A 57,671-nucleotide genomic window follows, 5' to 3' on the forward strand; every position below is an offset into this window, starting at 1 on the left:
CAAAAGATAGAGCTGTACAAACGAATTCGTCAATTGGAGAATAAATCTCAACTAGATGAAATTACAGATGATTTAATTGATCGATTTGGTGATTTTCCACCCGCAGTTGATAATCTCTTGAAAATTGCAGAAATTAAGATGGATGCTGATTATTCATTGGTCGAAAAAATTCAGCGTAAAGATCACGATTTAACAATTACATTTTCTAAGCAAGCAGATTCCGAATTTGAAAGTAAAGATTTGTTAAGAGCTATTGCCCAAACCAAATTCCGTGCTACTATCAATTCAGCAGAACAGAAATATCAAATTAAATTGGTAGTTCAAAACAATATGGCCGATTGGTTGGACCAGTTGATCAAACTGGTGAACGAATTAGCTGATATTCGTCATACTAAATTAGTAGATGGGAAAAATCAGAATGAGTAATGGTTCGAATCGAAATTCATTAGTGGCTGGTACTGCTTTATTGACAGTGGCTTCACTAATCGCCAAAATTTTGAGCGCAGTTTACCGAATTCCATTTCAAAATATGGTGGGTAACGTTGGCTTTTACGTGTATCAACAAGTCTATCCAATTTATGGGATTGCTATGACGATTGCCCTCTCGGGTATTCCGGTATTTATATCAAAATTAGTTGTAGATGCCAAGTCAGAGCCTGAAAAGTTTAATATTGTTTATCAGATTCAAAAGTACCTGTTCATCAGTTGTACAATTGTTTTTATTGGTTTGCAGATGGGAGCCAACCATATTGCTTTTTGGATGCATGATGTGCAATTGGCTCCAGTGATTGCTTCAGTCTCCTGGATGTTTTTAGTTATTCCTTTTTTAGCCAGTTGGCGGGGATACTTTCAGGGCAAATATTTGATGAAGCCGACAGCTTTTTCACAAGTTTTAGAACAAATCGTGAGAGTGACAGTGATTTTATTAGCCGCTGCTTGGGCAGTCAGCCATCATTTGAATCCACATCAAATGGGAAGTTTGGCAATGCTTTCAGCACCGATTGCAACGTTAGCTTCTGCTGCAGTGATTTATTCTTTTTTAAGACAGTCCCATATCCCACAAATTGCTCATTCCCATGCCATTCCGGGTCTATCCAGACGACTAATGTTAGAGGGACTAACGATTTGTTTGGTTGCCTCAGTAATGTTATTACTGCAATTGGTCGATTCATTTTCAGTGGTAGCTGAACTGACGAAATTGGGAAACACACAATTCGTGGCGCAAAATATTAAAGGTGCGTATGATCGTTCGCAAACATTGGTGCAACTTGGTTTGACGATTACTACTGCATCCACCACGGCGATTTTGCCACAACTAGTTGCGTCATTGAAGATGACAGATAAGAATCGCTATCTAAAATTAGCACGTGGCAGTATTTTGGTTAACTTTGGGATGGCCAGTGCAATGAGTTTTGGCATGTTTGCCCTGATGGGAGCAATTAATCCGTTGCTATTTTCTACGCCAGAGTTGAATTTGACGATTGGTGTATATTGTTTTAGTATCTTGGCTGCATCAATTATCTTAGTAATCAATACTATTTTTCAAAGTCATGATGTCTTTTGGCCGACAGCGGTTGGAATAGTTGGAGCAGCACTGATCAAAGTTATCTTTAATTCGTTGTCCATTGATAAATGGGGGATTCTAGGCGCTAGCATTGCGACGGTTAGCAGTTTATGCGTGACTATTTTGATTATGGTCGTTGCTGGGTGGCAATATCTGCAAAATATAGTTTCTTGGACCAAGTTGGGACAATTGGTCATGATAAGCGCGGTAATGGGTGTTGTGGTCGGAATGGTTCAGAAAATTACGGGCATTATATTAGTTGGTAAGATAGGCTTTAGGACCATGACCGCTATTCAAGCAATAATAGGAATCACAGTGGGTATTGTAATATTTGTTAGTGCGTGTGTAGTATTTAATATATTTAGTAAACAAGAATGGTCACTTATTCCATTTGGAAATAAATTATTAGAAATTCGAGGAAAACGTAATGAGAATCGATAAATTTTTAAAAGTTTCAAGAATTATTAAGCGACGTTCAGTGGCCAAAGAAATCGCCGACCAAGGAAGAATTAGTGTCAATGGTCGTGTGATCAAGTCATCAAGCGAAGTTCATCCTAATGATGAATTGGTAATTAAGTTTGGTAACAAGACTTTAACTGTTCGGGTTAAAGAGTTATTAGATACCACTAAAAAAGATGATGCACAAAGGATGTATGAAATCATTAATGAAGAATATGAACGCGATTACAATTCAGAAAATGAATAATTAATCTTAAATTCTGATTGAGAAGTGGACAAATCTTATTTGAGTGTTGTAGTATTATCTTAAAAGGGTTTGAGTCATTTTGATCGGGGGATTTAATGTGGCAAAAGCAAAAGGGAAAATTAGCAAGCTTGAAAATGAGTTTACTAAACAGCGTGATATCGAAATGCTACAAAAGAAGATATCAAATAAGCTAACACGAACACGAAAAGGACGTGCCTTAGGTATAATGGCTGCCTTCTTGTGTCTCATCTTACTTTTAGGTTTTCAAATTGTTAGTGCTAAGAGCAATGCGGCGCAGATCAATACGCAAATTGCTAAGCAAAAAGCAAATTTGAATGATGAAAAAAGTAAGAATAAGCAATTGGGCATGAAGATCAAGCAATTGAATAATAATACCTATGTCGAAAAGCTTATTCGTGAACGTTATTATTACACCAAGCCGGGAGAGACTGTTTACAGTTTTCCAGACAAGGCCATTGATGATTTAGATTAGCTTTTAAGTCAAGCGAATTTCTAACGAAAGTTAGGGGTTCGCTTTTTTATATTCTGAATTAGATTGTTGAATCCTATCTTAGATTGTTAAACTAATTTCAAGTAAGTATGATATAATTTACTCACAACTACATAGGAGGAACAATTTTTTAAATGGCAATTGAAATTGGGGAAAAAGTCAGCGGTAAGGTATCGGGAATCACTAATTTCGGTGCGTTTGTTGACTTAGGTGACCATAAAACAGGATTGGTTCACATTAGTGAAGTTTCAGATGGATTTGTCAAAGATATTCATGACATCCTAAAAGTTGGTGACGAAGTTACTGTTAAGGTATTAAAAGTTGACGGGGATAATAAAATTAGTTTGTCTATTCGTAAGGCAAATGAAAACCACGACAGCAGCGAAGAACATAGTCACAGCAATCATGAACGTAGCAATTCTGGTTATCATCATGAAAGTCATAACGATCATCGCAGTAACAATGGTGGCCGTCGTTCATTCGATAAAAAATCAAATAATAACAGTCACAGTAATAAGCCGGAAAACTTTGATGATTTAATGTCAGGTTTTTTGAAGCAAAGCGAAGATCGCCTAGCTACGCTTAAGAAGAATACAGAAGGTAAACGTGGTGGCCGTGGTGGCCGTCGCAGTTAATAAATTAAGCCAGGTACTTTAATTAGTATCTGTTTTTTTATTATGTGGAGGTTATTTTGGTTTTAATAAATCAATTTAGTAAGAATATTCAAGAGCACCATTGGTTTGATGAAAAAAAGACATTGGTTCTCGCAGTTTCGACTGGGGTGGATTCAATGACTATGTTGGACCTGTTCTTGAACGCTAAAATTAATGGTTTAAGAATTATTGTGGCTTATGTTGATCACCAACTTAGAGAGTCATCGGTCGGTGAAACTAAGTTCATTAAAGAGTACTGTGCTCAAAAAAGTATTGATTTAAGAATTGGCGTTTGGCCAATTCAGGATCATCCGCACAATGGAGTAGAAGCAGCTGCTCGGCAATTTAGGTATGATTTTTTTGCTAATATTATGTCTGAATTCAATGCAGATTACCTTGCTACGGCACATCATGCTGATGATTTGGCCGAAACAATGATTATGAAATTGGTTCGTGGTGGGAGATTGGATTCCTTAGTTGGAATATTACCAGAACGAACATTTGGTAAGGGAAAACTGATTCGGCCAATGCTGTCATTTTCTAAGTCTACGATCAGACAGTATGCAGTTGAAAAGAGATTAAAATGGTTCGAAGACGAAACCAATGCAACTGATGAAAATTTAAGAAATCGAATTCGTCATAATATCATGCCACAATTAAAAAAAGAAAATGCACTGACAATTGAGCATATGGCTGATTACTCCCAACAAATTGCTAAGCTGCTTTCTGTAAACAACCGTTACTTGGATTCGCTTTTAGATCAAGCTGAAGACTCAAAATTTCATTTATCTATAGACCGAGTGCTTGATTTCGATTCAGATACCCGATTGATGTTGATTCAACGATGGTTAGAACTTAGAGCTCCGATGATTTCTATTTCAAGTGAGCAATTGCAGCAAATAGATCAACTGCTGAGCAATTCACGAAAATCTCAGGGTGAAGTGGATTTAATTAATCAGCTCAGGGTGGTTAAGAGCTACCAAAAGTTGTGTATTTTGGATAAATCTCAAAAATCACTTCCTAACTATCAAAAAAATGCAGATTTTATGGTACCATTAAACCGTTGGAACGAAATGAAAAATGGCCATTCTTTCGGCGTTTTTACTCAGATGCCCGCTAATATTGATACTGGAACAAAAATTCACGAATTGTCACTGTCTTCGACTGATTTACCACTGAAGTGTCGTTCTCCTAAACCAGGTGATCGATTTCAAATCGAAAGCGGTGGCCACCAGAAAGTTGCCAGATTGTTGATCAATCAAAAGGTTACTAATGAAGAACGTGAGCTAGTTAAATTACTAGTTTCTAACGAAGGCAATGTGTTAGCGGTTCTGGGATATCGAGTAGCTAAAATAAACGGTCATCAAGGCACCAACAAATACTATTTACTTGAGAAGTGAGAGGGAACCAAATCAATGGATAATGACATCTTAAAGGTGCTATACAGTGAGTCAGACATTCAAGACGCGTGTCAAAGACTGGGAAAAGAAATCAAGTCACATTATGGAGACAAAGTGCCTGTAGTGATTGGTGTTTTAAAGGGAGCCATCTTCTTTATGACTGATGTTATTCGTGATACCGATATGTACATGGAACTTGATTTTATGGATGTTTCTAGTTACCATGGCACAACTCAGTCTTCAGGAGTGGTTGAATTAGTTACGGATATTTCAACTGATATTTCTGGTAGAGATGTCTTGATCATGGAAGATATTGTTGACACTGGTAGAACATTGAAGTTTTTAATCGATACTTTAAAGGGCCGTGGAGCCGCTTCAATCAAGGTTTGCACACTGTTAGATAAACCATCTGGTAGGGTGGTTGAAGCATCATCAGATTTTATTGGTTTTGAGGTGCCTAACGAATTTGTTGTTGGGTATGGATTAGACTATGAAGAGAAGTATCGTAATCTTCCATATATTGGAGTTCTAAAGCCAGAAATTTATGCGAACAATTAATGGTCAATGAAAGTCAAATGTGTTAATATTTGGACTATCAAAATAAATTATTGTGTGTAGGAGGACGTCGATGAATTCAAATCGAAATGGACTATTCAGAAGTAGCCTATTTTACATCGTGATGTTCTTGCTAGTAATGGGGGTTATTTATTTCTTTAGTGGAAATAGTACTCGCACGGAATCGCAAGAAATCCGATCTAGCCAATTCGTTCAAAATTTAAAGGACGATAAGATCAAGAACTTTTCGATTCAACCAAGTGGCGGAGTTTACAAAGTTACTGGTGAATATCGACAAGCTAAACAGGTAAAGGAACAAACTGGACTTCTCATTGGGGGAGCTACTCAAACCAAGGAAGTTACTAAATTTACTACTACTGTCTTAGAAAACAATTCCTCAGTAGCAGATATTACCAAAGCTGCACAAGCACGTAACGTTAAAATGGATGCCAAGGCTGAAGAATCTAGTGGCTTTTGGGTAAACTTATTAGTTTATGTCTTGCCATTAGTTATCTTCATCTGGTTCTTTTATATGATGATGGGACGTGCTGGTGGAGGCCAAGGTGGTGGCAATGGCCGTGTAATGAACTTTGGCAAATCAAAAGCCAAGCCTGCAGATAGCAAGCAAAACACGGTTAGATTCGCTGATGTTGCTGGTGAAGAAGAAGAAAAACAAGAACTTGTTGAAGTTGTTGAATTCTTGAAAGATCCACATAAATTCACTTCACTGGGCGCTAAGATCCCACATGGTGTTTTACTTGAGGGACCTCCTGGAACTGGTAAAACTTTATTAGCTAAAGCTGTTGCTGGTGAAGCTGGTGTTCCATTCTATTCAATTTCTGGTTCAGACTTTGTTGAAATGTTTGTTGGGGTCGGTGCTAGCCGTGTTCGTGATTTATTTGAACAAGCTAAAAAATCTGCTCCAGCTATTATCTTTATCGATGAAATCGATGCCGTTGGTCGTAAACGTGGTGTCGGCATGGGCGGAGGTAATGATGAACGTGAACAAACCCTTAACCAATTACTAGTTGAAATGGATGGATTTGGTGGTAACGAAGGTGTAATTGTCATTGCTGCTACTAACCGTTCAGACGTTCTTGATCCGGCCTTGACTCGTCCAGGACGTTTCGATCGTAAGATTCTTGTTGGCAGTCCGGATGTCAACGGTCGTGAAGCTATTCTTAAAGTTCATGCCAAGAACAAGCCAATCGGTCCAGATGTTGACTTAAATGAGATTGCTAAGCAGACGCCTGGATTTGTAGGTGCTGATTTAGCTAACTTGCTTAATGAGGCTGCTTTGCTTGCTGCTCGTCGCAACAAGAAAGAAATCGATGCATCTGATTTTGATGAAGCAGAAGATCGAGTAATTGCTGGACCAGCCAAACGTAATCGTGTTATTTCTGAACTTGAAAGAAAGACGGTTGCATATCATGAAGCAGGACATACAATCGTTGGTTTGGTTCTTAACGAAGCTCGTGTAGTTCACAAGGTAACCATCATTCCTCGTGGGCGCGCAGGCGGTTACGCTATTATGCTTCCTAGAGAAGACCAACAATTAATGTCTAAGAAAAATGCTCAAGAACAAATCGCCGGATTAATGGGTGGACGTGCTGCTGAAGAAATCATCTTTAATTCTGAATCTTCAGGAGCATCCAATGATTTTGAACAAGCAACTAATATTGCTAGAATCATGGTTACTCAATATGGTATGAGTGATAAGCTGGGCCGAGTTCAACTCGAAAACCCATCTCAAGAATCATATGGTCCAAGATATTCACAGCAAACAGCAGCCATTATCGATGATGAAGTTAAGCGATTCACTGATGAAGGACATGATGAAGCTGTTCGAATTATCCAGGAACACCGTGAGCAACATAAGTTGATTGCGGAGGCATTGCTTAAGTACGAAACCCTTGATGAAAAGCAAATCTTGTCACTGTACAACACGGGTAAGATGCCTGCTGAATCAGAATCAAGTGATTTTCCAAGCGAACGAGCAGCTACTTTTGAAGAAGCTAAACGTGAACTTGAACGTAAGGAAGCCGAAAGACAGGCTAACATTGAATCTGGCAAGGATGTTGATGATGATTCAAATGATCAATCTGATACTCCTAAACCAGATGATGTAAATCCTGATATTAATAATCAGGATCATCGTGACGATGATTAGTTAATTTGTTATTACAAAGTTGTCATTAAATAGTAAGTGGGATTGCAACAAAACGTTGGTTTTGCTGTAGTCCCGCTTTTATTTCTAAGAGGAGATTACAATGAAAGATTATTTAGTTAAAGCAATTACAAACGATGGTATGTTTAGAGCATACGCAATCACTAGTCAGCAAATGGTGTCTGATGCCCAAATCAAGCATGATACCTGGAGCGCATCATCTGCTGCTTTAGGAAGAACTATGATTGGTTCAGCTTTATTGGCATCATCAGTCGATAAAAACGGTGCTGCCTTAACAGTCAAAATCAATGGTGGTGGCCCAGTAGGTCAAATTTTGGTTGATGCAGATTCTAATGGTCATGTTAAGGGATACATTGGTGAGCCTCACGTTCACTTGCCATTGAATAAATTTCACAAAATCGACGTTTCTAAGGCTGTCGGAGTCAATGGTGGTTTGGAAGTTACTAAAATTTTGGAAAATGGTGATCCCTACACAAGCAGTGTTCCGCTGGCATCAGGTGAAATTGGCGATGATTTCACTTATTATATGGCCCAATCGGAACAAATCCCTTCCGCAGTTGGAGTTTCAGTGTTTGTGAATGACGATAATTCGATTGGTGCTGCTGGTGGTTACTTGGTTCAGGTGTTACCTGGTGCGAGTGATGAGGCAATTGATAATCTGACAAATAGAATCAAAGAATTACCAATGTTATCTGAACTGTTGTTACAAAATCAGTCTCCAGAAGATATCTTGAATCTGTTGTTTGGTGAAGGTAATCTAAAATTTTTAACCACTGAAAATGTTGAATTCTACTGTAATTGTTCTAAAGAGAAGTTTAGAAATGATTTGGTTGGTATTCCGGTTGACCAATTAAAAGAAATTTTGGATGAAGACGGTAAAATAGACGTCGTATGTAATTTCTGCCAATCAAAGTACCACTATGATAAAAGCGAATTAGAAGGGATTATTGCAGAAGCAGAGAGTCGAAATAGTAACTAACTTACTATTAAAAAGTTAAATTCTGTGATAACATTACTCACGGTATTTTTTAGATATAAATTATGCGTTTGAGGTGAAAATAATGGAATGGAAAATCGGTGACGTTACAATTCCTAATCAAGTTGTCGTTGCACCAATGGCTGGTGTAACTAATTCTGCATTCAGAATTATTTGTAAGGAATTTGGTGCGGGTTTAGTTGTTTGTGAAATGATTTCTGACCGTGGCATTATGTATAAAAACAAAAAGACTCTAGATATGATGTTTGTTGATCCCAATGAACATCCAATGAGTATTCAAATTTTTGGTGGTACTAAGGATACTTTAGTTGAAGCCGCTAAATTTGTTGATCAAAACACATCTGCAGATATCATTGACATCAATATGGGATGCCCAGTGAATAAAGTGGTTAAAACTGATGCTGGAGCACGGTGGTTGCTTGATCCAAACAAAGTTTACGAAATGGTTTCTTATGTAACTGATGCGGTTAAAAAGCCAGTTACTGTCAAAATGAGAACTGGTTGGGACGAAGATCATATTTTAGCAGTTGAAAATGCTTTAGCTGCTGAAAAAGCTGGTGCTTCTGCATTGGCCATGCATGGTCGTACACGTAAACAAATGTATACTGGTCATGCTGATTGGGAAATTTTAAAGCAAGTTGCCAATGAACTCACAATTCCATTTATGGGTAACGGAGACATTAGAACTCCTCAAGACGCTAAGAAAATGATTGAGTATGTTGGTGCAGATGCTGCAATGATGGGTAGAGCCGTTGAAGGTAACCCTTGGGTATTACGTCAGACACAACATTACCTTGAAACTGGTGAAATTTTACCAGAACCAACTGCTGAACAAAAAATTCAAACTGCTAAGGAACATCTACATCGCTTAGTTGAATTGAAAGGTGATTATGTTGGATCTCATGAGTTTAGAGGCCAATCTGGTTACTATTTAAAGGGAATCTCACATTCTGCTAGAACAAAAGTTGCTTTGAACAATGCTGATGGTGAAGAGGCAATGAATGCTATTTTTGACGAATTTTTGGAAAAAAACGCCAAACGAAATTCACAACATCAAGAAATCGCTCAATAATTAGCTAGATATGTGCTAGAATTGGAATGTTAATACGATTTAGGAGGTTTACAAGTGGCCAAAGATAAAGAAATGAATGATCAGTTGATCGTTCGTCGCCAAAAAATGAACGAATTACGTGAGGAAGGAATCGATCCATTCGGTCATCGATTCGAACGAACTGACCTTGCACAAGGACTCCATGATGAATTCGAAGATGCAGATAAAGATGAATTAAATGCTCTGGATAAGAAAGTTACCATTGCTGGTAGAATGATGTCTAAACGTGGTAAGGGTAAAGTTGGTTTTGCTGATTTAAGAGATAGAAGTGGCAAGATTCAAATTTACGTGCGAAAAGATATTGTTGGTGAAGATGTTTATCACATTTTCAAACGTTCAGACATTGGAGATCATTTAGGAATCACTGGTCAATTAATTAAGACCGATATGGGAGAACTAACTGTTCGAGCTGAATCAGTTACGTTCCTTTCTAAGGCACTTAGACCACTGCCTGATAAATTCCATGGTTTACAAAATCAAGAACAAAAGTATCGTCAACGATACCTGGATTTAATTGCTAATCCAGATAGTTTTGAACGATTCCAAAAACGTAGCAAGATCATCACTGCTATCAGAAGTTATTTAGATGGTAATGAGTTCTTAGAAGTGGAAACTCCAGTTTTGCATAACCAAGCTGGTGGTGCTAACGCTCGTCCATTTATTACTCATCACAATGCTTTGAACATTGATTTGTACTTACGAATCGCGCTTGAATTACATTTGAAGCGTTTGATCGTTGGTGGTATGGAACGAGTTTATGAAATTGGTAGAGTGTTCCGTAACGAAGGAATGGATACTAGACATAATCCTGAGTTTACGATGTTAGAGTCATATGCTGCTTACTTTGACTTTACTGACGTTATGAATGAAACAGAAGGAATCTTTAAGGCAGCTGCTTCAGCAGTTACTAAAGATCGAGTTGTTGAATATAAGGGCCACACTATTGATTTGAACAAAGAATTTACCAGATTGCACATGGTTGATGCGATTAAACAATACACTGGTATTGATTTCTGGAAAGAAATGAGTGTTGATGAAGCTAAGAAATTAGCAGATGACAACGGTATCCATTATGAAAAGTATTGGAAAGTTGGTCATATCATCAATGCGTTCTTTGAGGACTTAGTTCAACCAAAATTAGAACAACCAACATTTATTTATGGTCATCCAGTAGAGATTTCACCATTGGCTAAGAAAAATGCTGATGATCCAAGATTTACTGATCGATTCGAGTTGTACATTGTTACAAATGAATTTGCTAATGCGTTTACTGAACTTAATGACCCTATTGATCAACGTGAACGTTTTGAAGCTCAAGTTGCCGAACGTGAGGAAGGTAATGATGAAGCTGAAGGAATCGATGAAGACTATGTTGAAGCATTGGAATATGGTATGCCACCTACTGGTGGTCTTGGAATTGGAATCGATAGATTAGTTATGTTATTAACTGACGCTGATTCAATTCGTGATGTATTGTTGTTCCCAACAATGCGACCAGACGATGATTCGGCAACTGAATAACATTTAAAACGCTGCCGATGAGGCAGCGTTTTTTATTTACTTAAAATCAATTCGTTTTTATGCATTGACATTCTGCTTTAGAATCTGTATATTATTACTTGCGGTTTTAAAGCACAGAGCTTTGAAATCAAAAACAATTTTTCAAAAAGTCGTTGACAGATAAGCGGCTGGATGATATATTGTAATAGTTGTCAAAAGCAATGACATCAGTCGTTGGACGACATTGAATTACAAATGTAGACCTTTGAAAACTGAACAAAATTTTCGACAAACAAATGTGTAGGGTTCTTTGATCGTTAGATCAAAGACAAACAATTTGCGAAGTCAATTCGCTAGTAACAAAAAAATAATCATGAGCTTACAAGCTTATCATTTTAAAATGAGAGTTTGATCCTGGCTCAGGACGAACGCTGGCGGCGTGCCTAATACATGCAAGTCGAACGCGTCTACGTTAATGAAATCAATGTGCTTGCACGGCGATGGATTTAACATTAGACGAGTGGCGAACTGGTGAGTAACACGTGGGTAACCTGCCCTCAAGCAGGGGATAACACTTGGAAACAGGTGCTAATACCGTATAACAACAAAAACCGCATGGTTTTTGTTTGAAAGATGGTTTCGGCTATCACTTGAGGATGGACCCGCGGCGTATTAGCTAGTTGGTGAGGTAATGGCTCACCAAGGCAATGATACGTAGCCGACCTGAGAGGGTAATCGGCCACATTGGGACTGAGACACGGCCCAAACTCCTACGGGAGGCAGCAGTAGGGAATCTTCCACAATGGACGAAAGTCTGATGGAGCAACGCCGCGTGAGTGAAGAAGGGTTTCGGCTCGTAAAACTCTGTTGTTAAAGAAGAACAGGTGTAAGAGTAACTGTTTACACCGTGACGGTATTTAACCAGAAAGCCACGGCTAACTACGTGCCAGCAGCCGCGGTAATACGTAGGTGGCAAGCGTTGTCCGGATTTATTGGGCGTAAAGCGAGCGCAGGCGGTCTTTTAAGTCTGATGTGAAAGCCTTCGGCTTAACCGGAGAAGTGCATCGGAAACTGGGAGACTTGAGTGCAGAAGAGGACAGTGGAACTCCATGTGTAGCGGTGAAATGCGTAGATATATGGAAGAACACCAGTGGCGAAGGCGGCTGTCTGGTCTGTAACTGACGCTGAGGCTCGAAAGCATGGGTAGCGAACAGGATTAGATACCCTGGTAGTCCATGCCGTAAACGATGAGTGCTAAGTGTTGGAGGGTTTCCGCCCTTCAGTGCTGCAGCTAACGCATTAAGCACTCCGCCTGGGGAGTACGACCGCAAGGTTGAAACTCAAAGGAATTGACGGGGGCCCGCACAAGCGGTGGAGCATGTGGTTTAATTCGATGCTACGCGAAGAACCTTACCAGGTCTTGACATCTTCTGCTAACCCAAGAGATTGGGCGTTCCCTTCGGGGACGGAATGACAGGTGGTGCATGGTTGTCGTCAGCTCGTGTCGTGAGATGTTGGGTTAAGTCCCGCAACGAGCGCAACCCTTATTGTTAGTTGCCAGCATTTAGTTGGGCACTCTAGCAAGACTGCCGGTGACAAACCGGAGGAAGGTGGGGACGACGTCAAATCATCATGCCCCTTATGACCTGGGCTACACACGTGCTACAATGGACGGTACAACGAGTCGCGAAACCGCGAGGTCAAGCTAATCTCTTAAAGCCGTTCTCAGTTCGGATTGCAGGCTGCAACTCGCCTGCATGAAGTTGGAATCGCTAGTAATCGTGGATCAGCATGCCACGGTGAATACGTTCCCGGGCCTTGTACACACCGCCCGTCACACCATGAGAGTTTGTAACACCCAAAGTCGGTGAGGTAACCTTTTGGAGCCAGCCGCCTAAGGTGGGACAGATGATTAGGGTGAAGTCGTAACAAGGTAGCCGTAGGAGAACCTGCGGCTGGATCACCTCCTTTCTAAGGAATAATACGGAAACCTACACATCGTCGAAAGTTTTGTTTAGTTTTGAGAGGTCTACTCTCAAATTTTGTTCTTTGAAAACTAGATAATATTAATTTTCTGTAGTGAATTATATTTAGAATATAATTTCAACCGAGAACACCGCGTATTGAGTCAATAAAATTAACGAATAAGTTTAATCGCATAAACTCAATTAATCAGTATCACGAAGTGATACTAGGTTAAGTTATTAAGGGCGCATGGTGAATGCCTTGGCACTAGGAGCCGATGAAGGACGGGACTAACACCGATATGCTTCGGGGAGCTGTACGTAAGCTTTGATCCGGAGATTTCCGAATGGGGAAACCCAGCAGTTTTAATCGACTGTTACTGGTCAGTGAATACATAGCTGATCAGAGGTAGACGTGGGGAACTGAAACATCTAATTACCCACAGGAAGAGAAAGAAAAATCGATTCCCTAAGTAGCGGCGAGCGAACGGGGAACAGCCCAAACCAAAGAGCTTGCTCTTTGGGGTTGTAGGACTGAACATTTGAGTTACCAAAGTTGTTGATAATCGAACAATCTGGGAAGATTGGCGAAACAGGGTGATAGCCCCGTAGATGAAATCAATGACCCTCAGTTCAGGATCCTGAGTACGGCGACACACGTGAAACGTCGTCGGAATCCGGGAGGACCATCTCCCAAGGCTAAATACTCCCTAGTGACCGATAGTGAACCAGTACCGTGAGGGAAAGGTGAAAAGCACCCCGGAAGGGGAGTGAAATAGTTCCTGAAACCATGTGCCTACAAGCAGTTAGAGCCCGTTAATGGGTGATAGCGTGCCTTTTGTAGAATGAACCGGCGAGTTACGGTAACATGCAAGGTTAAGGTGAAAAGCCGGAGCCGCAGCGAAAGCGAGTCTGAAATGGGCGTTTAAGTATGTTGCTGTAGACCCGAAACCAGGTGATCTACCCATGTCCAGGCTGAAGGTGAGGTAAAACTTACTGGAGGGCCGAACCCGTGTACGTTGAAAAGTGCTGGGATGAGGTGTGGGTAGCGGTGAAATTCCAAACGAACTTGGAGATAGCTGGTTCTCTCCGAAATAGCTTTAGGGCTAGCCTCGGACTTAGAATCATGGAGGTAGAGCACTGTTTGGACGAGGGGCCCGTCATGGGTTACTGAGTTCAGATAAACTCCGAATACCATTGATTTATATCCGGGAGTCAGACGGTGAGTGATAAGATCCATCGTCGAAAGGGGAACAGCCCAGACCACCAGTTAAGGTCCCTAAATGTATGCTAAGTGGAAAAGGATGTGGAGTTGCATAGACAACTAGGATGTTGGCTTAGAAGCAGCCACTCATTTAAAGAGTGCGTAATAGCTCACTAGTCGAGTGATTCCGCGCCGAAAATTTACCGGGGCTAAGCATACTACCGAGACTGTGGACATGACCATTCGGTCATGTGATAGGAGAGCGTTCTAAGGGCAATGAAGTCAGACCGTAAGGACTGGTGGAGCGCTTAGAAGTGAGAATGCCGGTATGAGTAGCGAAAGATCAGTGAGAATCTGATCCACCGAATGACTAAGGTTTCCTGGGGAAGGCTCGTCCTCCCAGGGTTAGTCGGGACCTAAGCCGAGGCCGAGAGGCGTAGGCGATGGATAACAGGTTGAGATTCCTGTACTAGTTGATTATGTTTGAGCGATGGAGGGACGCAGGAGGCTAAGTTGTGCGCACGATTGGAAATGTGCGTTCAAGCTATGAGTCAGTTGAGGAGTCAAATGCTTCTCAGCGGGTTGACAAGTAGTGATGAGGACCGAAATTTAAGTAGGGAAGCAACTGACGTCACACTGCCGAGAAAAGCTTCTAGTGAGTAATCAACTACCCGTACCGCAAACCGACACAGGTAGTCGAGGAGAGAATCCTAAGGTGAGCGAGTGAACTCTCGTTAAGGAACTCGGCAAAATGACCCCGTAACTTCGGGAGAAGGGGTGCTGACCGCAAGGTCAGCCGCAGTGAAAAGGCCCAGGCGACTGTTTATCAAAAACACAGGTTTCTGCAAAATCGTAAGATGACGTATAGGGGCTGACGCCTGCCCGGTGCTGGAAGGTTAAGTGGATGAGTTAGCTTCGGCGAAGCCCAGAAATGAAGCCCCAGTAAACGGCGGCCGTAACTATAACGGTCCTAAGGTAGCGAAATTCCTTGTCGGGTAAGTTCCGACCCGCACGAAAGGCGTAACGATCTGGGCACTGTCTCAACGAGAGACTCGGTGAAATTAAGATACCTGTGAAGAAGCAGGTTACCCGCGACAGGACGGAAAGACCCCATGGAGCTTTACTGTAGCTTGATATTGGGTGTTGACACAGCTTGTACAGGATAGGTAGGAGCCGATGAAGTCGGAACGCTAGTTTCGACAGAGGCGTTGGTGGGATACTACCCTCGCTGTGTGAACACTCTAACCCGCGCCACTTAGCGTGGCGGGAGACAGTGTCAGGTGGGCAGTTTGACTGGGGCGGTCGCCTCCCAAACAGTAACGGAGGCGCCCAAAGGTTCCCTCAGAATGGTTGGAAATCATTCATAGAGTGTAAAGGCAGAAGGGAGCTTGACTGCGAGACAGACAGGTCGAGCAGGGACGAAAGTCGGGCTTAGTGATCCGGTGGTACCGTATGGAAGGGCCATCGCTCAACGGATAAAAGCTACCCTGGGGATAACAGGCTTATCTCCCCCAAGAGTCCACATCGACGGGGAGGTTTGGCACCTCGATGTCGGCTCATCGCATCCTGGGGCTGTAGTCGGTCCCAAGGGTTGGGCTGTTCGCCCATTAAAGCGGTACGCGAGCTGGGTTCAGAACGTCGTGAGACAGTTCGGTCCCTATCCGTCGCGGGCGTAGGAAATTTGAGAGGAGCTGTCCTTAGTACGAGAGGACCGGGATGGACATACCGCTGGTGTACCAGTTGTGCCGCCAGGCGCATCGCTGGGTAGCTATGTATGGATGAGATAAACGCTGAAAGCATCTAAGTGTGAAACTCGCCTCAAGATGAGATTTCCCATTCCTATATGGAAGTAAGACCCCTCAGAGATGATGAGGTAGATAGGTTGGAAGTGGAAGTGCAGTGATGTACGGAGCGGACCAATACTAATCGGTCGAGGACTTAACCAAAAAATGGTGGTAAGTACCGGTACAGAAAATTAATATTAGCTAGTTTTGAGAGAACAAAGTTCTCTAAGTAACATAGTGTGGTGGCGATAGCCTGAAGGATACACCTGTTCCCATGCCGAACACAGAAGTTAAGCTTCAGCACGCCGAGAGTAGTTGGGGGATCGCCCCCTGCGAGGGTAGGACGTTGCCACACGATTATTCCGGCATAGCTCAGTTGGTAGAGCACCTGACTGTTAATCAGGTTGTCGACGGTTCGAGCCCGCCTGCCGGAGTCACTGAAGTGCTAACGAAAGTTAGCATTTTTATGTATAATCAACGTTTTTGGTTGAATTACATGCCGGCTTAGCTCAGCTGGTAGAGCATCGGTATCGTAAACCGAGGGTCACAGGTTCAAGTCCTGCAGCCGGCAGCAAATTAAGATATAAGATAAAAAGCACTAACGACAGTCAGTCGTTAGTGCTTTTTTAGTTATTCTCGTGTGAAAAATGATCTCAATTCATCGAAAAAAATAGAATTTATGAATATCAATTTTTTTCAGAATGGTAACCAGTAAGGGTGTATAATTGGTATATATCATTTATAACAATTGGTACTTACCTCTAAACGCCGTCGTACTGGCAAAAAATAAACATTTTTTCATTGCGGTATACATTACTATGTGGTAACCTATATAGGTAGATAAGGTAATGATTAAAAATAAGGGGATTTAAATTATGAAAAATGTAATGCTATTATGTGAAAACGGAATTTCAAGTAACTTTTTAGAAAGATCTGCTAAGAGATTTATGGAGATCACAGACGCCCAATTCAATTTAGTATCTGCTGATATTACTTCAGCTGACAAATTATTAAGCTCTGGCGTTGACTTGGTTTTAATTGCACCACAAGTTACTTATAGAGATGAAGAATTAGAAATAATAGGGGATCGAGCACCAGTTATGGTTATTCCTGATGATGTGTATGGCTGGGCTAATGGTGAACGTTTGGTTAAGTTCATCAATCAAAATCTTGCAACTGAAGTACAAGCAGTTTAACAATGAATAAGGACGACATCATTAAAGTAGCAATGATGATGCTAACTAAGGCTGGAAATGCCAAAAATGAGCTTAATCAAGCCTTAGATGAGCTAGCTAATGATATTGTTGATGGGGATGAAGCAATTAGACATATGCAAACAGCTCATGAGTTCATTGTTGAAGCTCATAAACTCCAAAATTCCATCATTAAGTTTGAACCTGATGTAAGTTACTCGATGTTATTGACGCATGCACAGGACACCTTAATGAATGTTGAGACAATCGAATTTATAACTAAGAAAATAACTAAAATTCAAATTCATGATTAAATCGTGCCATATATCACCATTTAATCGTGAATTTTTTATTATAGTTAAATAGGACTTCATTAGATAATCATTGGAAAATGATTAAGTAATGCCCACAATCTTATTGAATTTACTCAGTAACAGGAATATAATTATCAAATGATTTACTTCTTAATTATATTAAAGTAGTAAATGAATTTTTTAATTACATATCTAACGAAGACGTTGGATAAATTTTGGAGGGTATCACACATGCAACAACAAGATCAAACCGATCAAGAACGGCAAGCAGATGCTTCCTTCTTCGGTCAACCAAGAGGTCTTTCCACACTCTTCTTCACTGAAATGTGGGAACGTTTCTCTTACTATGGAATGCGTGCAATCTTACTTTACTACATCTACTTTAGCGTCAGTAAGGGTGGATTAGGTTTTCCACAGTCTACAGCTGCCTCGATTATGGCAATCTATGGTTCATTGGTGTACTTAACATCAGTTATCGGTGGATTTGTTAGTGATAGAATTTGGGGAAGTCGTAAAACGGTGTTCTATGGTGGTGTTCTGATTATGCTTGGGCATATCGCACTATCATTACCAATGGGTGCCGTGGCACTGTTTGCCTCAATTGTGTTGATCACAATCGGTACTGGTTTCTTAAAGCCTAACGTATCTGAAATGGTTGGTGGATTATACACTGAAGAAGATCAACGTCGTGATTCTGGATTTACGATCTTTGTATTCGGAATTAATCTTGGTTCATTTGTTTCCCCAATCTTAGTTGGTCAAATTGGGATGAAAGTTAACTTCCATCTTGGATTCTCATTGGCTGCGATTGGTATGTTCTTCGGATTGCTTCAATACTACTTAGGTGGTAAGAAACACTTGCCAAGTGGTAGTCTTTATCCAAGCGATCCATTAGAACCTGACGATGCTAAAAAACTCGGTGTTCGAGTTGGTATTGGTGTAGTTGTTTTTGCGCTTATCCTACTATTATTAGGTTTCATGGGTGTTCTTAATGTTGATAATTTCATTACATTATTAAGTATTATTGCAATCATTACGCCGGTAGTTTACTTCATCATGATGATTTCTAGTAAGAAAGTTACTACTACCGAAAGATCACGAGTTATCGCTTATATCCCATTGTTCTTAGCAGCTGCTATCTTCTGGGCCATTGAAGAACAAGGATCTGTTGTTTTAGCTTTATTCGCACAAAATCAAACTAACAACAATTTAGGATTCTTCAATATTCCTGCCGCGTGGTATCAGTCTTTAAACCCATTGTTTATCATGCTATACACACCATTGTTTGCATGGCTATGGACTAGATTAGGGAAGAAACAACCTAGTTCTCCAGGTAAATTCTCACTTGGAATGCTTTTTGCCGGTCTATCATACTTGTTCATGGTTATTCCAGTAGCACTATTTGGAACATCCGCTAAGGTAAGTCCATTATGGTTACTTGGTAGTTGGATGATCATTGAAATTGCGGAATTGTTAATTTCTCCAATTGGTCTATCAGTTACTACCAAACTTGCTCCTAAATCATTTGAATCACAAATGATGAGTATGTGGTTCTTAGCTGATTCCGCTGGACAAGCAGTTAACTCACAGATCGTTAGATTATATACGCCAGGTAATGAAATTCGTTACTTCACTATCATTGGTATCGTGGCAATCGTTGCCGGTATCGTTCTATTCTTCTTGCTTAAACCAATTAAGCGATTAATGGAAGGCGTTAATTAAAACATTTAAAAAGTGTTATCCTTACAGGGTAATACTTTTTTTATTTGGAGATAATAATGGTAAAAATTGCAGTGACTAGTGACAATCATTTTGATTTAAATAACGTCGACGTGAACGATATCATAGATCAACAACATCAAATGTTGTCTGAACTTGGGATTCAATATTATTTGATTGCTGGTGACCTGTTTAACGATTTTCAATTAAGCGTGAAGTATGTTCAGCAGCTGCAGGAGACGATGCCAGAGATTAAGGTACTATTTGTTGCTGGCAATCATGACATGGTTAAAAACGTTTCGTATGAGCAATTAGAGCAGGGAGAGTGGCCAGGTTACCTTAATAATCGATATATCGATGTTCCTGACTCTGATGTTAGAATTATTGGTTTAAATGGTTGGTATGATTATTCATTTGCCACAAATGAAGATAAAACCAGTCAGCAATTTCTAACTTGGAAAAACACCTACTGGATCGATCGACTGATTACTCAGCCAATGACAGATGAAAAACGCGAAGACATTGTTTTACAGCAACTTCAGAGGCAATTAGAGCTAGCTAAGGATAATAAGAAGAAAGTTGTTTTGATGACGCATTTTGTTCCCAACGTCAAATTTATTCGTTATTCCGATGATTTTAGATTTTGGAATATGGCAAACGCAATGCTCGGCAGCACTAGAGTCGGGCAATTGATCGATAAGTACAAAGTTCCAGCCGTCGTATTTGGACACATTCATAATCGTCTCGAGCCGGTTAAATATGGGGCGACAACGTATTACAATGGGGCAGTTGGATATCATCGAAAACGCCATAATGAGTGGCAATCGGATGACTTTATAACAGAATGGCAGATGCAATTGAAAAAATTTGAGCTTTTTTAGTCTGGAAGGGTTGACGAAATCGCTAGAATTCGATATTATTATATTCGTTGCTTTGGTAGTACGCAGCAAGGTTTCGGAGGGGTAGCGAAGTCTGGCTAAACGCGGCGGACTGTAAATCCGCTCCTTCGGGTTCGGTGGTTCGAATCCACTCCCCTCCATTTATTATTGGGCTATAGCCAAGTGGTAAGGCAACGGGTTTTGATCCCGTGATGCGCTGGTTCGAACCCAGCTAGCCCAATTAATAACGTCGATCCTCATTGAGAGTCAGCGTTTTTATTTTTTGTCTTATTGCGTCGTAACCCTTTAAATTTAGGGTTGACGACATAGTCAAAATTTTGTATTATTATATGCGTTGGTTTAGTCAATTAAACCATTTCGGAGGGGTAGCGAAGTCTGGCTAAACGCGGCGGACTGTAAATCCGCTCCTTCGGGTTCGGTGGTTCGAATCCACTCCCCTCCATTTATTATTGGGCTATAGCCAAGTGGTAAGGCAACGGGTTTTGATCCCGTGATGCGCTGGTTCGAACCCAGCTAGCCCAACTATTAACGTCGAATCTCATTCTTGAGATCGACGTTTTTTTATTGCAAATATTTATAAGTTCAGCTAAAGTTAAATTATAACGATTGGTATAGACATATACTGTAGGAGGAACTAAATAATGAAAATCGGTTTTATTGGAGTAGGTGCGATGGCTCGCGCAATTATTGATGGATTGCTAAAGACAAATGTCGTTGCTCCCGGGGATATTTTAATTCACGCAAATCATCCGGATCGCTATGAACCTTATGCAAAAGAAAATGGTTTGGTGGCTTGTGCTACTAATTCAGAGTTAACTAGCAAAAGTGATGTTGTGGTGATAGGAGTTGTTCCTGCGGTTGTCCAACCAGTTTTACAAGAAATTTCCGATAGCCTAACTAACACTCAACCAATCATCTCAATGGCGTCCGGTATCACTATTAATCGTCTTGAGGAATTGACTGACAAATCACAACCAATTCTGAGAATCTTGCCCAATGTTAATTCCGCTTATAAAGCTGGAATGACGGCAGTAGCTTCCAATGAATTTCTTAAGGGAGAAACCTTAGATGATTTATTAAAAATAATGCGGGCTATTGGTGAAGTACTCGAATTACCTGAAAGTCAATTTGCTAATTTTAGTGCGATTTCCGGTAGTGCGGTAGCGTACATTGATTTCTTCATTGATGCATTAAGTCGTGCTGGGGTAAAGTATGGATTTGATAAGGCCACTGCAACTAAAATTGCCGCTCAAACAACTCTTGGTTCAGCTCAAGCTTTGATTGAATCTGGTGAGACACCAGCGGAAATCATTGATAAGGTTTGTTCTCCGGGAGGGGATACTATTGCGGGTATCCTGGCAATGGAACAGGCTGGCTTACTAAATGCCGTTGTTAAGGGAATCGATGCCACAATTGAAAAGTCGACAGGTAACAATTAATGACTAATGTAATTGTGAATGCCCGAATCATAGATGGACAATCTGATATTGAATCTGGTTACTTACGTTTTGATGAGCGTATACTTGCATCAGGTCCTATGAAAAAGTTTGTGGCAGCGGATGACGATCAAATTATTGATTATCACGGTAAAATTGTTATTCCCGGTTTTATCGACATGCACTGTCATGCGGGGTATGGCATCGATTCTATGACTGGTTCAACTGAAGAATTGACTAAGTTAGCCTCACAATTAGCTCAAGAGGGTGTTACCGGCGTTTTATTGACGACCATGACCCAGAGTGACCAAGCGATTTCTAAAGCCTTAGAATCGATTGCTGTCGCTTCTAACCAGGCAACTAACATTCTTGGAATCCATTTAGAAGGACCCTTCGTATCTAAAGCCTTCCATGGCGCCCAACCAGCTGATGAAGTAAAAGATTTTGATTTAGAATTAATGAAAAGTTGGCAGGAAATTGCTGGTGACCATATCAAGGCAATTACATATGCTCCTGAGTTACCCAATGCTCGTGAGTTAGAACGGTATTGTGAGGAGCATGCTATTTTAAGGTCAATGGGTCATTCTCAGGCAACTTATGATCAGGCCAACAGTGCCAATGCAGATCGCATTACTCACCTATATAATGCTCAATCACCACTACATCATCGAAATGTTGGTTTGGTAGGTGAAGCATTTTTGAACCCATCTTTGATGGCTGAACTAATTGTGGATGGTGTGCATGTGTCTCCTGCAGCCGTTAAAATCGCTTATCAAGCAGTCGGCACAGATCGTCTGGAATTGGTAACTGATTCAATGGAGGCTCGTGGAATGCCTGATGGTGATTATCAATTGGGAGGTCAAAAAGTAATCGTCTCAAATGGCGCTGCTAGGTTGGAAGACGGAACACTCGCCGGTTCAGTACTTAAATTTAAAGATGCATTCAAGAATGTTGTTGAATTTACAAATTGCTCATTATTAGATGCAGTTAAGATGAGTTCGACCAATCAGGCCAGAGAACTCGGGTTAACGGATCAAGGTAATTTTAACCAAGATTCATATGCGAATATCAATATATTTGACAATGACCTAGACCTTCGGCAAACTTATTATCGAGGAACACCACTAAATAGACGTTAAAGGAGTTGGTAGCATGGGCTTACCAATTTATATTAAAATTCATAACGAAATTAAGAGAAATGTTGAGGCTGGTAGATGGAAGGTCGGAGATCGCATTCCATCAGAACGTGAACTCTCAACTGATTTTGGAGTTAGTCGAATGACTCTTAGACAGGCTATTCAAACTTTAGTTGACGAGGGAATTCTTGAACGACGAGTTGGTTCTGGTACATTTGTAGCTAGCCAAAAAGTTCAGGAAAGAATGGCTGGAGTCACGGGCTTTACTGATTTGATGTTAGCTCAGGGAAAGAAACCATCTAGTAAGACGATTTCATATCACACAATGGAACCTTCACTATCTGAAATGGAAAAATTGGGTATTAGTGAAAATGACCTAGTTTTGCGAATGGAACGAATTCGCTACGGGGATGATGTTCCGATTTGTTTTGAAGTGGCCACAGTCCCTGAAAGCATCATTGAAGGATTGGATAAGGCTGAAGTGACTAGCTCTTTGTACCGTTCACTTGAGCAAAAGAAGGGACTAAGTTTAGGCAAGGCTAAACAAACTGTTTCGGCTATGCTGGCTTCTGAACGAATTGCTGAGTTTCTCGATATCAAACGTGGTGATCCGATTTTAAGATTGCGACAAACAACTAATCTTCAAAATGGTCAACCATTCGAATACGTGCGGACACAGTATGTTGGTGAACGTTTTGAATTCTATTTAGAAAAAGAATAATACCAAACAAAAAAGCACGGGAATATTCCCGTGCTTTTTATTTACGATGCTGTTGTCGTTGTTTGAAAACTTTGTTCAAGTAAGATGGCAAAATCATTAGCCGCTTGAACCGGCTGGGTTCTTTTAATGCGCGATACAACCATTCTAGCTTTAAGTCTTGCCAGATTTTGGGGGCTCTCTTAACGTTGCCTGTCAGAACGTCAAATGAACCGCCAATCCCCATAAATAGAGCCTCAGATTTATTGATATTTCGATTAATGAACTCTTCTTGCTTAGGGGAGCCAGTGGCAACGAAGACCATATCCGGCGAAGATAACCTGATTTTTTCACTGATGATGCTTTCATCTTTATAGTATCCATCCTGAGTGCCACTGATTATCAAACCGGGATATTGTTTAGCTACTACCCGTTGTAAGTCCCTGATAACGTTGGGCTTAGCGCCAATAAAAAAGGCAGATTTATGATTAGTTGATCCCCATTCAAGCAACTTTGTAAAAACATCATAACCAGCAACGCGCTCCTTAAGAGGCTGAGATATGATTCTAGATGCTAATATGACACCGATACCATCTGGTACGATGTAATCAGCCTGCTTGATAAGATCGTTAAATTGAGAATGCGATTGAGCGTACATAACTATTTCTGGATTAGCGGTAACCACGAAGGTGCGTCGGTGTTCATTGATTCGGTTAGTTATTATGTCCATGAAATTTTCTAGGGTCGTATTATCGAAATTTACGCCTAAAATATTCACGTCGTTCGTAGGCTGATTCATAAGAAATTCCTTTCACAGCAAATTAATGAAGATTAATTGTCGCTTGATAAAAATAAATGATAAAATTAAGGTTATTATATATCAAATATCCCAGGAGGATAAATTCGTTACCATGGCAGATGAAACTAATTTAACTTTACATACTGATTTTTATGAAATCAATATGATGGCGACATATTTTGAAAAAAATATGGAAAATCGTCATGCAGTATTTGAAGTTTTTTTCCGAAACTTACCGTTTGGAAATGGTTATGCAGTATTTGCAGGTCTTGAACATATTATAGAATACGTTAATAACTTACATTTCACAAAAGATGAAATTGATTATTTGCGTGAAGTAACAGACTATCCGGAATCTTTTTTAGAATATTTGCAAAATTTTAAATTTCAGGGAAGTATTAAGTCAGCTCTTGAAGGTGATTTAGTATTTAATAACGAGCCTATCGTTCAAGTTGAGGGATCGCTAGCTGAGTGTCAACTTGTTGAGACAGCTATTTTAAACATGATTAATTATCAAACTTTGATTGCTACTAAAGCGTCCAGAATTAGAATTGCAGCTGGCGACGATCCGTTAATGGAATTTGGTAGTCGTCGAGCCCAAGAAGTATCAGCCGCAGTTTGGGGAAGTCGAGCAGCCATCATTGGTGGTTTTGATTCAACTTCTAATGTTTTAGCTGGTAAAAAGTTTGGTATTCCATTGAGCGGAACGCACGCTCACTCAATGGTAGAAGCTTTTGGTAACGATTACGATGCATTTAAGGCATACGCTGCCACTCATCATGATTGTACATTTTTAGTCGATACCTACGACACCCTTAAAAGTGGAGTCCCATCAGCCATTAAAGTTGCGGATGAAATGGGCAATAAGATCAACTTTTTAGGGGTTAGAATTGATTCTGGTGATATGGCCTATATTTCTAAGAGAGTTCGGGAGTTACTAGATCAAGCTGGTTATCCAGATGCTAAAATTTATGCATCTAATGACTTAGATGAAAATACGATCGCTAGTTTAAAGATGCAACATGCCCGCATTGATGTTTGGGGTGTTGGTACTAAAGTCATTACATCATTTGATCAACCAGCATTAGGTGCTGTTTACAAGATGGTCAGTTGTGAGGATGAAAATGGTAACATGGTGGATACCATTAAGATATCTAGTAATGCCGAAAAAGTATCGACTCCTGGTAAAAAACAGGTTTGGCGAATTACCGATAAAGAAGATGGCAAATCAGAAGGTGACTACATTGCACTTGCTGAAGAGGATCCTCGTAAAGAAGATTCGATTTATATGTTCCATCCTCAATACACTTATATTAATAAAACAGTGGCTAACTTTGATGCCAGACCATTGCTACAAGATATCTTCGTAGATGGAAAATTAATTTATAAGCAACCAAATCTACAAGATATTCAAAAATATGCTAAGCAAGCGTTGGCTTCATTGTGGCCAGAGTACAAACGAGAACTCAACCCTGAAGATTATCCGGTCGATTTATCGCAAAAATGTTGGGATAATAAAAACAAAATTATTGAACAAGTGCACAGTTATGTTCAAAAAATTAAGTATGGTTCGGAGAATGACTAATGAGAGAAAAACAAGCTCAAATTATTGATGACTTGAAGGTTAGATCAGAAATCGATCCTCAAGAAGAAATCAGAAGAAGCATTGACTTTATGAAGGATTATTTAAAGCAATATTCTTTTTTAAAGGGATTAGTTTTAGGAATTTCAGGTGGTCAAGATTCTACTTTAGCCGGTAAATTAGCGCAAATGGCTATCACGGAACTGCGGGATGAAACCGGAGACAACAGTTATCAATTTACTGCAGTAAGACTTCCCTATGGGATTCAGTCTGATGAATCAGATGCTTTAGCAGCAATTGATTTTATGCAGGCGGACAGTGTTGCCCGAGTGGACATTAAACCTGCTGTAGATGAAGCGGTCAAATCTGTGGAAAGTAATTCAATTACGATTTCTGATTTTAATAAGGGAAATATTAAGGCCCGTCAAAGAATGATTGCTCAGTATGCGATTGGTTCTGCAAAAAGTGCAGCCGTGGTTGGCACGGATCATGCTGCTGAAGCTGTGACCGGATTTTACACGAAATTTGGTGATGGTGCCGCAGATATTACTCCGCTTTGGCGATTAGATAAACGACAAGGCAGAAAGTTATTAGAAACCCTTAACGCTCCGGTTAAACTTTATGAAAAGACACCAACTGCCGATCTTGAAGATGATCGACCTGCACTTCCTGATGAAGTGGCACTTGGAGTTTCTTACAAAGATATTGATGATTATTTAGAGGGCCATGAAATTGACAGTGCTGCAGCTGAGGTAATCGAGGGCTGGTATGATAAGACAGCACATAAGCGTCACACGCCAATTAATGTTTATGATAATTTTTGGAAATAGAATAGTGACAAACACATGCACTTATGGTTATAATAAGTGAAAAGAGGGAGTAACCAGCGATCTAATCGTGACTATCTCGTCAACGTGAAATCCATTGGATTTCCGGGATAGCTTAAATGGTGAGACTTATGAAATCCAGGCTATGGATTTTGTAAGTCTCTTTTTCTTTATAAGGAGGAAAACGATGGCTGATACAAAGAAGACCATCTACCAATTATCGGTAGATGAAGTTTTATCAAAGGTAAGTGCTACTAAAGACGGTTTAAGTTCTGAACAAGTTTCTGGCCGCCGAGAAGAATTCGGTCCCAACCAATTGGTGGCACAAAAAAGAACATCAATATTACAAAAGTTCATCGCGCAATTTAAGGACCTCATGATCATTATCTTGATTATTGCGGCAATTGTTGCTGGTCTTGCGGGCGAACACGTTGATGCAATTATTATCATTGCGGTGGTAATTTTGAATTCAGTGTTTGGAGTTTTCCAAGAATCGAAGGCTGAAAATGCGATTGATTCTTTGAAAGAAATGTCAGCACCAATGGCAACTGTTTTACGGGGTGGTCAAACTCAATCTGTAAAAAGTGAAGATCTTGTGCCCGGAGATATTGTGTTATTAGAGGCAGGGGATGTTGTCCCGGCAGATTTAAGATTGCTGGAAGCTAACTCATTGAAGATCGAGGAAGCTGCCTTGACAGGTGAATCTGTTCCTGTTGATAAGGATGTCGCTACGATCGAAGATTCTGATTTACCATTAGGTGATCGCAATAACCTAGCATTTATGAACAGTAACGTTACCACTGGTCGAGGATTAGGGGTGGTTGTTTATACGGGTATGAACACCGAAGTGGGTAAGATTGCCCATATGTTAAATACCGCAGATGAACAAACTACACCACTTCAAGAGAACCTAACTCAATTAGGTAAGATGCTGACATGGTTGATTTTAATCATTGCAGTAATTACTTTTGTGGTTGGTTTGCTCAGAGGTACTGAAACTGTTATTAACATGTTACTAACTGCCATTTCTTTAGCGGTTGCTGCCATTCCAGAAGGATTACCGGCAATCGTTACAGTAACTTTGGCACTAGGTACTCAACAAATGGCTCGGCATAATGCGTTGATTCGCAAACTTCCAGCAGTTGAAACACTAGGAAGTACTGATATTATCTGTTCTGATAAAACTGGTACTTTAACACAAAATAAAATGACCGTTGAAAAAGTATTTTTAAATGGTCAATTAACTGACGCTAACCAAGTTTCTGTTGATTTGAGTGATCAATTGGCTCAAATTATGGTTTTAAATAATGACACTAAGTTCCAACCTGATGGACTAGTGGGTGACCCCACTGAAACGGCCTTGATTCAGTATTACTTGAATAATAAGTTGCCAGTTTCTGAATTTATCAGCGAGCATGTCCGTTTAGCTGAAATACCGTTTGATTCTGAAAGAAAGCTGATGTCGACATTTAACCAGTATCCAGATGGTACGATTCAGATGAATATGAAGGGCGCACCCGATCAATTATTAAAACGGGTAACTAGAATCATTGATAATAATCAGGTAAGATCAATTACTTCAGATGATATTCAAAAAATTCAAGATACCAATCACAGTCTTGCTACTTCAGCATTGAGAGTGTTGGCTTTTGCTTACAAACCAGTGACTGAAGTGCCAACTGAATTAACTTCAGAAGCGCAAGAAAATGACATGATTTTTGTTGGGTTGATTGGAATGATCGATCCGGAACGACCTGAAGTATATCAAGCCGTTGCTGAAGCTAAGGCTGCTGGAATCAAATCGATTATGATTACTGGTGATCATCAAGATACCGCTAAGGCGATTTCCAGCCGGCTTGGGATTATTGACGATATCAATGATAGTCGTGCTGTTATGAGTGGTTCTGAATTAGAAGAATTATCTGATGACGAGTTTGATCGCCGAGTAGAAGATGTTTCCGTTTATGCCAGAGTTGCTCCCGAACATAAAGTTAGAATCGTCAAAGCTTGGCAGAAAAAGGGGAAAGTAGTTGCCATGACTGGAGACGGAGTTAATGACGCTCCTGCTCTAAAGACTGCCGATATTGGGGTCGGAATGGGTATTACTGGAACCGAAGTTTCTAAAGAAGCATCTGATATGGTACTAGCAGATGATAACTTTGCTACGATTGTGACAGCGATTAAAGCTGGTAGAAAAGTGTTCGCAAATATCCAAAAAGCTCTTCAATATTTACTATCTGCTAACCTTGGAGAAGTATTGACACTATTCATTATGACTTTGATGGGCTGGCAAATTTTAGCTCCAGTACAAATCCTATGGATCAACTTAGTAACTGATACCTTCCCAGCTATTGCTTTAGGGGTTGAACCTGCAGAACCAGGCATTATGAATCGTAAGCCTCGTGGTCGAACATCTAACTTCTTCTCTGGTGGGATTATGACCAATATTTTGTATCAGGGGCTCTTTGAAGGATTGATTACTCTAGGAGTTTATGCATTTGCGATTGCTAATCCGGTACACAGTACCGACGCACTGATTCATGCTGATGCATTAACAATGGCATACGCCACATTGGGATTGATTCAGTTGTTCCACGCATTTAACTCAAAGACGATTCATCAATCGATATTTAAAGTGGGACTTTTTAAGAATAAATTCTTCAACTGGGCAATGTTAGCTTCAACTATTTTATTAGTTGCAACCATAGTTGTTCCTGGGTTTAACCAGATGTTTCATGTTACGCAATTGAATTCTTCACAATGGATGGTAGTACTTTTTGGTGGAATTTTAATTGTTATTATCACAGAAGTAGTAAAATGGATTCAGAGACATGTACTCAATGAAGATTAATTAAGGTGGTAATTAGATTGAAACAAAGAGATGTTCAGACATACGCAAAGGTTATTTCAGATATCATCGATTTTACTGGTCAAAACGGTGAGGATTTAAACGCTGATTTCGAGACTTTAAGAAAAGCAGTTGATGATGATTCAGTAGCAAGTATTGGTGAAGAAGAATTAACACGCATCAAAAATCATTTCCAATCAGGAACTGATAAGTACCAAGATGGCGTTAATAAATTGGAAAATGCTCCAGTGCCTGTTAAATTATTGGGTCGTCATAAAACAATGGTCAATGCATACAAAGAATATGCAGATGCGTGCCAACAAATGACTGACAGCATCGATTTGGATAATCAACAAATTAACCAAGACCAATTTAATCAATCAGAAAAAGATCAAGAAGACTTTATTGATAAGTTCTCTAAAGCAGCTAATCGTGTAATGGGAAGCATTATGTAATTCGATTACTAGATTTGAAACCAATAGCGTGTGGCCAAGATGGTTGCACGCTATTGGTTTTTATGCATTTTATGGCCAAGCTTGTTAAATGAAAAAGGCGTTAATCCAGATCATAATGATATAATCGTAGTGAAAAGAATTTTGAGGTGAAAATTTTGACTAAATTAAGTGAGCAAGTCGTTGCCAAACTATCTGGTATTTCCAAATCACAAGTTGACGCAACTCTAAAAATGCTGTCTGAAGGGGATACAGTTCCTTTTATTGCCCGTTATCGTAAGGAGCGGACACATAATTTGGATGAGGTTCAAATTAGAGACATTCAAGATATGGCTAAGAAAATTGAAACCCTAGAAAAACGTAAGACAGATGTCATCAAAAAGATCGCGGAACAAGATCAATTAACGCCCAAACTAGAAGCTAAAATCAATCAATCTGAAACGGTTCAACAAATCGATGATTTGTATTTACCTTTCAAACAAAAGCGTCGGACCAAGGCCACGATTGCCAAAGAACGTGGCTTAATGCCATTGGCTGAGGCCACCCTTAAATTTGACGAGAATATTCAAACTAAAATCGCCGGCGCCATTAATCCTGATAATGAATTACTAACCAGTGATGATGTCGAGGCAGGAATTCACGAAATTTTGGCTGAACAAATTGGAGAACATTCTGAATTCAGATCTTGGATAAGAACTCAAACTATGAAGTCGGGTGTGTTGACTTCCAAGGTAAAAAACAAGGTCAAGGATAGTGAAGATGCGCAGACCTATCAACAGTATTTTGATTTTGAAGAATCTGTTAAAACAGTCCCTGAATTCCGTATCCTTGCAATCAACCGCGGTGAGCGAGAAGGCATTCTAACTGTCAAAATTGCAGTGAATGAACTGGAAATTTTTAATTATTTAAAATTTAAATTGATAGGTAATCATTCAGGACCTAGTGCTCAGATCATTGAAGATGCCGCCCAGGATGCATATAAGCGATTTATTGGTCCGGCCATTGAGCGAGAAATCAGAGCAGATTTAACCGAAAAGGCTGATCAGCATGCAATCGATGTCTTCGGTAAGAATCTTTATAATTTATTAATGCAGGCCCCATTAAAGGGTAGAATCGTGATGGGATTTGATCCCGCATACAGAACTGGATGTAAACTAGCAGTGGTTGATGGCAATGGTAAATTTCTTGGTAAGACAGTTATTTATCCACATAAACCAGCTTCAGAAAGCAAACGAAAAGCTGCTAAACAGGAATTCATTGATTTTATTAACCAATTCAAAGTAGAAATGATTGCTATTGGTAATGGAACGGCAAGTCGAGAGTCTGAACAATTTGTTGCTGACGCAATTAAAGAAATAAAACATCCAATTTTTTACGTAATTGTTAATGAGGCTGGGGCGTCAGTATATTCTGCTAGTGATGTTGCTAGACGTGAATTCCCAGACTTTAGTGTTGAACAGCGTTCAGCGGTTAGCATTGGTCGAAGAATTCAAGATCCATTAGCAGAACTGGTTAAGATTGATCCACAAGCAATCGGAGTTGGGCAGTATCAACACGATGTGGCGCAAAAACAACTAACTGAGAAGTTGGATCAAGTAGTTGAAACTGCAGTTAACCAAGTTGGTATCAATTTGAATACAGCTAGTCCAGAATTATTAGTTCATATTTCTGGATTATCAAAGACCATCGCAGAAAATATCGTGACATATCGAAATGAAAATGGTGGATTTACCAGCAGAAATCAATTGACTAAAGTTCCAAGATTAGGACCAAAAGCTTATGAGCAGTCGGTCGGATTCTTGCGTATCGTTAATGGTAAAAATCCATTTGATAATACAGATATTCATCCGGAAAGTTATGCTGCGGCTAACAAATTATTAAAACTATACAATTTGGAGAACGTGGAATTAGGATCAGAAACTGTTCGTGAACGATTGGGAAATGTTGATTTAAGCGAGGTAGCTTCACAGCTCGACATCGGTGAGGCAACTTTGCAAGATATTATTAAAGGATTAACTGTACCAGGCAGAGACTTACGAGATGATATGCCGACCCCGTTGTTGAAACAGGATGTACTTAAAATCAGTGATTTGAAGCCAGGGATGAAGCTTCAAGGAACAGTCAGAAACGTAGTGGATTTTGGAGCTTTTGTGGATATCGGAGTTAAGCAAGACGGCTTAGTTCATATTTCTAAACTGAGCGATAAATTCGTTAAGGATCCCAGTACTGTAGTTGCAGTTGGCGACGTTGTAAATGTTTATGTTGAATCAATAGATGAACAGCGTTCAAGAATTCAATTATCAATGATTGATCCTAATTCCGCAGAAAAGGAATAAGTATTGACGGATTTAGAATTACAAAAATTAGTCGAAAAAGTTTCATTAGAATCTTTTGGCAAAAAATTTCAACATCAAGCGATGTTTAATGCCCGATTGAGAACCACTGGCGGTAGATATCGGTTAGGTGATCATAACATTGAAATTAACCGGAAAATGGCTGATGAGTATGATGAATCAGTTTTGATTGGTATTATCAAACATGAGCTATGCCACTACCATTTACATTTGGCAGGTCATTCAGGAAAACATAATACTCCTGAATTCAAACAGCTTCTAAAGGCAGTTGGTGGCTCGAGATACGCGCCAGCAGTTGCTAAAGATTATAAGTATGTGTATGAGTGCACCCGCTGTGGTCTTGAATACCATCGAAAACGAAAAATTGATGTTAGAAAGTATGCATGCGGCAAATGTCGTGGTAAATTAAATTTAATAGCATAAATAAGTAGAAAAGGGGAATTGTTATGGCAAAAGTAATTGTTAGAGTTCCTGCAACATCAGCAAACTTAGGACCAGGAATGGATTCACTTGGATTGGCTTTTAAACTTTATTACACTGTCATCGTTGAAGAAAAGACTGACAAGTGGAAGGTCAATCACGCCCTAGGCAATGATGTTCCCACGGATGAGCATAACTTAATTGTTCAAAGCATTTTAAAAACTGACCCAGATATTGAGCCACATCAATTAACTGTTATTTCTGATGTTCCAATTGCTCACGGACTTGGTTCAAGTACGACAGCGGTTGTCGCAGGAATTAAGATTGCTAATTCACTGGGAGAATTAAATCTTTCGATTGAAAAACAGATTCAAATAGGTAGTGAGATCGAAGGTCATCCTGAAAATGTTGCAGCGGCACTTTTAGGTAATTTAGTTGTTTCGACTTATGACGGTGAAAAAGCATTGGCAACGTCAGTTCCTATTGATGGAATGTCAGCTTTGATGTACATCCGTCCGGATGGGATTTCAGAAGTTGAAAGTCGTGAAAAATTACCAGAGACTATAGCATATTCTGACGCAGTGTTGAGTAGTAGTCGGGCGAATGTCTTTGTAACCTTAATGAGCCAGGGAAAGTATCATGACGCCTTGCCATTAGTTGAAGGCGATATGATGCACGAACCGTTCAGAAAATCCATTGTTCCAGAGTTAGATGTTATTCGTGAAAAAGCTCACTCAATGTCGATCTACGGCACGTATTTAAGTGGTGCCGGTCCCACAGTGGGTACCTTAGGAAAACGCGATGATTTGGTACAACTTAGATTAGAACTTCAACAAATGGATCTTAATGGCAGTCTGAGAATTCTCGATGTTGATACCGAAGGGGCAACAGTTCGGGGAGAATAAAAAACCTATTGTCATGGTAGTCGCTATCTGATATAATTATTCTTGTTGATTGATGATGCGGCCATGGCGGAATTGGCAGACGCGCAAGATTAAGGATCTTGTCGGGAGTTCTCCCGGTGGAAGTTCGAATCTTCTTGGCCGCATAAATTTTTCGAACCATTACCTTCCCGGTGTGGTTCGTTTTTTTTTGGAGGAATTTATATGAATGCATTTATTTTCGATGTTGACGGAACTTTAATTGATAGTAAAGATATGTATATGAAACCCTTACTTAAGGTTTTAAATGCTAATGGTTACAATTTTGTGATGTCAGATTTAGATCAAACTTTCGGGATTAACGCACTGGATGCTGTTACTCAGTTGGGCGTTAAGGAACCACAAAGAATCGTCAATGAATGGTTCGGAATCGTTGACGATTATAAAGAATTAACCCATGTTTTTCCTAACATTAAAGAAATGCTGCAGGAATTGAGCTCAGACAACGGCAATCATTTAGCAATTGCTACTTCAAAATTAAGAACAGAACTTCTTAGAGATGTTGAGCCATATGGATTAAATGATTACTTTAGCGCCATTATTTCTTCAGATGACGTTGATAATGGTAAACCCGCACCTGATATGGTTTTAAAGGGTATTGAAAAGTTGAATTCAACTAAAGACAATACTGTATACATCGGTGACACGCTCTACGATTTAGAGGCTGCTCATCGAGCCGGAGTTAGTTTTGCATTAGCCGGTTGGGAAACTGATATGGCCGATCAATTCAAAAGTGCTGAATATTATTTAACGACACCACAAGATTTGCTAACCATCTAATTAGATAACTTTTTATTTTTTTACAATAGAGATAGTTGCCAGAGTTTTTAAATGGTAAACTATTAGTAATGATTGTAAGCGATTTAATAAAAAATATTTAAACGGAGTGATTAGTTTGATTTCTATTATTGTGGGTACTCATGGCCACTTTGGGGCTGAGTTAATAAAAACGTCTGAAATGATTTTCGGTAAACAAGATTCCACCTTGTCAGTTTCAATGCAAGGGTCTGATTCACTTGAGACTACCACTGCTAAATTTAACCAAACGATCTCCCAATTTCCAAAGGAAAATCAAGTTTTGCTGCTTACGGATTTATTCGGGGGCACGCCGTTTAATGTCTGTGCTCAGATTCAGGCAAATGATCCCGCAAGGTTTGAATTGTTATCGGGAGTTAATCTAGGAATGCTTTTGGAAGCCTTGATGGGCACTCAAGGTGATGTTCACGAACTTGCAGATCATCTTGTGGATGCTGGTAAGGCTGCAATTAACAAGTTTGAGATTAATAGTGATGAGGGGGATGAATTATTATGACAATGAATATTGCTTTAGCAAGAGTTGATAGCCGGCTATTACATGGTCAAGTGGCCACTTTTTGGACTAAGTACGTTAAGCCTAATCGAATTTTAGTGGTATCAGATTCTGTTGTTAAGGATCAATTGCGGAAAACATTAATTTCGCAGGTCGCACCTGCAGACGTGAAAGCTAATGTGATTTCAGTGGACAAAATGATTTCAATTTATGGTGACCCCAAATTTGATTCTTTCAAAGCTCTTTTGTTGACTGAAACAGTTGCAGATATGGTTAGACTAGCCCAAGGTGGCGTTGATTTTTCAGATAGTGGAATTAATTTAGGTAATCTGGCATACACTCCAGGTAAGAAAATGATTACTGATACGATTGCTGTGGATGATGAAGCGGTTAGTGAAATTAAAACTTTGATCGATCAGTTTCATTTAAATGTCTATGCCCAACAAGTTCCTGGTGAAAAACCGCAGAATGTATTGGAATTGATTAATGAATAATTGGGTGATTGAATATTGTTACTAGCTAGTTGTTTAACTTTAATAGTCGCTTTTTTGGCTGGCCTTGATGGTATTTTGGACGAATGGCAATTTTATCAGCCTATCGTTACTTGTACCTTAATTGGTGCAGCTTTTTCTGATATCAGTACCGGAATATTATTAGGAGCCACTCTGCAAATTATTATGAGTGGATGGATTAACTTAGCTTCGGTAATTTCTCCTGACATCTCTTTTGCGTCAGTCACAGCTGCTATTATGGTTTGTGGTCCAGCACATTTGCAGATCGGTCAGGGAGTGCTTGTGGCGATTGGTGCCGCTGTGATTGGTAGATTATTGACCATCAGAACACGAAAATTAATGGTAAATATTGCTCATAAGGCTGATCAAGCTGCAGAAATTTCCAAATTATCAGAGATAAATCGATTACAGTGGATCAGTATGGGAATTCAAGGGCTTCGAGTAATGATTCCCTCAGTCATAGTTTTGATGTTATCTAACGTAACGATTGGTCATTGGTTTAGAATGATTCCTCAATCAGTTAATACTGGAATCAATGCGGCAGCTAGTCTGATAGCTGTGGTTGGTTTTTCAATCATCATTACAACGATTGAGAGTAGAGCTCTTTGGATATGGTTTGCTGGTGGCTTTTTAATTGCCACATTTTTCAAACTTACTTTGACATTTGTGATCTTGTTAGGAGTCGTCTTAACGATTCTATACATAATTATTGAGAACCGTCATAACGGAAAAAAAGACCAATCTGATCCCTTTAGTGATGAGTTGGATGACCTATAGGATGTGGTTTAAAATTGATGAAAAGTAGTGGTGAAAACAGAATAACTAAGTGGGACTTTGGTCGTGTTTTTTTGCGATCATCGTTTGAGCAAGGGTCTTGGAATTATGAACGAATGCATAATTTGGGATTTGAATTTATATTGGTGCCAGTCATCAGTCGTTTATTTCCAAAATCTACCGATCGGTCTGATGCCATGAAACGACATCTGGATTTTTTTAACACAACTCCAATTATGCAGTCTTTGATTACTGGAGTGACAATTAATCTGGAGGAACAGGTTGCTGATGGTAGTTTCGACCCAAAACAAATCAATCAAGTTAAAACTGCTTTAATGGGGCCACTTGCTTCATTTGGTGATCCGCTGTGGTGGATAGTGCTAAGGCCGACCATTGCTGCGATTGCAATTGAACTGTGTATGTCAAAATGGCCCATTCTAGGACCGATATTCTTCTTTATAATTTGGAATATTATCAGATTAGGATTTAGATTCATTAGTCAATTAATCGGATATCAGCGAGGATTAGACATATTAGGAATCGTGCAGTCACCAATTATTAAAAACGTTATTAAAGGGTCATCAGTGTTTGGAATGTTTTTGATGGGTGTGCTTATTGCCCGGTTTGTCAGAATAGACATTTGTGGTTTTACTTCACAGTCATTCACTAAGATGATCAATTTTAGTCCGATGACCTTTGCATCGGCATTAATATCCATTGGATTGACTCTTAGTAGCATTTGGCTACTAAGAAAAAGGGTAAATATGGTGTGGATCATGTTGATGATCGTGGTCATCTGTATTGGCATGTCACTGGTTGGCATCATTAGGTAAGCGTAATTTTTTATTATTAAAATAAGTTTCAAAAAAGAGCTCCATAATCGTTAGACATTATCTTAACGATTATGAAGCTCTTTTATTTAGCATTTTTGTTTATTCATTAATAGCTAGTTGCAGCAGTTGAATCTGTTCCATCAGTGCCATCAGTTCCGTAAGCATCTGAAGATTCATCAGTGCCGGTTTGGCTTTGAGATAGCTTAGTTGATTTTTTCAATCCAAGTGAAGAACGGATTTCGTTGGAAACTTTGAGCAATTCTGATTGGGGAACATCTTGATAAGAAATTCCATCGATCATAGCATCGTCACCTTGTAAAGTTTGTGACTTCATATGGTGAGTTGCATCACCATATTTTGCCCTAATCGCAATCATATCATCAAAGGTCATATCAGTTTTTAAGTTTCCATTTAATGAGCTTAGAATTTGTTTATATCTAGGAAGGGAAGTCATGTTAATTCCCTTCATTACTAACTTCTTAATAATGTCTCGTTGACGACCTTGACGACCATAGTCACCAAGTGGATCATCATCACGCATTCTGGAGTAGTCTAAAGCTTGCTTACCGTTCAAATGGGTTTTAACACCTTTAGTAACGTCGGCATGACCATACTTGAATGTTAGTGGTGGTTTAACATCAACACCACCAACAGCATTAACCATCTTTTCGAGTCCACCCATGTTGATGATTGCGTAGAAATCAATTGGAATATCTAGCAATTGTTGCACAGTCTTGATCGCTGTTCCAGGACCACCAATTGTGTATGCCGCATTAATTTTTTCATATGGTAATGTATCACCCGGAATTTGTACTCGAGTATCACGGGCAATACTAGTTAAATGAATTGTTTGCTTCTTAGGATTAATAGTGGCAACAATCATGGTATCTGTTCGTCCTGTATCGTGACGACCAAGTGCTCCAGTATCAGTACCTAACAATAAAATCGATAGGGGCTTATTTTGTTTAATAACTGAAGAGACATTTCTTGATTTAGCAATTGAAGCTCCATCATAAGTTTGTTTGAAAGTATTTTGTGCGCTTTTGTAGGCGCCGTATCCCCAAACAAGTCCGCCACCAACGATTAATAGAACAATTATAAAAATTGTCCAACCGATACGTTTCCGGCGTTTGCCGTGTGGTTTACGATAATGTGGCTTTTTATCTGATCGCCGAGAATATACTGGATCAAAGTTCTTATCTTTATCATCTACTGGCATAATTTAAATTCCTCAATCTATAAAAGTATAACAAAAAGTATATTGCAGAATGGTGCTACTTAAAATGATTTCGAAGTGATTTTAAGGTATTTTAACAAAAATCTAACTTTTTGCTGATTAAACATATGGTTTGATTATAGCAAAAGTTCCTAAAAAATTGTGCTACAATATGAAAAGTATTAGTTTTCTTAAGAAATCGAGGGAAGTTATGTCAGTTTTTTATTCTGCTGTTTCAGGCGTTTTAGAAATTTTAATAATGATTGCCCTAGGATTCATCTTGGCTCGAAATAATTGGTTTGATGCCAAAATGACTAGTTTAATAGCTAAGTTAGTGACACAAATTGCCTTACCCGCTTATATGGCAGCCACGATCATTGAAAAGTTTACGGCTCCAGAACTTTTGAGAACGTTACCGGATTTGTTATTTCCAGTAATATCAATGTTAGTATTATTTATCATTTCGATACCGATCGCTAAGTTCTTTAAAATTAAGCCGAGTCATCGGGGACTTTTTCAATCAATGTTTGCTAATTCAAATACAGTATTTGTTGGTTTGCCAGTAAACATGGCATTATTTCACCAACGAAGCTTGCCATTTGTGTTGGTATATTACATGGCAAATACCACTTTCTTTTGGACATTAGGTGTATATCTAATCCAAAAAGATGGGACGGGTAGTGGTCATTTTGATTGGCGAACTACATTGAAAAAAGTATTTTCACCTCCACTGATGGGGTTCATTGTGGGTGTAATATTCGTATTAACCGGTATCAGTGAAATTTTTAAGGATCCTAACGGACTGGGCTTTATATTGTCTGACTTGGAGTACATAGGTGGTTTAACAATTCCACTATCAATGATTTTTATTGGAATATCAATCAATAGTGTTAATTTGGTAAACGTTCACTTTGATAGAAGTCATTGGCTAATTTTATTGGGACGATTCGTGATTGCTCCCTTATTGATGGCTGCACTGGTTATTCCATCGCCAATGCCATTATTAATGAAACAGGTCTTCATTATGCAATCAGCAATGCCAGTTATGACAAATGCTCCTGTAGTGGCAAGATTATATAATGCCGATTCAGAGTATGCTTCAATAATGGTAACTGAAACCACATTGATGAGTCTATTAGTAATTCCGATTCTGATGGTGTTAGTTCAACATATTTAATTCATTTTCATTATCAGTTAGTATGGAGTAAGGATGAATTAATCTTGAAAGTGGATTTATTCATATTCAACTGGTTATTAATAATTAAGGGAGGCAAACTTCAATGGCTAAGTTAGTGGTAATTAGACATGGTCAAAGTGAAGCTAATCGGGATAACGTCTTTACTGGGTGGAGTGATGTTCCGTTAACTGATTTAGGCTATAACCAAGCGCATGAAGCTGGAGCTAAGATTTCGAAATTACATATCCCGTTTGCTGATGTACATACTTCGTATTTAAAAAGGGCAATAATCACCGCCAATATTATCATGGATGAAGTAGGACAAAATTATGTTCCAATTCACAAAACTTGGCGACTGAACGAACGCCACTATGGTGCTCTGCGTGGTCGTAACAAGGCGGAAGTGGAAAAAAAGGTCGGCAGTCAGCAATTAAAAATTTGGCGTCGAAGCTACAGTGTTGTACCGCCAATGCTTGCTAAAGCTGATGTTGAAAGAAGATATCAACGAATTGGTGTCAAGATTCCCCGCGCGGAGAGTCTTGAAATGACTTGGCAGCGGATGCTGCCATACTGGATCGACCAGATTGCACCTGCATTATTGGCAGGCAAGAATCAGTTAGTTGTAGCTCATGGAAGTACTTTACGTGCCTTAATCAAGTATTTAGACAATATCTCCGATGAAAATATTACCGAGGTTGAAGTGCCGAACGGAAAACCCATTGTGTATGAATTTGATGGTAAATTAAATATTCTCAACAAAAAAACGATTGGTTAGATATCTAACCAATCGTTTTTTATTATGCCAAGGCGCCCATTGGATCCCAAGGATCAAGGATAGTAGGTTCTTGCTTTTGAGCAGTTAATTGTTCGTCTGAAAGATATTTTTTGTTAATAACAAATTGGTAAACGAATTCGTTCATCCATTCATCACTCATAACAAAATATCCCTTATTACCTGGTTTTTCACCCCAGCTATTTTCAACCTTCCACTTAGTTGGTTTGCCATCAACCAAGTCAACTCCAGTGATGACCATGGCGTGAGTCATTAAGCTTTCACCATAATCAAGTCGTTCAGATTTGGATAATGATAAATCAGTACTAAACAATTCATCCGGCGCATATAAGCGGGTATCCATGATTCCTTTTTTCGTATCTGAACTTTGGCCAACATCGCTACCAAACCAGACGGTTTCGCCGCTTTCGAGCTGTTTAATTGCCAAATCTTTTAATGCAGCCATTTCCAAGTTAAGATGTTTAACTTGGCGACCGCCTTCAACATTACCTAACATTTCAATCGTATAAGTTTTGTCGAAAGGTTTGTCAGCAGTAGGTGAGTTGATTAGTGAAACATAGTCGTTTAAATCAATTCCTACGTATTTGTCGAAAAATTCTTTAGGAGTAATTCCCTTTTCAATATGATAATTATTATCTTTGTCACGATATTCAAAGTCGAATTGATCTACAGGTTCACCAAGACTGTATGAAAGCATTTTGTAGATTTCATTTAACATCTTATCTTTAGTCTGGCTTAATTCTTCATCAGTTGCTTTATTTGCAACTAATTCACGAAGAATGACTGCATCATGACGAAGCTTTAAATTAAGGAACTTATTTAATTCGCGAGATGATGAACTGCTAAATGTTTCTGGCATGACAGACTTTGGAACGATTCCATATTTTTCTATCAAAGCACATAGCATGTCCCATTGACCACCATCTTGTTGTGGGGTGGTCATTAACCAAGCAACTTTGCGAGAGCTAAGTGGTTCATTAGCAGTGCGAATAACATTTTCTAAGAAGTAATTTGATTTTTCGAATTTATCCCAGAAGTTAGTGTAGTTTTGTGATAATTCAAAATCATCTTCGACTTTGAAACTGTTCATTACTCTAACACGCATAGTGTTAAGAGCAGCAAACATCCAACAACGACCACTTTGCTTTTGGTCAGCAACTTTTCCAGTGGATAAGTCAATTGAAAAAACTGGTTCCATAGCACTATCAGAATTGAAATCTGAACTAGTTCCAAGAATTCCCTTATGAGTTACCGCCCGACGAATGACTGCTGAAGAGTGGTCATCATCGAGATTTTTTTGGTAACGTTTGATTTGATCAAGCTTAATTTCTGATGTCAAAATATATCACACTCCTTAATGATTTATCATTTTACGCTCATTTTTATTGAAAATACAGTCACGGTGTATAATTATTTAGCTAAAAAAATCCCTCTCAATATTATTACTGAGAGGGAACTTATAACTATCATATTAGATTATCTTGCTTGTAATACTTCCGGTCCGTCTTCGCGACCAACGATTACAGTGTTAACCAAGTCTAAGAACAATCCGTGTTCAACGATTCCAGTCATTGAATCAAGATCGGCTGCTAACGCATGAGGATCTTCAATTTTACCCATGTGAAGGTCGATCACATAGTTTTTAGAGTCGGTTAAAACATGTTCGCCATTAGCCATTCTGAATTCTGGATGATATCCTTTTGCGTCGAGGCGCTTGAGTAATTGTTTGCTACCGTAAGGAATTACTTCCAATGGTAGTGGGAATGATCCAAGTTCATCTGCCATTTTACTCTCATCAACGATCCACATGTTACGACGAGAATTAATTGCTACGATTTTTTCCCAAAGATGGGCAGCACCGCCACCTTTGATTCCTTGGAAATTCTTATCGATTTGATCAGCACCATCGATCGTTAAATCAATGTGATCAACTTCATCGACATCTTTAATAGTGATTCCTAAGTTGGTTGCTTGTTCAGCAGTTCGCTTAGAAGTTGATACACCAACGATGTTGATCCCGTCTTTTTGAACTCGTTCACCTAAATAATCGACCATGTATTTAACAGTCGAACCAGTGCCTAAACCAACGATCATGCCGTCTTCAATGAAGTCAACCGCTGCCTTACCAACTAATTGTTTTAATTCGTCTTGAGTCATGTATATAGCCCCTTTGAAATTCAATAAGTGTAATGTTTTACCAATGATTATTCTGAGGTGGTTTTTCATATTTGTCAATCTATTAAATTAGAAATATGTAGTTTATAATTTATAAAAAAGATAAAACGAGGTATGAAAATGTCACGAGGATTCGAAATTGTTTCAAAATATCAAAATGATGGAATAAATATTCCCCATCGAACAACAGAAAATGCCGCTGGGTATGACTTTGAGAGTGCCGTAGACTTTAAGCTACCTTCAATTTGGAAATTAAATTTTGTCAAACTACTATGGGCGATCAGACATGAAAATAGTTTATCAGAAGATGAGGTTGCCAAAGCTAAAGCAATTTTGAAACCATATCTTGTGCCAACGGGAATAAAAGCATATATGAATCCTGAAGAAGTACTGATTATTGCTAATAGATCAAGTAATCCTCTGAAACGGGGGTTGATTTTACCGAACGGAATTGGTGTTATCGATGCGGATTACTACAATAATGAAAGTAATGAAGGCGAAATTTTTGTCCAATTATTAAACTTTTCAGTGACAGACACCGTAATTAAAAAGGGGCAACGAATTGCCCAAGGAATCTTTATGCCATACTTGTTAGCTGATCAAGATGATTTGGTAGAAAAAGCTACAAGGGTCGGGGGATTCGGCTCTTCGGATAAATAATTTTAAGAAGCTGTAAAAAAATGAAAGTTAGGCATTTTTTAGTTGATTTAAGTGATACAATGATATGACATTGTGAAGCATTAGTGATATTAAAAGACATTAGGAGAATTTAATTGGCAAAAGTAAAAACTCAGTTTGTGTGCCAAAATTGTGGCTATATCTCACCTAGATATTTAGGCCGGTGTCCTAACTGTAATGAATGGAATACTTTAGTAGAAGAAACTATTTCCAAACCTGTAGCAAGCTCATTGGCTACCCCAAACAATGGAATTCATAATAATCAACCAGAACCTATTACACAGGTAAAATTTCAATCTGAAACACGATCTGACACAGGACTATCTGAATTAGATCGTGTTCTTGGTGGTGGTGTCGTGCCAGGATCGCTTGTACTGATTGGTGGAGATCCCGGTATTGGTAAATCTACATTGCTACTGCAAGTTTCTGGTAATTTAGCCAAACATTCAAAGGTGTTATACATTTCCGGTGAAGAAAGTGCCAGTCAAATCAAGATGCGTGCAGACCGATTAGCAGTTGGTGGAGACGATTTACTGGTATATCCTGAAACAGATATGAATGTTATTAAAACTGCAATCAACGATGTTCAACCAGACATCGTAGTGATTGATTCCGTCCAAACGATGCAGATTCCAGAGTTACAGTCTGCTACTGGATCAGTTGCTCAGATTCGTGAGGTTACTGCTGACTTAATGAGCATCGCTAAGGGACAGGGCATAACCGTGTTTGTCGTCGGCCATGTTACTAAGGGCGGCGCCATTGCAGGACCCAAAATCTTAGAGCACATGGTAGATACTGTACTTTATTTTGAAGGTGACCTTCATCATTCATACCGAATCTTACGTGCCGTTAAAAACCGGTTTGGTTCAACGAACGAGCTGGGTGTGTTTGAGATGCGTGAAGATGGATTGGCAGAAGTTAGTAATCCTTCAGAAATATTTTTAGAGGAGCGATTGCAAGATGCAAACGGTTCGGCAATCGTTGTTTCAATGGAAGGTACCAGACCTATTCTTGTTGAAATTCAGGCTTTAGTGACTTCTTCAGTATTTGGCAATGCTCAACGTACTGCTACTGGACTTGATCGTAATCGAGTTTCCTTAATTATGGCTGTTTTAGAAAAAAGAGCTGGGCTGATGTTACAAAACCAAGATGCATATTTGAAGGCGGCTGGTGGTGTTAAACTAGACGAACCTGCTATTGATTTAGCAATCGCGGTCAGCATTGCTTCTTCATATAGAAACACAGGTACTAATCCTACTGAATGTTTTGTAGGTGAATTAGGATTAACTGGTGAAGTCCGTAGAGTCAATCGAATTGAGCAGCGGGTTCAAGAAGCTCAAAAACTTGGGTTCACTAGAATTATCGTACCAGCAAACAATTTGTCAGGTTGGACGGCTCCAAAAGGTATTGAAGTAATTGGAGTTAAAACTATTTCTCAAGCGTTAAAGATTGCGTTAGGGTAGAATAGGTAGTGGAGGTGATAAATTTGCGCAAAAGGATTGTTCAATTAATTTTTACTGTAGCTGGTGCTGCATTAGGTGCGAGCTATTTCCCACTAGTTTGGTTAGCATTTCAAATTAGGTATGGTACATTATTCAATAACACAATTACCAATGCTATTTTAGGTGCAATTATTTTTTATTTATTATCATTAGTATTGGGTAATACAGTGTTAAGGCTAGTCGATCGAATCGAAAAGGAGTTGACTAGTCAAAGCCCGGTTCAGCTATTATTTGCTTCATTAGGTTTGATTTTAGGATTAGTCGTGGCTGCACTAATCTCAATTGTCTTTTTCAGAAGCCATACGATATTTATCAACACAATGATTCCAATATTGATCATGGTGGCCCTTGGATATTTCGGATTTCGAATCGGTGGAACACAGTCTGATCGATTCAGAAAAATGTTCAGTCGTAATCGAAATAAGGATTTCAATAAGAGCGAAGAAGATATTATTGATAAACCTTTAGATGATAACTACCATCATTATAAAATTTTGGATACTAACATCCTGATTGATGGCCGAATTTACGATATCGTGAAGACTGGTTTTATCGAAGGAACCTTGTTAGTACCTAAATTCGTTTTGTATGAATTGCAATACATTGCTGATTCCAGCGATAGTGTTAAGCGTGTGCGTGGCCGTCGTGGCCTAGATATTCTTAACAAGCTTCAAAATGAGGACTTAATTCCTATTGAAATTTCTGATCGAGATTTCGAAGATATTTCTGAAGTTGACACAAAGCTGATTCAATTAGCCAAGGAAGTCAATGGAGTAATCGTTACTAACGATTACAATTTAAATAAGGTTATTCAGTTCCAAAATGTGGATGTCTTTAATATCAATGCTTTATCCACTGCGTTAAGACAAAAAATATTACCTGGTCAGAAATTAAATGTCATGGTGGTTAAAAACGGTACGGAACGTCAACAAGGGGTTGCGTATCTTGACGATGGTACGATGGTGGTTGTTGAAGATGGTAAGTACTACCTTAACAAGCACATCGATGTTGTCGTCACTAGTGCTATTCAAACTGATGCTGGTAAGATGATATTTGCTGATCCAGAACACTCAACCAAGAAGATTAACCATGATGAAAAACATGAAGGTTAATTAGATAATATGTAAAAGAAATATTCGTTTAATAAAAAATGGAAGGGCTGCTGCCCTTTATTTTTTTAGGGGTTCATTGTACACTAAAAATACTGACAAATTTAGAAATTTTAGAAAGAGGCGTTATAAATTGGCAAACGACGCAATTCGAGTTCGTTATGCTCCAAGTCCTACTGGTCATTTACACATTGGAAATGCCAGAACTGCAATTTTCAACTATCTTTTTGCCCGTCACAACAAGGGTAAATTCATTATTAGAATTGAAGATACTGATACCAAAAGAAACGTAGCGGATGGTGAAAAGAGTCAGCTTGAAAACCTAAAATGGTTAGGCTTAGATTGGGATGAAGGTCCTGACAAGCCCGGCGACGTTGGCCCTTACCGCCAGTCAGAACGACAAGATATCTACCAACCTTTATTACAACAACTTTTGGATGAAGGTAAAGCTTACGAATCTTATCGTACTGAAGAGGAATTGGAAGCTGATCGCGAAGCCCAAAAAGCTCGCGGTGAGATGCCTCATTATGAATATGAGTACGCTGGAATGACTGATGAAGAACGTGCCCAAGCCATTGAAGATGCTAAAGCTAAGGGATTAAAACCCGTAATTAGATTTAGAGTTCCTCAAGATCACGACTATTCATGGGAAGATATGGTTAAGGGAAATGTTTCCTTTAACTCAGACACCATTGGTGGTGACTTTGTTATTGCTAAGCGTGATGGTATGCCAACTTATAACTTTGCGGTTGTTGTTGATGATCATTTGATGAAAATCAGCCACGTTTTCCGTGGAGACGATCACGTTGCCAACACTCCTAAACAATTAATGATCTATGAAGCATTTGGCTGGAACGCACCTAAGTTTGGTCATATGAGTTTAATCATTAGTGCCGATACTGGTAAGAAGCTTTCTAAGCGTGACGAAACCGTCTTACAATTCATCGAACAATACCGTAATCTAGGTTACTTACCAGAAGCTATGTTTAACTTTATTTTGCTTCTTGGCTGGTCACCAGTTGGTGAAGATGAAATCTTTACTCAAAAAGAATTCATCAAGATGTATGATGAAAAACGTTTGAGCAAGTCACCTGCTAAGTTCGATTCTAAAAAGCTAGAATGGATCAACAACCAATACGTTAAGTCATCTGATGAAGATGTAATTATGGACCTTGCCTTGAAACAATTAATTGAATCAGGCAACTTGCCAAAGGATCTTGATGAGAAGACGATTGAATGGGCTAGAAAGTTAATCAACGTTTACAAACAACAAATGAGTTATATGGCTCAAATTAACGAAATGGCTGATGTTTTCTTTAATGAACCTGATCAAGTTGAAGGTGAAGCTCTTGAAGAAATCTCTAACGATGATGCCAAGACCGTTCTAACATCTTTCAAACAAAAGATGATCGACATGGCTATCTTTGATAAAGTTCAGATTTTTGCTGCAATTAAAGCAGTTCAAAAGGAAACTGGTATCAAGGGTCGCAAATTATGGATGCCAATTCGAATTGCTGTTACTCATGAAATGCATGGCCCAGAATTGCCAGAATCAATTGAGTTGATTGGTCGTAAGACAGCAATTAAGCACGTTGATGAAGTTTTAGCACAGTTAAATATTTAATTTTTAATATAAAAATATTTTTTTGGAAATTGGTCTGGTTAGTTTAGACAGGCCAATTTTTATTTTGCATTTTTATTGTGGGTGGAAGTTTAGAAATCAGGGGCTATATATGCTATGATTTTAGTGTATATAAAATGCCAAGGAGGATTAGGGATGCTACAGATTTTTAATACATTAACTCGTGAAAAAGAAAAATTTGAGCCATTAAAACCAGGCGAAGTGAGTATGTATGTCTGTGGTCCAACGGTGTATAACTATATTCATATTGGAAATGCTAGAAGTGCAGTGGCATTTGATACGATTCGAAGATACTTTGAATACCGTGGATATAAAGTTAAGTATGTGTCTAACTTTACAGATGTAGATGATAAAATGATTAACGCAGCAAAAGCCAACAACACTACTGTGAAGGCGATTGCTGACAAGTATATTGCGGCGTTTGATGAAGATATGAAGGCGCTGAACGTTTCTAAAGATATTATTCACCCTCGAGCAACTGAAAATATTAAAGAAATAATTGATTTTGTTAGCGATTTGGAACGAGAAGGATTCGCATATAATGTTGATGGTAATGTCTATTATCGAGCTCGAAAATTCGATACTTATGGTGCATTAGCTCATATTAATGTTGATGATCTTGAAGTTGGTGCAAGTAATCATGTTAACGATGAAGAGTTTGCTCAAAAAGAAGACCCAATTGATTTTGCTTTATGGAAAAAATCAAAGGGCGATGAAATATCTTGGGATTCACCATGGGGTAAAGGCCGTCCCGGATGGCATATTGAATGTTCAGTAATGTCTACTAAGTATCTTGGAGATTCTATTGATATTCATGGTGGTGGGGAAGATTTAATTTTTCCTCATCACGAAAACGAGCGGGCTCAAAGTGAAGCTAAAACTCACAAGCACTTTGTAAATTACTGGATGCATAATGGCTTCGTTACAGTTGGTGACGACAATGAAAAGATGAGTAAATCACTGGGAAACTTCATTACAGTTCATGATTTACTGAATGAACTGGATGGACAAGTAATTCGTTTTCTAATGTCTACCACACACTATCGTCGTCCAATTCAATACAATGATGCTAGTGTGCAGGAAGCTAAAAGTAATCTCAAAAAGCTACAAAATGCTTATGAAAATCTTAACTACCGTTTAGATGATGCCGTTGATGGTAATGATCCTAAGGCAGATCAAGAAATTCGCCAAGTAGTTGCCGATTTTATTGATAGCATGGATGATGATTTTAATGTTCAAAATGGAATCGCAGCAGTATATGAATTAGCCAAGTTAGCTAATAATTATGTTCAAAATAGTGTTGTACAAGCAGACACTATTAAATTATTTTTGAATAATTTACAAGAGTTGTCCCTTATCTTTGGACTTGTTTTCCATAAGGCTGAGCTCAACGACGATGAAATTTTGCAATTGATCGATGAACGTAATCAGGCAAGAAAGAACAAAGATTTCATTCGTAGTGATGAAATTCGTGAAGAACTTACCCTTAAGGGAATTGTTCTGGAGGATACTCCTCAAGGAACAAGGTATAGAAAGGAAAAATAGAATTAATGACTGAAGACTTTTCTTCAATTAATGGAATTGCATTAGCTTATATGGGTGACGCAGCCTATGAAGTGTACATTAGGGAACACCTAATTCGTCAAGGATTAACCAAACCAAACAGACTCCACCATATTGCTACTAACTATGTTTCTGCTAAGGCACAAGCTGCCTTGATCAAACTGATGGAAGAAGACACATTTCTTTCAGATGAGGAGTGGGAATATTTCAAGCGTGGCCGGAATTCAAAGAGTTATACACATGCAAAGAATACTGATGTAGTAACTTATCGAATCTCTACTGGATTTGAAGCCGTTTGTGGTTTCTTATTCTTAAGCGGTCAAACTGATCGGATGCAAGAGTTTGCAGAATACTGTATTAAACAAGTAGAAAGTGGGCGAATCCAACATGGCAACAACTGAGAACGAAAATGAAGATTTTATTATTGGTCGCCACCCTGTAGTCTCTGCATTAAAAGGTGATAACCCAGTTAATAAATTGTTTATTCAATCTGGTATTAGTGACGATGAAAATGTCGTTGCGGACATCATAAAATTAGCAAAGAAACGTAAATTAGTTGTCTCACAAGTTCCTAAGCAAAAATTGGACTTGCTTTCAGATCATCAAAACCACCAAGGGGTCGTTTTAGCTGTTGCAGCATTTAAATATGCTTCAATCGATGACCTATTTGATCACTCTGAAAAAGTTGGGGTTCCACCATTCTTTGTTATTTTAGATAATATTGAGGATCCCCATAACCTAGGCTCTATCATTAGAACGGCCGACGCCGCTGGAGTTACTGGAGTGATTATTCCTAAGCATCGGGCAGTTGGCTTGACTTCAACAGTTGCTAAAACCTCCGCGGGAGCAATTGAACGGGTTCCAGTTGCCAGAGTGACTAATATTTCCAGTGCAATTAAGGAACTAAAGGATCGGGGCCTTTGGATTTTCGGTACCGATGTCAAAGGAACTGATTATCGTCACTGGGATGCTAAAGGTGCAGTGGCAGTGGTAATTGGTAACGAAGGTAAAGGAATCTCTCCACTGGTTAAAAAACAAGTGGATGAGATGCTGACGATTCCTATGGTTGGAGACATTCAAAGTTTGAATGCTAGTGTTGCTGCCAGTGTTTTGATTTATCAGGGATTCAATTCTCGTAACCCAATCGGCGGAAACTAGGTGATTCTATGAAGGAAGAACTATTGATTGTTGACGCGTACAACATGATTGGTAACTGGCCTCATTTAACAAAGTTGAAGCTGGCTGATCGCTTGGAAGACGCTCGTGATGAGTTGCTAAGTGAATTGGCAGAATATAAGAAGTATCAAGACGTCAATATGATTGTTGTTTTTGATGCCATGTATGTGCCGGGCAATTCCAAGAGCTTTATCAACAAGTACGATATGGAAATTGTGTGGACTAGCAAGGATCAAACTGCTGATAGTTATATCGAAGCGTTGGCTAGAAGAAAGCAAGATAGATTTACCCAAGTCGTTGTGGCAACTAGTGATCAAGCTGAGCAATGGACTATTTTTGCAGCGGGTGCGTTGAGGATTCCTGCTAGAGAATTATTAGCTGATGTGCAGAGAACAAAAAAGGACGTTGAAATTGAGGCTCAAAAGATAACTGATCAATCATTAGTTGCAAGACGTGGCAGATTAAAGCCTGAACAACTCAGGGCCTTGGAGCGATTGAGAGATCGACTTTCAAATGAGGGTCATTAATAAAATATTAAGATATTAATATTAGTAAATTGGTATATGTAAAATAATCTCGAATAAACTTTCGTTCGCTTGTTTGTCTGAATATCTTTTTGTAGTGTATGTGTTTGAAAAATACACAAGGGAGATTTTCATGAACAATTTGAATGAACAACAAAAAGTTATCGTAGCACTGAATGGTGATGATGAAGTATTCGAGGAGCTCTTTATTCAGTATTATCCTGTAGCTAGAAAAATTCAGAATAATTTTTTCGTTTCTGGAATGGATAAAGATGATTGGGATCAGGAATCCCGAATTATTTTATATAAGGCTATGCAAAAATTTAATCCCAGTATGCGGGTGAGTTTTGGTAGTTTTTACAGTCGCTCTTTGAGAAACCGGGCAATTGATTTAGTTCGACTAAATAATGCTCAAAAAAGGGTGCCGGATAATCAAGTATCTTCAATAGATGTGAATGAGAATTATTATTCAGACACAGTGATGGATGATGCTTCCACGTGTCCTGAGAGAACGACTATGTATTTGGAGCGTTTCGAATGGGTGTTAGGCGAATGTTCTGATATGGAACGTGAGGCCTTAATGAATATGATTTCGGAACCTAATAAAAATTTAGAATTAAATGAAAATCGTGCTTTAACAAATGCATTCGAGCGGTGTCGCCGAAAATTTAAAAATGACTAAATTGACGATATCGTGATACAATGCTATGATTGTTTTGCTTGTTAGGAGGTGCCAAAATGGCACAAAGAAAGGCTGCTCTAGCTTGTTCAGTTTGTGGTTCAAGGAATTACATGATTCCCGTTAACCCTAACCGTTCAGAGCGACTCGAGCTCAATAAATTCTGCAAACATTGCGGAAAGTATACATTGCACAAAGAAACTCGTTAATTAATTGTCTATAAAGTAGGGAGATTTAAATTTGAGATTAGTAAACTTTTTTAAATCGGTAGTTGCTGAGATGAAAGTTGTTACTTGGCCAAATGCTAAGCAAACCAAAGATGATACTAGTACTGTTGTTGGTACAGCAATTATCATGGCGATTTTTCTAGGAATCGTTGACTGGCTTGTTCAGTACGGTTTAACATTTTTATCGTAGTAAATGTCGCATTATCAGTAGATATTTGATATTATGTGTTTGAGGCCTGAATTTTTTCAGGTTTTTTTGTTTGTCGTAAATAATTACAGTGAGTTACTTAAAGGAGATTAAAGCATTGGTTGAATCCGTTGAAAAAAGATGGTACGTGCTACATACGTACTCTGGTTATGAAAATAAAGTTAAGTTAAACCTTGATAGTCGTAAAGATTCGATGGGAATGGCTGATTACATCTTTAGAGTAGTGGTTCCTGAAACTGAGGAGCATGAAGTTAAAGATGGTAAAGATAAAGTAAAAATGGACAAGACCTTCCCAGGTTATGTATTAGTTGAAATGGTTATGACTGATCAAGCTTGGTATGTTGTTAGAAATACTCCAGGAGTAACAGGATTCGTTGGTTCTCATGGTCAAGGAAGCAAGCCAACTCCATTGTTAGATGATGAAGTTAGTCTTGTTCTCAAGCGTCTTGGAATGAGCACTCGTCATGAAGAGCTGGACGTTAATGTTGGCGACACTGTTAAAATCATCGATGGTGCCTTTACTGGTTTAGATGGTAAGGTTACCGAAATCGATAACGAAAAAATGAGATTAAAAGTAAATATCGATATGTTTGGTAGAGAAACAAGTACTGAACTAGAGTTTGATCAAGTAGATACTGAAATCTAATAAATCAAATCAGGTGACATTATGAAATTAATGTTGGCTTATGGAATTTTTTTTATTGCGCTAGTAATTATTCTCGGCTTGGTTTGGACTTATGTGCATGCTGGAAAATTACTTTATTCTAAAAATAGCGTTGAATCACCCGATGAAAGTAATCGGGTGCCAACGCTATTTGTTCCTGGATTTTTTGGTAATCGGTTTTCGTTTGGCCGCTTATTGAGTAGATTAGTGAATGGTTTTCATGCGAATAAGTCTATGGTAATCGTCGTGAAACGTGATGGATCATTGAAGGTTATTGGTGCACTTGATAAGTCTCGGCCGCTAATCCAAATCCTGTTTAGCAAGAAAACAGTTAGGGTTAAAGAGCAAACTACTGCAATAATGAAAATTATTAATTTACTCAATTCCGATTATTCGATTAATAAGGTAAATCTAGTAGGGCACTCGATGGGTTCGATTTCAGTAATTTGGTCGGCCACTAATATGGGGAAACAAACTCATACAGTCATTAATAAAGTGGTAACTATTGCAGGACCGTTTAATGACATTGAAGTGGCCACTAATGCCCGTGGCATCGAACAGACTGAATTGAATGCTGATGGTCCAGTTAGTAGAAGTAAGGTCTATCAAGTCCTGTCTGAAACTATTAAAGACTTACCAACGAATACGCAAATTTTAAATATTGGTGGAATTTCTGATTCCAAGAGCAATAGTGATGGCGCGGTTTCCATCAATAGTGTGCGATCACTAGGCTTTATCGTTAGACAAATTACCAAGAGATATCAAGAGTTAATAATCACAGGAAAAAATGCGAGTCATCGGTTGTTACACGAAAATCATCAGGTGGACAAATCGCTGGCAGAATTTCTATGGGATTCTTAAAAATCGGTTGTCGATGCTTCAAATATGTTGTATACTATCAAAGTATGTTTATTGCATACAAAACGTGGGAGGAGAAATTTATATCTCCATTAACCACACACGGACTTAAGGAGGTTATGTCTCGTGGCAAAGAAAGTAGCAAACGTTGTTAAATTGCAAATTCCTGCGGGCAAAGCAACACCCGCTCCTCCTGTTGGTCCTGCGTTAGGACAAGCAGGTATCAACATCATGGGCTTTACTAAGGAATTTAATGCAAGAACTGCTGATCAAGCAGGGATGATTATTCCAGTTGTAATTACTGTGTACGAAGATCGTTCATTCGACTTCATCACAAAGACTCCACCTGCTGCTGTTTTACTCAAGAAGGCTGCTGGTGTTCAAAAGGGTTCCGGCGAACCAAATGTTAACAAGGTTGCTAGTGTAACTAAAGACCAAGTTAAAGAAATTGCCGAAACTAAAATGCAAGACCTAAACGCAGCTGACGTCGAAGCAGCAATGCGAATTATTGAAGGTACTGCTCGTAGTATGGGATTCACTGTCGAAGGATAGTCAATTTCATTTAAGAGGATTATTTTCAATGATGCGTTGCTTGCGCGTCGCGTGGGAGGTTAATCCGTTATAACCACAAAGCTAGGAGGAAAACACACATGGCTCGTAATAGAGGTAAAAACTATAAGGCAGCTTTAGAACAAGTCGATCAAGAAAAGGCTTATTCAGTTGATGAAGCTGTTGAATTAGTAAAGAAAATTGATTTCGCAAAATTTGACGCAACTGTTGAAGTTGTCTTCAATTTAAATGTTGATACTAAACAAGCTGATCAACAATTACGTGGTGCCGTTGTTCTACCAAACGGAACTGGTAAAGATCAAACTGTCGTTGTATTTGCAAAGGGTGACAAGGCTAAAGAAGCCGAAGCAGCCGGTGCAGACTTCGTTGGTGAAGCTGACTTAGTTGAAAAGATTCAGGGCGGATGGTTAGACTTTGATGTTGCCATCGCTACTCCTGACATGATGGCTCAAGTTGGTCGTCTTGGACGTGCCCTTGGACCTAAAGGTTTAATGCCTAACCCTAAAACTGGTACAGTTACTATGGATGTTGCCAAGGCTGTTAAAGAATCAAAAGCCGGTAAGGTAACTTATAGAACTGACCGTGACGGTAACGTTGCAGTTCCAGTTGGTAAGGTATCATTTGATGCAGATAAGCTTATCGGAAACATTAAGACTATCGAAGAAGTTGTTGTACGTGCGCGTCCAGCATCTGTTCGTGGAACTTATGTTGAAAATGTATCAATTTCATCAACATTTGGACCTGGTGTCAAAGTTGATATTGAATCATTCTAAAGAATGATTAACTAAAATCCCTATTTGACGATTATCGTCGCCTATGGTATATTACTAAATGTCGTAAATATACGCGCCTAAGACTCAGGTGGCCTTGTGCCTCAATATCCTGCCGAGGAATAATCTTTTTCCTATGTCTAGGTGGGCATAGGGATTTTTTTTAAAGTCCCGACCAAATAAACTGGGAGGTGAAAATTCGTGAGTGAACAAAGTATTGCTACTAAAGCAAAACAAGTTGAAGAAATTGTTGAAAGTATGAACAATGCATCTTCAATGGTAGTTGTTGACTATCGTGGTTTGACTGTTGAAGAAGTAACTGATTTACGTAAGCAATTACGTGATAATGGTGTTAAGATGGTCGTTCTAAAGAACAAATTATTACAACGTGCAGCTGAACAAGTTGGCTTGGATGATTTGAAGACTGTCTTTAATGGACCTACTGCTGTTGCTTTTGCTTCAGATGATGCTGTTGCTGGTCCTAAGATTATGCACAGTTTCGCTAAAGATCATAGTGCCCTTGAACTTAAGGGTGGTGTTATCGACGGTAAGGTTGCTTCTCTTGATGAAATCAATCAATACGCTACATTACCTAGTCGTGAAGAATTATTGGCTACTCTTGCTAACATTCTTCAAGCACCAGTTCGTAACGTTGCATACGCTGTTAAAGCTGTTGCAGATAGCAAAGATTCAGATGACGGCGACGCCGCATAAACTTAAAAATACTTATTAAGAAGTATAATGGAGGAAAATATAATGGCTTTCGATAAAGACAATATTATTGATCAAATTAAAGATGCTTCAATCACTGATTTAAACGATTTAGTATCAGCAATTGAAGAAGAATTTGGTGTTTCAGCTGCTGCTCCCGTTGCCGCTGCAGGTGCTGCTGGTGGCGACGGTGCCGCTAAAGATTCATACGATGTTGAATTAACTGAATCTGGTGACCAAAAAGTTAAAGCTATCAAGGTTGTACGTGAAATCACTGGCCTTGGTTTGAAGGATGCTAAGGGTCTTGTTGATGACGCACCATCAATCATCAAAGAAGGACTTTCAGAAGACGAAGCTAACGAACTTAAAGCTAAGCTTGAAGAAGTTGGTGGAGTTGTAACTCTTAAGTAGTCTAACTACTAGAGTTCGACTTTAAAGGAGTATATCGTTTACGATATACTCCTTTTTTTGTACACTTTTTAGTGAAGATGATTGTGAGACCGACAGTTAGCTGGCATAATAAGTTGGTGGAGGTATTGTATGTTAAAAAAATTCTGGTCATTTATCGACAAGAGAATGTCATTACTCAAATTCATTTTTGTTTTTTCAGTACTTATTTTTGTTATTCGAGAATCCGCTAAGGTATTTAGAGAAGTTAGTGGCTCGCAATTGCAAACAATAGTTGCTGATCAATCGCAAGTTGCTTTATTAGTGTTGCTTGTGGTTGGATTCATATCTATTTTGCCAATGATGATTTACGATTTTTCAATAGTGAAGTTTCTCCCAGGACATTTTAAGAAGTCCTACGTAATAAAAAGTGGTTGGGTTGTGAATACATTTACCAACCTTCTGGGATTCGGTGGCCTTTTAGGTTCTAGTCTAAGAGCTCATTTTTACGGAGAAAATGCTTCAAAAAAACAGGTCGTATATGCAATCTCAAAAGTAGCTTTGTTCTTAGTTTCCGGATTATCGGTCCTATGTTTTGAAGCCTTAATATTAATTTTTGGTTTTGGTATTGGCAGTCAATTCACTAAATATTGGATTTGGTTAGCTGGTGGAGCAATTTATTTCCCTGCTATGTTTTTATTTACAAGGTTTAATCATTCATCTTTTTTTGATGATCTAAAATTAAAAGATGAACTCATTATGACTGGTGGATCCGTCTTGGAATGGAATAGTGCTATGGCATTTTTCCTATTTGTTGGTTACATGATGGGCATTCACACAGACTTTGCTGCCATCATTCCAATTTTTGTTGTGGCTAACATCGCTGGGGTTATTTCGATGATTCCTGGTGGTTTAGGCTCGTTTGATGTGTTTATGATACTTGGCCTAGGAATGGTTGGAGTTGGCAAAAGTGATGCGATTGTTTGGATCTTGATGTATCGTTTGTTTTATTATTTGTTGCCATTCTTAGTTGGCGTCGGGTTGTTTATTCACGATACTGGTAGTAAATTAAATAATTATCTTAATGGGCTTCCCAAGTTAATAGTACAAAGGGGAGCACAAGTTGTATTGACAGGATTTATGTACTTCTCTGGTATTATGATGCTGTTGTTTGCAACTATCCCTGATCTAGTTGTTGAAAATAAAATTTATTTACGTTTATTTCCATATTCAATTTTCTTTTTAAGTCACGTACTCAATATTATCGTTGCGTTCCTACTCATTGGACTAGGAAGTGGACTATGGTCCTTAAATAAGCGTGCATTCGTCCCAACTGTGATTGTGTTAGTCATTTCGATAATTAACACATTTTTTAACGAAGCCTTCACATGGCGGATGATCGCTATTCTAATTATCATTCTAGTATTATTGATGTTATCCAAAGGGGTACTTTACCGTGACAGGATGGCCAATTCATGGGGCAAAATGATTTTTAATTCATCGATTTTCTTCATTACCTTTTTGGCTTATGTAATTGTTGGAATCGTAACGCACCGTGGCGGTCCACGTTCATTTAACATGCCTACCTTTTCATCTGGAATAACATGGTTACTTGGGTTTATAGGTTTATTGGTTGCCTTCTTGGTCTTGATTGGCATAAATGCTTATTTAATTGGGCGAAAGCCTGCTTGGCTTAATTTGCCATTCGATGGTCCTAGAATTCAAGCTATCATCGACAAGTTTGGGGGTAATGAAGATAGTCAATTAGCCTTTCTTCAGGATAAAACCATATTTTATTATCAAGAAAATGGGGAAGACCAAGTATTCTTTATGTTTAGACCAGTTGTAGATAAGTTAGTT

General features: G+C 38.9%; 54 protein-coding genes, 7 tRNA genes, 3 rRNA genes and 1 other annotated feature (2 of these 65 only partly in view). Of the genes, 60 read left to right on the forward strand and 4 right to left on the reverse strand.

Features of this window, described 5'->3' with window-relative positions:
• The 27 genes from mfd to O0236_RS03545 all read left to right on the forward strand — a co-directional run.
• Positions 1-426, forward strand: the final stretch of a protein-coding gene (gene mfd, locus O0236_RS03415; RefSeq protein ID WP_268913874.1) for a transcription-repair coupling factor. It extends 3,105 nt beyond the left edge of the window; the window shows 426 of its 3,531 coding nt (coding positions 3,106-3,531); its start codon lies off the left edge, out of view; its stop codon occupies positions 424-426.
• The gene (locus O0236_RS03420; RefSeq protein ID WP_268913873.1) at positions 419-2,005 is read left to right on the forward strand and encodes a polysaccharide biosynthesis protein; all 1,587 of its coding nucleotides are present in this window, start codon (positions 419-421) and stop codon (positions 2,003-2,005) included. The genes mfd and O0236_RS03420 overlap by 8 nt, the downstream gene beginning before the upstream one ends.
• Positions 1,992-2,270, forward strand: a complete 279-nt coding sequence (locus O0236_RS03425) for an RNA-binding S4 domain-containing protein (RefSeq protein ID WP_268913872.1) — start codon at positions 1,992-1,994, stop codon at positions 2,268-2,270. The genes O0236_RS03420 and O0236_RS03425 overlap by 14 nt, the downstream gene beginning before the upstream one ends.
• 97 nt (positions 2,271-2,367) lie before the next feature.
• On the forward strand, positions 2,368-2,763 hold the full coding sequence (locus tag O0236_RS03430; protein ID WP_268913871.1) for an FtsB family cell division protein: 396 nt from the start codon (positions 2,368-2,370) through the stop codon (positions 2,761-2,763).
• Between the two features lie 152 nt (positions 2,764-2,915).
• Positions 2,916-3,416 carry a S1 domain-containing RNA-binding protein gene (locus O0236_RS03435; RefSeq protein WP_268913870.1) on the forward strand — a complete coding sequence of 167 codons (501 nt, stop codon included), beginning with the start codon at positions 2,916-2,918 and terminating at the stop codon, positions 3,414-3,416.
• A 56-nt stretch (positions 3,417-3,472) separates the two neighbouring features.
• Positions 3,473-4,834: a tRNA lysidine(34) synthetase TilS gene (gene tilS / locus O0236_RS03440; RefSeq protein WP_268913869.1), complete on the forward strand. Its 1,362-nt coding sequence runs from the start codon at positions 3,473-3,475 to the stop codon at positions 4,832-4,834.
• A gap of 15 nt (positions 4,835-4,849) precedes the next feature.
• On the forward strand, positions 4,850-5,392 hold the full coding sequence (gene hpt, locus O0236_RS03445) for a hypoxanthine phosphoribosyltransferase (RefSeq protein WP_268913868.1): 543 nt from the start codon (positions 4,850-4,852) through the stop codon (positions 5,390-5,392).
• Between the two features lie 70 nt (positions 5,393-5,462).
• Positions 5,463-7,559 (forward strand): ATP-dependent zinc metalloprotease FtsH, encoded by a 2,097-nt coding sequence (gene ftsH, locus O0236_RS03450; RefSeq protein ID WP_268913867.1) that lies wholly within the window; start codon positions 5,463-5,465, stop codon positions 7,557-7,559.
• Between the two features lie 100 nt (positions 7,560-7,659).
• Complete coding sequence (gene hslO, locus O0236_RS03455) at positions 7,660-8,556, forward strand: Hsp33 family molecular chaperone HslO (protein WP_268913866.1); 897 nt, start codon at positions 7,660-7,662, stop codon at positions 8,554-8,556.
• Positions 8,557-8,638: 82 nt separating this feature from the next.
• Positions 8,639-9,646, forward strand: a complete 1,008-nt coding sequence (gene dusB, locus O0236_RS03460; RefSeq protein WP_268913865.1) for a tRNA dihydrouridine synthase DusB — start codon at positions 8,639-8,641, stop codon at positions 9,644-9,646.
• A gap of 54 nt (positions 9,647-9,700) precedes the next feature.
• The gene (gene lysS, locus O0236_RS03465; protein WP_268913864.1) at positions 9,701-11,206 is read left to right on the forward strand and encodes a lysine--tRNA ligase; all 1,506 of its coding nucleotides are present in this window, start codon (positions 9,701-9,703) and stop codon (positions 11,204-11,206) included.
• A 375-nt stretch (positions 11,207-11,581) separates the two neighbouring features.
• Positions 11,582-13,156, forward strand: a 16S ribosomal RNA gene (locus O0236_RS03470).
• A 223-nt stretch (positions 13,157-13,379) separates the two neighbouring features.
• A 23S ribosomal RNA gene (locus O0236_RS03475) occupies positions 13,380-16,299 on the forward strand.
• Positions 16,300-16,375: 76 nt separating this feature from the next.
• A 5S ribosomal RNA gene (gene rrf / locus O0236_RS03480) occupies positions 16,376-16,492 on the forward strand.
• Together the 16S, 23S and 5S rRNA genes with 2 tRNA genes alongside form the textbook arrangement of a ribosomal RNA operon.
• Before the next feature lie 6 nt (positions 16,493-16,498).
• A tRNA-Asn gene (locus O0236_RS03485) sits at positions 16,499-16,571 on the forward strand.
• A gap of 64 nt (positions 16,572-16,635) precedes the next feature.
• Positions 16,636-16,708, forward strand: a tRNA-Thr gene (locus O0236_RS03490).
• 304 nt (positions 16,709-17,012) lie between these two features.
• Entirely contained in the window at positions 17,013-17,333 is a 321-nt protein-coding gene (locus O0236_RS03495; protein ID WP_268912742.1) for a PTS sugar transporter subunit IIB, read from the forward strand.
• A gap of 2 nt (positions 17,334-17,335) precedes the next feature.
• Positions 17,336-17,644, forward strand: coding sequence for a PTS lactose/cellobiose transporter subunit IIA (locus tag O0236_RS03500; RefSeq protein ID WP_268912743.1), 309 nt, complete (start codon positions 17,336-17,338; stop codon positions 17,642-17,644).
• 231 nt (positions 17,645-17,875) lie between these two features.
• A complete protein-coding gene (locus tag O0236_RS03505) occupies positions 17,876-19,366 on the forward strand; it encodes a peptide MFS transporter (protein WP_268912744.1) in 1,491 nt (496 codons plus the stop codon).
• A gap of 56 nt (positions 19,367-19,422) precedes the next feature.
• Entirely contained in the window at positions 19,423-20,244 is an 822-nt protein-coding gene (locus tag O0236_RS03510; RefSeq protein WP_268912745.1) for a metallophosphoesterase, read from the forward strand.
• A 75-nt stretch (positions 20,245-20,319) separates the two neighbouring features.
• Positions 20,320-20,402, forward strand: a tRNA-Tyr gene (locus tag O0236_RS03515).
• A gap of 8 nt (positions 20,403-20,410) precedes the next feature.
• Positions 20,411-20,482: transfer RNA gene (locus O0236_RS03520), tRNA-Gln, on the forward strand.
• Between the two features lie 139 nt (positions 20,483-20,621).
• A tRNA-Tyr gene (locus O0236_RS03525) sits at positions 20,622-20,704 on the forward strand.
• 8 nt (positions 20,705-20,712) lie between these two features.
• Positions 20,713-20,784, forward strand: a tRNA-Gln gene (locus tag O0236_RS03530).
• Between the two features lie 119 nt (positions 20,785-20,903).
• Positions 20,904-21,701 carry a pyrroline-5-carboxylate reductase gene (proC, locus tag O0236_RS03535; RefSeq protein ID WP_268912746.1) on the forward strand — a complete coding sequence of 266 codons (798 nt, stop codon included), beginning with the start codon at positions 20,904-20,906 and terminating at the stop codon, positions 21,699-21,701.
• Positions 21,701-22,837: an N-acetylglucosamine-6-phosphate deacetylase gene (gene nagA / locus O0236_RS03540; protein ID WP_268912747.1), complete on the forward strand. Its 1,137-nt coding sequence runs from the start codon at positions 21,701-21,703 to the stop codon at positions 22,835-22,837. The genes proC and nagA overlap by 1 nt, the downstream gene beginning before the upstream one ends.
• A 13-nt stretch (positions 22,838-22,850) precedes the next feature.
• Positions 22,851-23,555: a GntR family transcriptional regulator gene (locus tag O0236_RS03545; RefSeq protein WP_268912748.1), complete on the forward strand. Its 705-nt coding sequence runs from the start codon at positions 22,851-22,853 to the stop codon at positions 23,553-23,555.
• Between the two features lie 37 nt (positions 23,556-23,592).
• Here O0236_RS03545 and O0236_RS03550 read toward each other — a convergent pair whose 3' ends face one another.
• Positions 23,593-24,330: a WecB/TagA/CpsF family glycosyltransferase gene (locus O0236_RS03550; protein WP_268912749.1), complete on the reverse strand. Its 738-nt coding sequence runs from the start codon at positions 24,328-24,330 to the stop codon at positions 23,593-23,595.
• Positions 24,331-24,442: 112 nt separating this feature from the next.
• Here O0236_RS03550 and O0236_RS03555 point away from each other — a divergent pair, with 112 nt between their 5' ends.
• The 13 genes from O0236_RS03555 to O0236_RS03615 all read left to right on the forward strand — a co-directional run bounded on the left by O0236_RS03555 (position 24,443) and on the right by O0236_RS03615 (position 37,182).
• Positions 24,443-25,915: a nicotinate phosphoribosyltransferase gene (locus O0236_RS03555; protein ID WP_268912750.1), complete on the forward strand. Its 1,473-nt coding sequence runs from the start codon at positions 24,443-24,445 to the stop codon at positions 25,913-25,915.
• Complete coding sequence (gene nadE / locus O0236_RS03560; RefSeq protein ID WP_268912751.1) at positions 25,915-26,742, forward strand: ammonia-dependent NAD(+) synthetase; 828 nt, start codon at positions 25,915-25,917, stop codon at positions 26,740-26,742. Before O0236_RS03555 ends, nadE begins: the two co-directional genes overlap by 1 nt.
• A gap of 184 nt (positions 26,743-26,926) precedes the next feature.
• Positions 26,927-29,590: a calcium-translocating P-type ATPase, PMCA-type gene (locus O0236_RS03565; protein WP_268912752.1), complete on the forward strand. Its 2,664-nt coding sequence runs from the start codon at positions 26,927-26,929 to the stop codon at positions 29,588-29,590.
• Between the two features lie 17 nt (positions 29,591-29,607).
• Positions 29,608-30,042, forward strand: coding sequence for a hypothetical protein (locus O0236_RS03570; protein WP_268912753.1), 435 nt, complete (start codon positions 29,608-29,610; stop codon positions 30,040-30,042).
• Positions 30,043-30,194: 152 nt separating this feature from the next.
• Complete coding sequence (locus O0236_RS03575) at positions 30,195-32,375, forward strand: Tex family protein (protein ID WP_268913298.1); 2,181 nt, start codon at positions 30,195-30,197, stop codon at positions 32,373-32,375.
• A 3-nt stretch (positions 32,376-32,378) separates the two neighbouring features.
• The gene (locus O0236_RS03580; RefSeq protein WP_268912754.1) at positions 32,379-32,816 is read left to right on the forward strand and encodes a SprT family protein; all 438 of its coding nucleotides are present in this window, start codon (positions 32,379-32,381) and stop codon (positions 32,814-32,816) included.
• A 23-nt stretch (positions 32,817-32,839) separates the two neighbouring features.
• On the forward strand, positions 32,840-33,718 hold the full coding sequence (gene thrB / locus O0236_RS03585) for a homoserine kinase (RefSeq protein ID WP_268912755.1): 879 nt from the start codon (positions 32,840-32,842) through the stop codon (positions 33,716-33,718).
• Between the two features lie 57 nt (positions 33,719-33,775).
• A tRNA-Leu gene (locus tag O0236_RS03590) sits at positions 33,776-33,861 on the forward strand.
• 58 nt (positions 33,862-33,919) lie between these two features.
• Entirely contained in the window at positions 33,920-34,534 is a 615-nt protein-coding gene (locus tag O0236_RS03595) for an HAD family hydrolase (protein ID WP_268912756.1), read from the forward strand.
• A gap of 115 nt (positions 34,535-34,649) precedes the next feature.
• Positions 34,650-35,066, forward strand: coding sequence for a PTS sugar transporter subunit IIA (locus tag O0236_RS03600; RefSeq protein WP_268912757.1), 417 nt, complete (start codon positions 34,650-34,652; stop codon positions 35,064-35,066).
• Positions 35,063-35,557: a PTS system mannose/fructose/N-acetylgalactosamine-transporter subunit IIB gene (locus O0236_RS03605; RefSeq protein ID WP_268912758.1), complete on the forward strand. Its 495-nt coding sequence runs from the start codon at positions 35,063-35,065 to the stop codon at positions 35,555-35,557. The genes O0236_RS03600 and O0236_RS03605 overlap by 4 nt, the downstream gene beginning before the upstream one ends.
• 15 nt (positions 35,558-35,572) lie before the next feature.
• Positions 35,573-36,352 carry a PTS sugar transporter subunit IIC gene (locus tag O0236_RS03610; RefSeq protein WP_268912759.1) on the forward strand — a complete coding sequence of 260 codons (780 nt, stop codon included), beginning with the start codon at positions 35,573-35,575 and terminating at the stop codon, positions 36,350-36,352.
• A 17-nt stretch (positions 36,353-36,369) separates the two neighbouring features.
• Complete coding sequence (locus tag O0236_RS03615; protein WP_268913299.1) at positions 36,370-37,182, forward strand: PTS system mannose/fructose/sorbose family transporter subunit IID; 813 nt, start codon at positions 36,370-36,372, stop codon at positions 37,180-37,182.
• Between the two features lie 106 nt (positions 37,183-37,288).
• Here the strand turns inward: O0236_RS03615 and O0236_RS03620 are convergent, their stop codons facing one another.
• The gene (locus O0236_RS03620; protein WP_268912760.1) at positions 37,289-38,401 is read right to left on the reverse strand and encodes an LCP family protein; all 1,113 of its coding nucleotides are present in this window, start codon (positions 38,399-38,401) and stop codon (positions 37,289-37,291) included.
• A 208-nt stretch (positions 38,402-38,609) separates the two neighbouring features.
• On the opposite strand from O0236_RS03620, the gene O0236_RS03625 reads away from it, so the two are divergent.
• Both O0236_RS03625 and O0236_RS03630 read left to right on the forward strand, forming a co-directional pair.
• Complete coding sequence (locus O0236_RS03625) at positions 38,610-39,575, forward strand: AEC family transporter (RefSeq protein WP_268912761.1); 966 nt, start codon at positions 38,610-38,612, stop codon at positions 39,573-39,575.
• Positions 39,576-39,678: 103 nt separating this feature from the next.
• On the forward strand, positions 39,679-40,350 hold the full coding sequence (locus tag O0236_RS03630; protein ID WP_268912762.1) for a 2,3-bisphosphoglycerate-dependent phosphoglycerate mutase: 672 nt from the start codon (positions 39,679-39,681) through the stop codon (positions 40,348-40,350).
• A 22-nt stretch (positions 40,351-40,372) separates the two neighbouring features.
• On the opposite strand, the gene O0236_RS03635 is transcribed toward O0236_RS03630, so the two are convergent.
• Both O0236_RS03635 and rpiA read right to left on the reverse strand, forming a co-directional pair.
• Positions 40,373-41,707, reverse strand: a complete 1,335-nt coding sequence (locus O0236_RS03635) for an aminopeptidase C (protein WP_268912763.1) — start codon at positions 41,705-41,707, stop codon at positions 40,373-40,375.
• 137 nt (positions 41,708-41,844) lie between these two features.
• On the reverse strand, positions 41,845-42,525 hold the full coding sequence (rpiA, locus tag O0236_RS03640) for a ribose-5-phosphate isomerase RpiA (protein WP_268912764.1): 681 nt from the start codon (positions 42,523-42,525) through the stop codon (positions 41,845-41,847).
• Between the two features lie 138 nt (positions 42,526-42,663).
• Here rpiA and O0236_RS03645 point away from each other — a divergent pair, with 138 nt between their 5' ends.
• The 18 genes from O0236_RS03645 to mprF all read left to right on the forward strand — a co-directional run.
• Positions 42,664-43,203: a dUTP diphosphatase gene (locus tag O0236_RS03645; protein ID WP_268912765.1), complete on the forward strand. Its 540-nt coding sequence runs from the start codon at positions 42,664-42,666 to the stop codon at positions 43,201-43,203.
• 113 nt (positions 43,204-43,316) lie between these two features.
• On the forward strand, positions 43,317-44,684 hold the full coding sequence (gene radA / locus O0236_RS03650) for a DNA repair protein RadA (protein ID WP_268912766.1): 1,368 nt from the start codon (positions 43,317-43,319) through the stop codon (positions 44,682-44,684).
• Positions 44,685-44,698: 14 nt separating this feature from the next.
• A complete protein-coding gene (locus O0236_RS03655; protein WP_268912767.1) occupies positions 44,699-45,835 on the forward strand; it encodes a PIN/TRAM domain-containing protein in 1,137 nt (378 codons plus the stop codon).
• 130 nt (positions 45,836-45,965) lie between these two features.
• Complete coding sequence (gene gltX, locus O0236_RS03660) at positions 45,966-47,456, forward strand: glutamate--tRNA ligase (RefSeq protein ID WP_268912768.1); 1,491 nt, start codon at positions 45,966-45,968, stop codon at positions 47,454-47,456.
• Between the two features lie 153 nt (positions 47,457-47,609).
• Complete coding sequence (gene cysS / locus O0236_RS03665; protein WP_268912769.1) at positions 47,610-49,019, forward strand: cysteine--tRNA ligase; 1,410 nt, start codon at positions 47,610-47,612, stop codon at positions 49,017-49,019.
• A gap of 5 nt (positions 49,020-49,024) precedes the next feature.
• Entirely contained in the window at positions 49,025-49,438 is a 414-nt protein-coding gene (locus tag O0236_RS03670; protein WP_268912770.1) for a Mini-ribonuclease 3, read from the forward strand.
• Complete coding sequence (rlmB, locus tag O0236_RS03675; protein ID WP_268912771.1) at positions 49,425-50,195, forward strand: 23S rRNA (guanosine(2251)-2'-O)-methyltransferase RlmB; 771 nt, start codon at positions 49,425-49,427, stop codon at positions 50,193-50,195. The genes O0236_RS03670 and rlmB overlap by 14 nt, the downstream gene beginning before the upstream one ends.
• Positions 50,196-50,203: 8 nt before the next feature.
• Positions 50,204-50,740: an NYN domain-containing protein gene (locus O0236_RS03680; protein ID WP_268912772.1), complete on the forward strand. Its 537-nt coding sequence runs from the start codon at positions 50,204-50,206 to the stop codon at positions 50,738-50,740.
• 130 nt (positions 50,741-50,870) lie between these two features.
• Positions 50,871-51,419 (forward strand): sigma-70 family RNA polymerase sigma factor, encoded by a 549-nt coding sequence (locus O0236_RS03685; protein WP_268912773.1) that lies wholly within the window; start codon positions 50,871-50,873, stop codon positions 51,417-51,419.
• A 56-nt stretch (positions 51,420-51,475) separates the two neighbouring features.
• Complete coding sequence (gene rpmG / locus O0236_RS03690) at positions 51,476-51,625, forward strand: 50S ribosomal protein L33 (protein WP_125007950.1); 150 nt, start codon at positions 51,476-51,478, stop codon at positions 51,623-51,625.
• Positions 51,626-51,656: 31 nt separating this feature from the next.
• The gene (gene secE, locus O0236_RS03695; protein WP_268912774.1) at positions 51,657-51,833 is read left to right on the forward strand and encodes a preprotein translocase subunit SecE; all 177 of its coding nucleotides are present in this window, start codon (positions 51,657-51,659) and stop codon (positions 51,831-51,833) included.
• A gap of 115 nt (positions 51,834-51,948) precedes the next feature.
• Positions 51,949-52,497, forward strand: coding sequence for a transcription termination/antitermination protein NusG (nusG, locus tag O0236_RS03700; protein ID WP_268912775.1), 549 nt, complete (start codon positions 51,949-51,951; stop codon positions 52,495-52,497).
• A 21-nt stretch (positions 52,498-52,518) separates the two neighbouring features.
• Entirely contained in the window at positions 52,519-53,376 is an 858-nt protein-coding gene (locus tag O0236_RS03705; protein ID WP_268912776.1) for an alpha/beta hydrolase, read from the forward strand.
• 123 nt (positions 53,377-53,499) lie between these two features.
• The gene (gene rplK, locus O0236_RS03710; protein WP_035167585.1) at positions 53,500-53,925 is read left to right on the forward strand and encodes a 50S ribosomal protein L11; all 426 of its coding nucleotides are present in this window, start codon (positions 53,500-53,502) and stop codon (positions 53,923-53,925) included.
• Positions 53,926-54,023: 98 nt separating this feature from the next.
• Positions 54,024-54,716 (forward strand): 50S ribosomal protein L1, encoded by a 693-nt coding sequence (gene rplA / locus O0236_RS03715; RefSeq protein ID WP_268912777.1) that lies wholly within the window; start codon positions 54,024-54,026, stop codon positions 54,714-54,716.
• 58 nt (positions 54,717-54,774) lie between these two features.
• Positions 54,775-54,885 (forward strand) — a sequence feature (ribosomal protein L10 leader region).
• 29 nt (positions 54,886-54,914) lie between these two features.
• Positions 54,915-55,427: a 50S ribosomal protein L10 gene (gene rplJ, locus O0236_RS03720; RefSeq protein WP_329608906.1), complete on the forward strand. Its 513-nt coding sequence runs from the start codon at positions 54,915-54,917 to the stop codon at positions 55,425-55,427.
• Between the two features lie 42 nt (positions 55,428-55,469).
• Positions 55,470-55,835 (forward strand): 50S ribosomal protein L7/L12, encoded by a 366-nt coding sequence (gene rplL, locus O0236_RS03725; RefSeq protein ID WP_268912778.1) that lies wholly within the window; start codon positions 55,470-55,472, stop codon positions 55,833-55,835.
• A 129-nt stretch (positions 55,836-55,964) separates the two neighbouring features.
• Positions 55,965-57,671, forward strand: the 5' portion of a protein-coding gene (gene mprF / locus O0236_RS03730) for a bifunctional lysylphosphatidylglycerol flippase/synthetase MprF (protein ID WP_268912779.1). Its footprint extends 879 nt past the window's final position; 1,707 of the gene's 2,586 nt are visible here — the first part of the coding sequence; its start codon is at positions 55,965-55,967; its stop codon lies beyond the right edge, outside the window.

Origin of the sequence: Lentilactobacillus sp. SPB1-3 (genome assembly GCF_026913205.2) — a bacterium.
Classification (GTDB): domain Bacteria; phylum Bacillota; class Bacilli; order Lactobacillales; family Lactobacillaceae; genus Lentilactobacillus; species Lentilactobacillus terminaliae.

Bases quoted from the DNA above. Each gene is read 5' to 3' on its own strand.
- thrB (WP_268912755.1), top strand. From the start codon at position 32,840: ATGGCAAAAGTAATTGTTAGAGTTCCTGCAACATCAGCAAACTTAGGA.
- nadE (WP_268912751.1), top strand. From the start codon at position 25,915: ATGAGAGAAAAACAAGCTCAAATTATTGATGACTTGAAGGTTAGATCA.
- O0236_RS03565 (WP_268912752.1), top strand. From the start codon at position 26,927: ATGGCTGATACAAAGAAGACCATCTACCAATTATCGGTAGATGAAGTT.
- dusB (WP_268913865.1), top strand. From the start codon at position 8,639: ATGGAATGGAAAATCGGTGACGTTACAATTCCTAATCAAGTTGTCGTT.
- O0236_RS03645 (WP_268912765.1), top strand. From the start codon at position 42,664: ATGTCACGAGGATTCGAAATTGTTTCAAAATATCAAAATGATGGAATA.
- O0236_RS03625 (WP_268912761.1), top strand. From the start codon at position 38,610: ATGTCAGTTTTTTATTCTGCTGTTTCAGGCGTTTTAGAAATTTTAATA.
- ftsH (WP_268913867.1), top strand. From the start codon at position 5,463: ATGAATTCAAATCGAAATGGACTATTCAGAAGTAGCCTATTTTACATC.
- O0236_RS03420 (WP_268913873.1), top strand. From the start codon at position 419: ATGAGTAATGGTTCGAATCGAAATTCATTAGTGGCTGGTACTGCTTTA.
- O0236_RS03500 (WP_268912743.1), top strand. From the start codon at position 17,336: ATGAATAAGGACGACATCATTAAAGTAGCAATGATGATGCTAACTAAG.
- rlmB (WP_268912771.1), top strand. From the start codon at position 49,425: ATGGCAACAACTGAGAACGAAAATGAAGATTTTATTATTGGTCGCCAC.
- rpiA (WP_268912764.1), bottom strand. From the start codon at position 42,525: ATGACTCAAGACGAATTAAAACAATTAGTTGGTAAGGCAGCGGTTGAC.
- O0236_RS03495 (WP_268912742.1), top strand. From the start codon at position 17,013: ATGAAAAATGTAATGCTATTATGTGAAAACGGAATTTCAAGTAACTTT.
- O0236_RS03680 (WP_268912772.1), top strand. From the start codon at position 50,204: ATGAAGGAAGAACTATTGATTGTTGACGCGTACAACATGATTGGTAAC.
- O0236_RS03685 (WP_268912773.1), top strand. From the start codon at position 50,871: ATGAACAATTTGAATGAACAACAAAAAGTTATCGTAGCACTGAATGGT.
- rplA (WP_268912777.1), top strand. From the start codon at position 54,024: ATGGCTCGTAATAGAGGTAAAAACTATAAGGCAGCTTTAGAACAAGTC.
- hpt (WP_268913868.1), top strand. From the start codon at position 4,850: ATGGATAATGACATCTTAAAGGTGCTATACAGTGAGTCAGACATTCAA.
- rpmG (WP_125007950.1), top strand. From the start codon at position 51,476: ATGGCACAAAGAAAGGCTGCTCTAGCTTGTTCAGTTTGTGGTTCAAGG.
- nagA (WP_268912747.1), top strand. From the start codon at position 21,701: ATGACTAATGTAATTGTGAATGCCCGAATCATAGATGGACAATCTGAT.
- O0236_RS03705 (WP_268912776.1), top strand. From the start codon at position 52,519: ATGAAATTAATGTTGGCTTATGGAATTTTTTTTATTGCGCTAGTAATT.
- O0236_RS03630 (WP_268912762.1), top strand. From the start codon at position 39,679: ATGGCTAAGTTAGTGGTAATTAGACATGGTCAAAGTGAAGCTAATCGG.
- rplL (WP_268912778.1), top strand. From the start codon at position 55,470: ATGGCTTTCGATAAAGACAATATTATTGATCAAATTAAAGATGCTTCA.
- O0236_RS03615 (WP_268913299.1), top strand. From the start codon at position 36,370: ATGAAAAGTAGTGGTGAAAACAGAATAACTAAGTGGGACTTTGGTCGT.
- O0236_RS03505 (WP_268912744.1), top strand. From the start codon at position 17,876: ATGCAACAACAAGATCAAACCGATCAAGAACGGCAAGCAGATGCTTCC.
- cysS (WP_268912769.1), top strand. From the start codon at position 47,610: ATGCTACAGATTTTTAATACATTAACTCGTGAAAAAGAAAAATTTGAG.
- O0236_RS03670 (WP_268912770.1), top strand. From the start codon at position 49,025: ATGACTGAAGACTTTTCTTCAATTAATGGAATTGCATTAGCTTATATG.
- O0236_RS03425 (WP_268913872.1), top strand. From the start codon at position 1,992: ATGAGAATCGATAAATTTTTAAAAGTTTCAAGAATTATTAAGCGACGT.
- O0236_RS03545 (WP_268912748.1), top strand. From the start codon at position 22,851: ATGGGCTTACCAATTTATATTAAAATTCATAACGAAATTAAGAGAAAT.
- O0236_RS03605 (WP_268912758.1), top strand. From the start codon at position 35,063: ATGACAATGAATATTGCTTTAGCAAGAGTTGATAGCCGGCTATTACAT.
- O0236_RS03595 (WP_268912756.1), top strand. From the start codon at position 33,920: ATGAATGCATTTATTTTCGATGTTGACGGAACTTTAATTGATAGTAAA.
- O0236_RS03510 (WP_268912745.1), top strand. From the start codon at position 19,423: ATGGTAAAAATTGCAGTGACTAGTGACAATCATTTTGATTTAAATAAC.
- O0236_RS03620 (WP_268912760.1), bottom strand. From the start codon at position 38,401: ATGCCAGTAGATGATAAAGATAAGAACTTTGATCCAGTATATTCTCGG.
- O0236_RS03555 (WP_268912750.1), top strand. From the start codon at position 24,443: ATGGCAGATGAAACTAATTTAACTTTACATACTGATTTTTATGAAATC.
- proC (WP_268912746.1), top strand. From the start codon at position 20,904: ATGAAAATCGGTTTTATTGGAGTAGGTGCGATGGCTCGCGCAATTATT.
- O0236_RS03550 (WP_268912749.1), bottom strand. From the start codon at position 24,330: ATGAATCAGCCTACGAACGACGTGAATATTTTAGGCGTAAATTTCGAT.
- O0236_RS03435 (WP_268913870.1), top strand. From the start codon at position 2,916: ATGGCAATTGAAATTGGGGAAAAAGTCAGCGGTAAGGTATCGGGAATC.
- hslO (WP_268913866.1), top strand. From the start codon at position 7,660: ATGAAAGATTATTTAGTTAAAGCAATTACAAACGATGGTATGTTTAGA.